Annotated in this window: 46 protein-coding genes and 1 pseudogene; 19 read left to right on the forward strand and 28 right to left on the reverse strand. The window is 56.8% G+C overall.

Features of this window, described 5'->3' with window-relative positions:
- Positions 1–322: 322 nt before the first annotated feature.
- The 3 genes and pseudogenes from CVS29_RS17220 to CVS29_RS17225 form a co-directional block, all read left to right on the forward strand.
- Positions 323–667 (forward strand): annotated as a pseudogene (locus tag CVS29_RS17220) (transposase); the annotation flags it as partial.
- Positions 668–1,072: 405 nt separating this feature from the next.
- Complete coding sequence (locus CVS29_RS18280) at positions 1,073–1,330, forward strand: hypothetical protein (RefSeq protein WP_146213105.1); 258 nt, start codon at positions 1,073–1,075, stop codon at positions 1,328–1,330.
- A gap of 301 nt (positions 1,331–1,631) precedes the next feature.
- Positions 1,632–2,846, forward strand: a complete 1,215-nt coding sequence (locus CVS29_RS17225; protein WP_110107764.1) for a hypothetical protein — start codon at positions 1,632–1,634, stop codon at positions 2,844–2,846.
- 1,035 nt (positions 2,847–3,881) lie between these two features.
- Here the strand turns inward: CVS29_RS17225 and CVS29_RS17235 are convergent.
- From CVS29_RS17235 to CVS29_RS17255, 5 genes are all read right to left on the reverse strand, one after another.
- Positions 3,882–5,801, reverse strand: a complete 1,920-nt coding sequence (locus CVS29_RS17235) for a UvrD-helicase domain-containing protein (RefSeq protein WP_110107836.1) — start codon at positions 5,799–5,801, stop codon at positions 3,882–3,884.
- Positions 5,798–7,903 carry an ATP-dependent nuclease gene (locus CVS29_RS17240; RefSeq protein ID WP_110107767.1) on the reverse strand — a complete coding sequence of 702 codons (2,106 nt, stop codon included), beginning with the start codon at positions 7,901–7,903 and terminating at the stop codon, positions 5,798–5,800. The genes CVS29_RS17235 and CVS29_RS17240 overlap by 4 nt, the downstream gene beginning before the upstream one ends.
- Before the next feature lie 174 nt (positions 7,904–8,077).
- The gene (locus CVS29_RS17245) at positions 8,078–8,320 is read right to left on the reverse strand and encodes a hypothetical protein (protein WP_211315178.1); all 243 of its coding nucleotides are present in this window, start codon (positions 8,318–8,320) and stop codon (positions 8,078–8,080) included.
- A gap of 65 nt (positions 8,321–8,385) precedes the next feature.
- A complete protein-coding gene (locus tag CVS29_RS17250; RefSeq protein ID WP_211315174.1) occupies positions 8,386–8,646 on the reverse strand; it encodes a hypothetical protein in 261 nt (86 codons plus the stop codon).
- A gap of 328 nt (positions 8,647–8,974) precedes the next feature.
- Positions 8,975–9,856: a hypothetical protein gene (locus tag CVS29_RS17255; protein WP_110107769.1), complete on the reverse strand. Its 882-nt coding sequence runs from the start codon at positions 9,854–9,856 to the stop codon at positions 8,975–8,977.
- Positions 9,857–10,161: 305 nt separating this feature from the next.
- On the opposite strand from CVS29_RS17255, the gene CVS29_RS17260 reads away from it, so the two are divergent.
- Entirely contained in the window at positions 10,162–10,878 is a 717-nt protein-coding gene (locus CVS29_RS17260; RefSeq protein ID WP_110107771.1) for an oxygenase MpaB family protein, read from the forward strand.
- A 125-nt stretch (positions 10,879–11,003) separates the two neighbouring features.
- Here CVS29_RS17260 and CVS29_RS18730 read toward each other — a convergent pair whose 3' ends face one another.
- From CVS29_RS18730 to CVS29_RS17295, 7 genes are read right to left on the reverse strand one after another with little or no spacing between them, the layout of a single operon-like run.
- A complete protein-coding gene (locus CVS29_RS18730) occupies positions 11,004–12,392 on the reverse strand; it encodes a hypothetical protein (RefSeq protein WP_211315175.1) in 1,389 nt (462 codons plus the stop codon).
- Positions 12,385–13,365 carry a GTP pyrophosphokinase gene (locus tag CVS29_RS17270; protein WP_170121028.1) on the reverse strand — a complete coding sequence of 327 codons (981 nt, stop codon included), beginning with the start codon at positions 13,363–13,365 and terminating at the stop codon, positions 12,385–12,387. The genes CVS29_RS18730 and CVS29_RS17270 overlap by 8 nt, the downstream gene beginning before the upstream one ends.
- Positions 13,366–13,373: 8 nt before the next feature.
- Complete coding sequence (locus CVS29_RS17275) at positions 13,374–13,814, reverse strand: hypothetical protein (protein WP_110107775.1); 441 nt, start codon at positions 13,812–13,814, stop codon at positions 13,374–13,376.
- Positions 13,811–16,972: a type I restriction endonuclease subunit R gene (locus CVS29_RS17280; protein WP_110107777.1), complete on the reverse strand. Its 3,162-nt coding sequence runs from the start codon at positions 16,970–16,972 to the stop codon at positions 13,811–13,813. The genes CVS29_RS17275 and CVS29_RS17280 overlap by 4 nt, the downstream gene beginning before the upstream one ends.
- Positions 16,965–18,032, reverse strand: coding sequence for a restriction endonuclease (locus CVS29_RS17285; RefSeq protein WP_110107779.1), 1,068 nt, complete (start codon positions 18,030–18,032; stop codon positions 16,965–16,967). Before CVS29_RS17285 ends, CVS29_RS17280 begins: the two co-directional genes overlap by 8 nt.
- Positions 18,032–19,258 carry a restriction endonuclease subunit S gene (locus CVS29_RS17290; RefSeq protein WP_110107781.1) on the reverse strand — a complete coding sequence of 409 codons (1,227 nt, stop codon included), beginning with the start codon at positions 19,256–19,258 and terminating at the stop codon, positions 18,032–18,034. The genes CVS29_RS17285 and CVS29_RS17290 overlap by 1 nt, the downstream gene beginning before the upstream one ends.
- Before the next feature lie 26 nt (positions 19,259–19,284).
- A complete protein-coding gene (locus CVS29_RS17295; RefSeq protein ID WP_110107782.1) occupies positions 19,285–21,057 on the reverse strand; it encodes a type I restriction-modification system subunit M in 1,773 nt (590 codons plus the stop codon).
- A 1,303-nt stretch (positions 21,058–22,360) separates the two neighbouring features.
- Between CVS29_RS17295 and CVS29_RS19130 the strand changes: the two genes are divergently transcribed.
- From CVS29_RS19130 to CVS29_RS17305, 4 genes are all read left to right on the forward strand, one after another.
- Positions 22,361–22,486 carry a hypothetical protein gene (locus tag CVS29_RS19130; protein WP_257032351.1) on the forward strand — a complete coding sequence of 42 codons (126 nt, stop codon included), beginning with the start codon at positions 22,361–22,363 and terminating at the stop codon, positions 22,484–22,486.
- 131 nt (positions 22,487–22,617) lie between these two features.
- The gene (locus CVS29_RS17300; RefSeq protein ID WP_211315176.1) at positions 22,618–22,836 is read left to right on the forward strand and encodes a helix-turn-helix domain-containing protein; all 219 of its coding nucleotides are present in this window, start codon (positions 22,618–22,620) and stop codon (positions 22,834–22,836) included.
- Positions 22,837–23,016: 180 nt separating this feature from the next.
- A complete protein-coding gene (locus CVS29_RS18285; protein WP_146213106.1) occupies positions 23,017–23,565 on the forward strand; it encodes a hypothetical protein in 549 nt (182 codons plus the stop codon).
- Positions 23,495–24,157 (forward strand): tyrosine-type recombinase/integrase, encoded by a 663-nt coding sequence (locus tag CVS29_RS17305; RefSeq protein WP_110107784.1) that lies wholly within the window; start codon positions 23,495–23,497, stop codon positions 24,155–24,157. Before CVS29_RS18285 ends, CVS29_RS17305 begins: the two co-directional genes overlap by 71 nt.
- A gap of 578 nt (positions 24,158–24,735) precedes the next feature.
- Here the strand turns inward: CVS29_RS17305 and CVS29_RS19320 are convergent.
- From CVS29_RS19320 to CVS29_RS18290, 4 genes are all read right to left on the reverse strand, one after another.
- Complete coding sequence (locus tag CVS29_RS19320; RefSeq protein ID WP_146213107.1) at positions 24,736–24,945, reverse strand: helix-turn-helix domain-containing protein; 210 nt, start codon at positions 24,943–24,945, stop codon at positions 24,736–24,738.
- A gap of 129 nt (positions 24,946–25,074) precedes the next feature.
- Complete coding sequence (locus CVS29_RS17315; protein ID WP_110107788.1) at positions 25,075–25,620, reverse strand: hypothetical protein; 546 nt, start codon at positions 25,618–25,620, stop codon at positions 25,075–25,077.
- Entirely contained in the window at positions 25,617–26,261 is a 645-nt protein-coding gene (locus tag CVS29_RS17320) for a hypothetical protein (protein ID WP_110107790.1), read from the reverse strand. Before CVS29_RS17320 ends, CVS29_RS17315 begins: the two co-directional genes overlap by 4 nt.
- Before the next feature lie 885 nt (positions 26,262–27,146).
- Positions 27,147–27,848: a hypothetical protein gene (locus CVS29_RS18290; RefSeq protein WP_146213108.1), complete on the reverse strand. Its 702-nt coding sequence runs from the start codon at positions 27,846–27,848 to the stop codon at positions 27,147–27,149.
- Positions 27,849–29,764: 1,916 nt separating this feature from the next.
- On the opposite strand from CVS29_RS18290, the gene CVS29_RS17330 reads away from it, so the two are divergent.
- Positions 29,765–30,865, forward strand: coding sequence for a DUF6544 family protein (locus CVS29_RS17330; protein ID WP_146213109.1), 1,101 nt, complete (start codon positions 29,765–29,767; stop codon positions 30,863–30,865).
- A 376-nt stretch (positions 30,866–31,241) separates the two neighbouring features.
- Here the strand turns inward: CVS29_RS17330 and CVS29_RS17335 are convergent, their stop codons facing one another.
- Both CVS29_RS17335 and CVS29_RS17340 read right to left on the reverse strand, forming a co-directional pair.
- The gene (locus tag CVS29_RS17335; protein ID WP_110107796.1) at positions 31,242–31,703 is read right to left on the reverse strand and encodes a hypothetical protein; all 462 of its coding nucleotides are present in this window, start codon (positions 31,701–31,703) and stop codon (positions 31,242–31,244) included.
- A 488-nt stretch (positions 31,704–32,191) separates the two neighbouring features.
- A complete protein-coding gene (locus CVS29_RS17340) occupies positions 32,192–33,106 on the reverse strand; it encodes a hypothetical protein (RefSeq protein ID WP_110107798.1) in 915 nt (304 codons plus the stop codon).
- 124 nt (positions 33,107–33,230) lie between these two features.
- Between CVS29_RS17340 and CVS29_RS17345 the strand changes: the two genes are divergently transcribed.
- Together CVS29_RS17345 and CVS29_RS17350 are read left to right on the forward strand one after the other, a co-directional pair.
- Positions 33,231–33,464: a hypothetical protein gene (locus tag CVS29_RS17345; protein ID WP_110107800.1), complete on the forward strand. Its 234-nt coding sequence runs from the start codon at positions 33,231–33,233 to the stop codon at positions 33,462–33,464.
- Between the two features lie 323 nt (positions 33,465–33,787).
- Complete coding sequence (locus tag CVS29_RS17350) at positions 33,788–34,615, forward strand: CPBP family intramembrane glutamic endopeptidase (protein WP_110107802.1); 828 nt, start codon at positions 33,788–33,790, stop codon at positions 34,613–34,615.
- Between the two features lie 337 nt (positions 34,616–34,952).
- Here CVS29_RS17350 and CVS29_RS17355 read toward each other — a convergent pair whose 3' ends face one another.
- Both CVS29_RS17355 and CVS29_RS17360 read right to left on the reverse strand, forming a co-directional pair.
- Complete coding sequence (locus CVS29_RS17355) at positions 34,953–35,411, reverse strand: hypothetical protein (protein ID WP_146213110.1); 459 nt, start codon at positions 35,409–35,411, stop codon at positions 34,953–34,955.
- 272 nt (positions 35,412–35,683) lie between these two features.
- Positions 35,684–37,210, reverse strand: coding sequence for a DUF4389 domain-containing protein (locus CVS29_RS17360; RefSeq protein ID WP_110107805.1), 1,527 nt, complete (start codon positions 37,208–37,210; stop codon positions 35,684–35,686).
- 1,186 nt (positions 37,211–38,396) lie between these two features.
- Between CVS29_RS17360 and CVS29_RS17370 the strand changes: the two genes are divergently transcribed.
- The 3 genes from CVS29_RS17370 (at position 38,397) to CVS29_RS17380 (ending at position 41,463) form a co-directional block, all read left to right on the forward strand.
- Entirely contained in the window at positions 38,397–39,146 is a 750-nt protein-coding gene (locus tag CVS29_RS17370; protein WP_110107809.1) for a CPBP family intramembrane glutamic endopeptidase, read from the forward strand.
- Between the two features lie 162 nt (positions 39,147–39,308).
- Positions 39,309–40,235 (forward strand): ABC transporter ATP-binding protein, encoded by a 927-nt coding sequence (locus tag CVS29_RS17375; RefSeq protein WP_245932322.1) that lies wholly within the window; start codon positions 39,309–39,311, stop codon positions 40,233–40,235.
- 4 nt (positions 40,236–40,239) lie between these two features.
- Positions 40,240–41,463 carry an ABC transporter permease gene (locus CVS29_RS17380; protein ID WP_110107812.1) on the forward strand — a complete coding sequence of 408 codons (1,224 nt, stop codon included), beginning with the start codon at positions 40,240–40,242 and terminating at the stop codon, positions 41,461–41,463.
- Positions 41,464–42,796: 1,333 nt separating this feature from the next.
- On the opposite strand, the gene CVS29_RS19135 is transcribed toward CVS29_RS17380, so the two are convergent.
- Positions 42,797–42,931, reverse strand: a complete 135-nt coding sequence (locus CVS29_RS19135) for a hypothetical protein (protein ID WP_257032349.1) — start codon at positions 42,929–42,931, stop codon at positions 42,797–42,799.
- Between the two features lie 516 nt (positions 42,932–43,447).
- Here CVS29_RS19135 and CVS29_RS17385 point away from each other — a divergent pair.
- On the forward strand, positions 43,448–45,157 hold the full coding sequence (locus CVS29_RS17385; RefSeq protein WP_170121030.1) for an ABC transporter ATP-binding protein/permease: 1,710 nt from the start codon (positions 43,448–43,450) through the stop codon (positions 45,155–45,157).
- A complete protein-coding gene (locus tag CVS29_RS17390) occupies positions 45,154–46,860 on the forward strand; it encodes an ABC transporter ATP-binding protein (RefSeq protein WP_110107816.1) in 1,707 nt (568 codons plus the stop codon). The genes CVS29_RS17385 and CVS29_RS17390 overlap by 4 nt, the downstream gene beginning before the upstream one ends.
- Positions 46,861–47,038: 178 nt before the next feature.
- Here the strand turns inward: CVS29_RS17390 and CVS29_RS17395 are convergent, their stop codons facing one another.
- From CVS29_RS17395 to CVS29_RS17405, 3 genes are read right to left on the reverse strand one after another with little or no spacing between them, the layout of a single operon-like run.
- A complete protein-coding gene (locus CVS29_RS17395; RefSeq protein WP_110107817.1) occupies positions 47,039–48,034 on the reverse strand; it encodes an ABC transporter substrate-binding protein in 996 nt (331 codons plus the stop codon).
- Positions 48,031–48,867 carry an ABC transporter ATP-binding protein gene (locus CVS29_RS17400; protein WP_110107819.1) on the reverse strand — a complete coding sequence of 279 codons (837 nt, stop codon included), beginning with the start codon at positions 48,865–48,867 and terminating at the stop codon, positions 48,031–48,033. Before CVS29_RS17400 ends, CVS29_RS17395 begins: the two co-directional genes overlap by 4 nt.
- Positions 48,864–49,982 (reverse strand): FecCD family ABC transporter permease, encoded by a 1,119-nt coding sequence (locus CVS29_RS17405; protein WP_376939570.1) that lies wholly within the window; start codon positions 49,980–49,982, stop codon positions 48,864–48,866. The genes CVS29_RS17400 and CVS29_RS17405 overlap by 4 nt, the downstream gene beginning before the upstream one ends.
- A 1,326-nt stretch (positions 49,983–51,308) precedes the next feature.
- Between CVS29_RS17405 and CVS29_RS18295 the strand changes: the two genes are divergently transcribed.
- Positions 51,309–52,073 carry a hypothetical protein gene (locus tag CVS29_RS18295; protein WP_146213111.1) on the forward strand — a complete coding sequence of 255 codons (765 nt, stop codon included), beginning with the start codon at positions 51,309–51,311 and terminating at the stop codon, positions 52,071–52,073.
- 785 nt (positions 52,074–52,858) lie between these two features.
- On the opposite strand, the gene CVS29_RS17420 is transcribed toward CVS29_RS18295, so the two are convergent.
- The 3 genes from CVS29_RS17420 to CVS29_RS19330 form a co-directional block, all read right to left on the reverse strand.
- Complete coding sequence (locus CVS29_RS17420) at positions 52,859–53,665, reverse strand: hypothetical protein (RefSeq protein ID WP_110107824.1); 807 nt, start codon at positions 53,663–53,665, stop codon at positions 52,859–52,861.
- Between the two features lie 151 nt (positions 53,666–53,816).
- Entirely contained in the window at positions 53,817–53,939 is a 123-nt protein-coding gene (locus tag CVS29_RS19325; protein WP_425451166.1) for a hypothetical protein, read from the reverse strand.
- Between the two features lie 105 nt (positions 53,940–54,044).
- The gene (locus CVS29_RS19330; protein WP_425451167.1) at positions 54,045–54,242 is read right to left on the reverse strand and encodes a recombinase family protein; all 198 of its coding nucleotides are present in this window, start codon (positions 54,240–54,242) and stop codon (positions 54,045–54,047) included.
- Between the two features lie 345 nt (positions 54,243–54,587).
- On the opposite strand from CVS29_RS19330, the gene CVS29_RS17430 reads away from it, so the two are divergent.
- Together CVS29_RS17430 and CVS29_RS18570 are read left to right on the forward strand one after the other, a co-directional pair.
- A complete protein-coding gene (locus tag CVS29_RS17430) occupies positions 54,588–55,493 on the forward strand; it encodes a TIR domain-containing protein (protein ID WP_110107826.1) in 906 nt (301 codons plus the stop codon).
- Between the two features lie 1,161 nt (positions 55,494–56,654).
- The gene (locus CVS29_RS18570; RefSeq protein WP_170121031.1) at positions 56,655–56,807 is read left to right on the forward strand and encodes a hypothetical protein; all 153 of its coding nucleotides are present in this window, start codon (positions 56,655–56,657) and stop codon (positions 56,805–56,807) included.
- Between the two features lie 52 nt (positions 56,808–56,859).
- Here CVS29_RS18570 and CVS29_RS17445 read toward each other — a convergent pair whose 3' ends face one another.
- Entirely contained in the window at positions 56,860–57,228 is a 369-nt protein-coding gene (locus tag CVS29_RS17445; protein WP_110107832.1) for a hypothetical protein, read from the reverse strand.
- Positions 57,229–57,671 lie beyond the last annotated feature (443 nt).

Raw genomic sequence — 57,671 nt, forward strand, 5'->3', positions numbered from 1 at the left:
TATCCGGGCAGTTTTGCTGGCCACCAGTGGGCAGATAACCTGGCCGCTGGTGGGCAGAAACTCATGGCCCTTGACACAGCCTCGGGCTTGGTAAATCAGCCACCTATGCTGCACTTCTCATTTTACTCTCGCTTCATCCAGAGCTGACCAGCATGTCACCAGCTATTTTCACAGACCTGGCCTACGGTACGCCGACGCGGGTACTTGCTCCTTGAAACCCGTCACACTGATCCTTGGAGATTTGCGTCCCTCAATCGGACCAGTTGGGGTTGCGTTCTACCCCGCCGCTAATAAAACGGCGGCGCGATTTCCGGGACGGTTCAAAGCGACGTGGGGCGCGTATCAGCGCATGATCGCCGCCTACCGGGCGGAAGACCCGGCCCAAGGCAAGAAGCTCATGCAGGCTCTCATTGACTCCCTCAGTACCGGGGTCCCTACGGCCCTGAAGGAGCTGAAAAAGATGGGTGGAACACTCAAACGCAGGGCCGCCGACGTGCTCGCGTACTTCGACCGGCCCGGGACCTCAAACGGTCCTACTGAAGCGATTAATGGAAGATTGGAACACCTTCGGGGTTCTGCCCTCGGCTTCCGCAATCTCACCAACTATGTCGCCAGATCACTGCTGGAATCAGGTGGGTTCAGACCGAAACTACACTCTGGATTCTGAAGAGCCTTGCCGGCCCTTCCGAATACAGAGTGTAGTGAGTGTAGCCGCGTGTGAATCCCGGAGCGGAGAGTCCGGTTCGGCATAGGTAAGGGCCTTGGGAGAGAATCAGATTCCCAATGGGTAGTGGCAAGCCTGAGGCTAGCTGCCAGACTTGACCTACTCGGACCGGGTGTGACTCACTTCAGATCTGACCTGCCCTTGGCAGTGTCCTTTCGACGACCTGTCCGCCCGGCCCGTGGGGGCCAGTTTGGCTCACACCGGTGGTCTGATAGAAGGTTGTCCGTCTTGTAACACCTTGCTGCAGGGCGTGACTCGTTAGGGATCTGCCGCGGCGTGACCCTCCTCAAACTGGCCGATCATTGTCCTGTAGTGGGAAGGAAGTCACTTCAATGAGTACCGTCCGCGATGAATACACAAACATCGTCGGTGTGGATACCCAACGCCCGCACAAACACCTACGCCATCCTTGCGGCCGCCACTGGCCAAGTGATGGATACCGCCACATTTCCCACGAGCCTAGCGAGCCTCAAGCGCGCCATCGCCTGGAACGACCGGCGCAGCGATCCGGGTCTGTGCCACGTACCTCCTTCGGTACCCGTTCTGCCGCTTCGCGGACTATTCGCTCTTCTTCATGCTGTACTCCCTGTGGCTGGTATGGCTTGATGGGGCTCATGTGTGCGGCGGGACCCAACACCCCCGCCGACCCCAAGGGGACATCTAAAACTGTCTGCTAATTCCCGCGGGTCCTTACCGGTCTTGATACGTACCGTACATTCGGCGTAAATAGGTGCCGCGGCCTTGTCGGCCTGAGCATTGGAGGATCAAGAGGGTAGACCCTCAACCAGCAGAGCAGGTTCCGTCGTCACCGCTTGGATCGATGGCAGCCCTGAGATTGCCCGCGAGCCAAGGCACGCAGCAGACATCTGCCAGGGATACCAGATGATGGGCTGCAGGGTGCCTTGCGATGATTTCACGCCATTGGGCGCTGCTGCATCCGTTTTTTTACCAGCTCATCGTTTTCCATCGCAACGCAGACACCGAAGAGCAGCAACGTGACTTCCCGGCATGCCGATTTTCTCCCTACGATCTGGCCCAACGCCGGCAGCGGTGTCCGGAACTGCACGGAGTGGGTCGAGAAGTGGAAGAGCAGGATGTGGACACCAAGGAGCCGGGCACGAATTTTGGCCGCTGCCACAAAACAGCGAGAGCAACCCCCTCTGCCTTACACATGGAGTGCGGCGACACCAACACCCGATACATTGCAGGGTACATTAAGATGGCACGCACGAAGGCGGCGAATTGCACAACGCTTTTCGTTTCGCACCTATTTGGAGGAATCATTGTGGGGGAAACGAAGATGAATCGTCGATGGCTGGCACTCGGATTGGCCGGCGTTGTCCTGGCTACTACCGGCTGTGGCGCTGGCACCGATACTGCAGGACCGGCACCGTCGGCCTCCACGGCTCAGAGTGCTTCTGCCTCCACACCGCCGTCGCCGAAGCCGAAAGAAAAAAGCTACAGCTTCAACACCACTAGTGACATGAGCACCAAGCTGGTCCCGGGCAAGATCGTCCAAACCAGCCATCGCGAGTACCTTCAAGTTTCCATTGATCCCGCAGACCCCGCCTACGCGTTTAATCTGGAGCTTGCAAAGCCGGAGGTCCTTGAGAAGTTCTCGCCCGAATACGTTACCGAAGCCCAGAAGTTCTTGGTCGACTTTTTCGTTACAGAAATCGTCGACAGCCCGCTGAATGGTGCAGGAGAGACACCTGATCAGTGGTGGGCCCGCAACAGCGACAAGATCGCCCCCAAATGGGCTGACCAATTTCGTGCCACGTTGGGGGTGGTCGAAGACAACGGAGACAGCGCATCGGCTGTGGTCGAGCAGCCCTCATTCAGAGAGGACGGTGAGGTGGATATCGACTACGAATACGAGGGCGACCAACCCCGAGTTGTGGGGATGCAGTTGGTGCCAACGGCGTACAAGCTGAGTGATGATGGTGACCTGGCTATGGGTTTTGACCTGCGGTACAAAATGAATACCGTGCAAGGTGAAAAGATGGGGTCCCTCATCGAAAATGGAACCGTCGCCTACTCCGTGTCTAAGACCGACGACGGCGCGTGGGTGATTAGCGGATGGAGCCGGCATACCAATTTTAACGTTTACTCCATCCGGTAGAGACCAGCCCATGCCAGCCCATGAGAAACAGCCCTCGATACTGAACTGCTCCCCGAAAGTTGGACTGAATAATTCAGTTCCTTACTTTCGGGGAGTTTTTCATGCATCCACGTAGTTCTATGTCGGCCGACCAGAGGGTGTTGGCCGTCGATCTCTTTGAGAGAGGTTTCTGGTACCGCACGGTATCCTCAAGACTTGGCGTTAGGGTCCGTGCTGTTAAGGCATTGGAGGAACGATTCAAGATTTGGGGTAGGGCGGCGTTGGATAGCAAACCAACCAAACAGGTATATTCCTTCGAGTTCAAGTTGGCGGTTGTCCAACAGATTCCTGAGGGCGAATCCACGATTCCAGATCTAGCCCACCTGCACATGATCAGTTCACCTACTCTGGTACGCAGATGGCTTCCTCCCCACACTCAACTGCGTGCACAATGAACACGCAGGCAGCTACCTTGGTGAGAACGACCAATCCGGTCTTCCGGCGCAGTCGCGGCCAAAGAGTTCAATCCCACGCGCCCTCTATTGTACAGCGAGCTCTCAAATTCAAACCGAAACAGTCGGCGCAGACGGGACAGAAGAACAAGTTCATAGAACCAAAATCGAAAACTATCACCGCAGGTCAGAGCATGCTGAGCCCTGAAAACCTATCGACAGTTGTCAACGTTTATGAACCCCGCTTGCGTAACGGGCATCCATTCGGGGTTGCCATTAAGCCGTTTTGGCTTGTTCCTGCATGGCGTGATTGCAACAATGCAAGATACTAAATAGTGGTCGTTGTGTCTTCAAAAGTATGAGTTTAGTATGACGTAGTAGAAACTCTCGCAGGGCGGCTACACGACCCCGCTCACGGCCAATCAGCCACCAATACTGTGCTTTCCATTTTACCCCCAATCCGATTCAAGCGATGAGGCTGCGAACATGGCTGTACTGCAAAGCCGTTCTGCCGCCAGCTGTCGCTGGACCGAAAGCTCTCAGATTGTGGATCTCAATCCTGGTCTCGGTGATTAGTGGTGGCGCATCTTCAAGGTGACATCGTTTAGGTCCCCAAGCCTTCGACCACCTCAAATCCGAGTTGCCGAAGCTTCTCAGCTGTAGCTTGCATGTCGCTCACTTCTTTCAGCGGGATCACGACGTCGAGCTCTGACCTCGCTCGCGAACAGCCAACATAGAAGAGCCGGTAAGCAGCGAGTACGCCTTCGATCGCCGACAAACTGAAGAGCTTTTTCGCATGCGTCACTCCCGGTTTTTTGAGATATGCGCTATACGTCTCGCCGTATAGTTCGTTGAACAAGTCGGACTCACTCAACGTTTCCACGACGCTCTGTGCCTCGACCGTGATTGCCTCTTCGGAAGTTGGAAAAGTGTCCTTGTTCAACTTGGCAATGTCAATGCTGATCGCCTCCTTTGCTGAGCGGAATAATCCAGCTAGTTTCCCCAGAAGTTCATCCAGAATATCGAGGCTCAATTCGTAATTCGGCCATAGGTCAAATAGAGCCTTCATCCGCACCACTGGCGACGGACTAGTCTCAGCGACGAACACAACCTTTTCGTGACTCTCACCCTTGACTCCGTGTTGAGTGGAGCGAGAGGGTGAAGAGCGAAAGTCGAAAACTTTACGCACCTGCTGGAACGGAACGAGCACGAGCAGATTGTAGTCTTCGCTTCCCAAATAGTCGCTGACATCGGCCGCCCTGGTAACTGCAAGACTTGAAAGCTTTTCAAGTACATCGTTGATACTTGAACTCTCCTCACGCATCACCCTAAACAGTTCTTCGAGTTGAGCGGCAAGGAGCGCCTTGTCCTTATGTACGTGGAGTGTGAACTCGCCAAAATCCTTTGAGTGAGCGCGTAGTGTCGAAATTACAGCCCCGATATGGCCACGCTTGTGCTGATCCTCGAGATTAAGTAGACCGTAAAGAAGCCGAAGTAGGCCGTTCGGAACCTTCTCCCATTCAGGCTCAGTGAGCACGGCAGCTGCTGGATATCGAGAACTGTAGCCGTGATCAGGCATAGCCTTTAGAGCATTGAAGAGCTCTAGTCCGCCGATAGCGCCGAAGATCGAAGAGTTGTGGACGCTCAGAACCAAAGCGTCTGGGCCTGCGATCTGATCTACAGTCTCGTTAGGCGTCGCGCTAAAGTGCACTCTTGGAACGGCACCATCAACTTTAGAATCGGCTACCTGTCGCAGGGTCTCATCGTTGTAGATGGCGTTCAGCACTGAGACGATCGCTTCCGTTGAACGATAGTTGACGACCTCACGCTGCGGCACGTAGAAGGCTCGAATCAGCGCCTGAAAACGTTCCGGGTCTGTTTTATAGATTTGCTGCATGCGATCCCCATACAAATGAAGATCAGCCTCCGATTCTTGCAATGCCTCGAGGAAGAACTCAAGAACATTGACATCCGTATCTTGGTACTCATCGATGATCACCCGGCGATACTTCGCACTCACTCGACGATAGATGCTAGGGAATCGCTTTGCGCATGACGCTACAAAGGAGAGTAGGTCATCGTGCGAGAGACCGCCACGGTACAGGGTATTGAATGGCCTCTCGTTATAAGAAAGCGACTCGACAGAATCTCTCACCAGCTCAATCGTTAGAGAGCCCCCAAGCGCCTCACGATATCTAGCGTTACTCTCTTCGGTCGCACTACTTCCGCCTGCGTTCTCGATGCGAGCCTTGATAGCGTCGCCGTATATCTCAAAGTAGTAGGCAACGATCTCGGGTGCGGAGAATAAGGATTGGGCAAATCCATTAATGAACGAGTGGATCGTGGAAACTACAATATAGGGCGAAGAGATGTCTGCTTTTAGTTCGTCTGCAGCTCGGTTTGTATACGTCACGCACAGCAGTCTGTCGAGAGGATGCTCTACCGACCACTCTCGAACTAGACACTTAATTTCGGTACTCTTGCCGCTGCCCGCAGGCGCATTGATGAGTCGCAAGTCGCTCATGAGTCCAGCCATCGCAGTGCAGAGAGAATATACGGCGGCACCGTGTCCATAAATTTTGGATTGAGCAGCAGCGAATACATGAAATCTGTCTTCTGACTTGACGACGACGAGACGATCTGTCTAATCGTCGGAGACTCTTGTTTCCGTGGAATGGAGAATTTCAGCCCAGAACTCTCACGGAGCATTTCCCACGCTTCTTTTGTCCGAGACGACCAAACTTCAGCGCTTAATAGCGTCGCAAGGATAGCTTCCTCGAAAGTGCGAGCATAGCCTTCGCTTCCCGATTGGAAGGCAACTGCGGCCAACTGCGTATCAGGAACAAGTGCCACTCCCGTGTCGGAAGAGACAACGCCCAGTAGACCTTCAATCGTTAGAGCCTTGGCCTTGTCCTGATCAGCATCTTCATCCTCCTCATTGAAGAAGGTATTCAAGGTCGCATTGGTCGAGTAGAGCGGATTTAACTCCTGGACACTTGAAGTCACGCTTTCTTTCTCGTAGTCAAGGTCGGTAATGATCACTGTTTTGAGGCGAAGTGCATCTACAACGAGTGACTTATACACGTGCGCGTAAGCCCCACCTACCTGGACGTATGAGATGTACTGTGCACGGAGACCTGCTAATTCAGGGCGTTCTCTGATGAGTGCTTGAATGTACATTCGCTCGGTGTCACCTTCATACATGATGACTTTGTCGGCGAAGAGCAGATCTGAAAAGTTGATCGAATACAGGAAGCTAAATAGCCTCTGCGTTTCAGCTGATTTCCCTGCAACCTCCGCCGTGTGGAACTCCCGCAGATCTACAATCCGGCATCTTTCATCTTCGGACTTGAGAACCCGGAGCTGCTCGATTCCACTTGAACGCACGATCTCGCTTGAGTGCGTCGTGACGGCCGCTTGGAATCCTCCACCCTTTTCGACTCTCGACAAGAGATGATTGATGAAAGCGTTCTGCATCTGCGGGTGCATGTGCGACTCTGGCTCTTCCAGAATCAACATGTTAACGAGGTAACCGTTTTCTACTTGAGAAACTGATCGAATAAACGACTCGGCTTCAAGATGCAAGTATATGAGGTTGCTGTAGCCCAGACCTTGCGAAGCCTCTCCTAGAGGAACACCCGCCCCGAGGTAGCGCGTCTGCATCGCCCGTGCAATCATCTGGACGGCATGCTCTTCGGTCACATGGAAGTCAAGGAAGAGGTCGTTCTGTCTTGCGCCGTTCGTGCTCGAGATTGACTCCATGACCGTGTTGAGGCTCTTGAGTGCTTCGTCGGTTGTTAGTTCACGGATCTTGAGTTCGTGTATCGCCGCGACCACCTGCTCTGGGAACTTTGACAAGAGCTCCAGCCAATTTTCATCTTCCTTAGCAACCTTGATAAGGCGTTGATTCAAGCCACCCGATTTATCTTCGTTTGTGTCGTCGAGTGCCCGAGAGGCCTTTACTGCACGGAAGTTGAAGAGCCGCTTGAGATCTTTGTAGCTACCCATCAGTAGGCGGTTTGTGTAGCTCTCGTCGGCGAAGAATACTTCTGGCTTCGAATACTCTACAAGCGCAGCATCGATCTTCGCCTGCAGGACGAGGAAGTCTGAGGATCCTGGCACTGCATCACTCGGAGAAGTCCAGCCGCATCTATCTACGACCTTCCTAATGTCTGCATAGAGGTCGTGACAAGCAGCAACCAGCCCATCTCGTTTGGCCGAGAAACGGTACTGGAAGTAGAATGAACTTTTCTCTGAGTCCAGATCCATCAGGTAATCGGCAAACTGACGAATGTCGTCAGTAGCAGGATCGTAGGTCACCTCGATGCGAACATCCACTGATGGCACCTTCGGGAAAAATTCGTCGTGTTCGACGAAGACTCGATACTCCTCCTCGCCCTCAATCGCTGCACCGACGAGAGCAGCGAACCAATCGAATCGGTCCGCCGCACTGAAATCTTCGGCGCGCAGGTTTCCTTCACCACCCAGCACTACTCGCAAGAGATCAATGAGCGATGTCTTTCCTGAGTTATTAGCACCTGCCAGGATGGTTGTGCCGTCCTCAAACTTGATGCTTTGAGCTTTGAAGCGGCGGTAGCCATCGATATAGATCGAACTAATTCTCATTAGGTACTCCTGTCAGATGCATTTCAACCACGAGGATTCTTAAGCCTTCCCGACAGGGTGCGACCGCACTTTGGCATGAGCGAAATAGATACGGGTTCATCGGTTGTCTCCATGTGAACCTAGCCCAAAGAACAGCTCGAAGAAAACCCCGAGCTTCTCGATCACATACTGTTTCTACGCACTGTGATTTTTGTCCTTCGAGAATCGTGACACAGCCGGCAATACCTTAGTGGTCGCGGTGCCCGTGGTGCAGAATGCACCGTCTAGGAATCGTCCGGTCTCTTTGGACTTGAGGTTTTCAGCCGAGATGATCTTGGCGAGTTCTTTCTCTCGCTGGGTCGCAATGTAAGAGCCCCGGAGGTCGCTGGCGATCTGCCAGATGGTTTTGTGGAGCTCTGCTCGCTGTTGTTCTTTCACACCGGGTGTCACCAACTTTCTTCCGTGCAGCATTTCCCTACTAACGCTTGGTCGTCTATAGCACTTCACACTATAGGTGGGCACCGACATTTCAGCTGTTCAGCTATCGGCCCTCCGTGGAGCATGAACGTGAGCCGGGTTGGGGCATCCTGAATCTCGGAGTCCTCGTAGTAGTTCTGGAACGCCACCAAAATCATCTCCGGTTCGTTGACAAAATCCAGCACGAAGGTCTGGTCCTTGCCCGGGATGACCCGGTTCAACCGGGACACCGACTGCACCGCGGCGATTCCGGAGAGTTTCTTGTCCACGTACATGGCAACCATCATGGACCGGCCATGGCCATCCGGCCAACGGCCCAACACGCGGTCAGCGCCACGAATCCACAGAAGCAAACACGATCAAGTGATGGCCTACAGCGACGGAATACTTCCCTGCATTCCGTGTCAAAAATGCAAGCTAGAGGTGACCGCGGTTGAGATGTTCACCGTCATGCTGCTGAGGGTCGCCGACCAGGGATTACCAACACGGGCCGTTGACGACAACCGACCAACAATGGGCCTCTATGCGTTTCGAACCCATGCCCGTCCTCGATGTACGCCAGGGCTGGTTTTCTTTTGGCTCCAAGTCCCCTTTCTCATGAGATGAAGGCGAGCACTAGACTCTATGCGGAAGATCCCCACCGAAGTTTTCAGCACAGTCATCAGGCTCAGCCTGCGCATTGTCGCTCGCGGCTTGGTCCGTGGCATCTTCATGCAGGGCAGCGGACGCATCTACCTCGGTCGGTGATGGTTTCTGGTCGCCAAACCCGAATTGTTCCATGATCCTATGGTGGCGTTCGTCTTGTTCTCGCTGCTCTTCTTCTTCTCGCTGAAGCCGCATTTCACGCGTTTCGATGGATGCCTCCACTTTTACTGCACCACGTCGCTGTAGCAACGACGCACTTTTGAGAGTTTTTTGAATCTCATCTAGTGACTTGCCAATGTCATGCAGCGTCTTGGTTGACGCATACATGATGCCCTGCAGAGCCTCGATGTCAAGCGTACTGACATCTGTGTACTTTCTCTGTGAACTGTCAAAGTAGCTCAGGGAAACTTTATGTTCGGATGGAAGCCCATCCACTCCATTCCGTTCGATCCTACTGTCATAGAACGTTCGCATCTCTTGGCCAGGAGCAATCATCGAAACGGGTTCATTGAGCATCTTGATTTTCGCGATCTCATGTCCGCTGCTTTCATTTGCCCTCTGGGGCGCCGGATCCAGAGAAATGGTTACATTCAAGGCTGGTCGGACCCCGATATTCTTGACCACCAAGTCGAAGAGAACCTGACTCGCCTCGGACGCCTCTATAGTCACAATGACATACGGTCGGCTTGCCTCAATCTGAGCCGTTCGTGCATCCTCACGTTGTTGACGGGCAACGTTCCATTGCGCTTTTGCGTACAATGACGCGACAACAGCAACAGCTAACAGTCCAAGTGTGAGGATGCTGTAGATGGCAGTCCATGCAACGCCAGAAAGGCCCCAAAAAGTTTCCATGACTATCAGTCATCCACGCATGGGGTGAACGTCCGCGCTCCGAGACTGAGTCATAACAACGCCCAGGGGGGGGCCGAGACACCCATCGGAAATTGTCGGGAAAAGTGCCCCTCAAATCCGTGTCCAACCAACTTCCTGCTAAGTCCATTGCGTTGAGGGTAGACGAGCGTGACATTATTAGGCTTCTTGCCTGTAGTCACTACTTCCGAAAACCTCTTGGCCGCCAACGTTGCACCGTTCTACGATGGAGTGGGCCACATTTTCACGGGCACCGGGCGAATGGTGGCGACGACGGGAGTTCTCAAATGCGCATGAACAGTAGCCTCGCCGGCTCCACCCGTCACCAGTCAGACGCCAAACCGGAAGATTGGGAAGCCACCTATCGCCAGATGGTCCTCTACTACCTCGCCGCGGACATCGAGCTCGGCTTCTTCCTCGCCTACTACCGTAACTTCGCTGTCCCCAGCATCGCCGCAACCCTGCAGCGCAATGGCGAAATCATCGAACGCCCCATGAAACGCTCCTACGACACCGCCATCGTCACCTACGAGCTCATCACCAGCGGACTGAACAGCGACCGCGGCCGCCACATGATCCGCCTCCTCAACCACGTCCACCGCCACGTCCCTGGCAGCCAAGACGACTTCCTCTACGTCCTCCTCACGCTCCTCGTCGTCCCCATCCGCTGGGCCCGCACACATGCCTGGCGGGCACCAACACCAGCAGAGGAAACCGCGGCAACTCGCTTTTACCGAGAGCTCGGCGCCCGCATGAACATTGCCGGTTTCCCCACAACGTTCCAAGAGGCAGAGAATTTCTTCGACAGCTACGAGCACGAGAACATCGCCTACTCCCTCGCAGGCGCAGAGTTGATGTCCAGCACCGTCCAAGTGTTGAAGTCCAGGCTCCCCGTCCCAGCTAGGCCGCTGGCCAGACCAACGCTCTCGGCCATGTTCGACGACGACCACCTCACCGATGTCCTGTGTTTCCACGCGCCCCCGACAGCTATTGCCGAGGATTAAACCGAAAACCATGTCGAGTCAAGTTTCTGCCGAAATTGTATATCGACGAGACCACCATAGCGTTGATCTTCGATTTTCTCCCGACGGTGGTCGGTTCTGCAGGTCACACTGAAGGAGAAGAGAGGTCAGCGTCTGGCGCGGACGAGCACCTCGCGCGCAGACTCGTACTTGACCTTGAGCCTGGCAGCCTGCGCGGTGTTTACGGTCGCCAGTGCGGCGTTGGACTCCAGATTCAGCTCGTTGTCGGCGAGCTTAACCAACCTCCCCAGGGGGTCGGCTGCAGACCGCCTGATGAGATCCATATATTCCTCGCCCTCACCTCTGGTGACCGACTCCACTGCACGTACGACCTTCTTGGAGACACCGAGCGACCGGAGCTGCTCAGCGGTCACCGAAGTGTCTTCGAGGATGTCATGGATGAGTCCAGCCATCTCTGCTTCAGGACCATGCTCCTTCAACTTCGCGGCCACTGGCAGCAGGTGGTGGGAGTAGTAATCTCGTTCGAGTTTGTCTACCTGCCCGGCGTGGGCAATACGAGCGAACACGCTGACCTGTTCAACAGTTGTGAGGGGTCTGTCGAACCCCAAGTCTCCGGCGGTAACCGCAAGCCTCTTGGAGAGATTACTGCCTGCACCTTCCCAAATGGGGCTGACTGGAGGCAGTGGATCTGCCACTTCCAACACTTCCTTGCGCGGCTTAGTTGCCCCGCTCCAACTTTCGAAGTAGGACGCGAGAATCCGAAGGCGCATCCGGAGGTGAACCAACTGAGCAGTGGCTTTGCGTCGCTGGTGCCGTGGTGACGATTGTGTCAAGTCGGGCGCATACATGTCGTGAAGTTCCATCAGATCAATTCGAACCCGAGACAAGAGTAGAAGCACCGACGTACCGTCCTCGGATGCCCCTACGAGTGAAGCCCAGTCACGCATAGCGGCGAGGAGCCGTCGAATCGCCTGGTCAATCAATTCCTGTCCCCAGGGTGCGAGGCGTGCTTCTGGTGTAACGATGTACGTTCGGGGGTCACGCCCAGGCGTTGAAATTGAGTTGAGAGTCTCGTGACGGCCTATGCGGAGCCACCGGAGAGGCTTCCCTGGTTCATCCCATTTCGCCCAGTGAGTTGGTTCAAGATCGCTGGGCTGTTTGTCGGCCGACAGCAGTCCGAGGGCGACCTCGATGTCGACAATGTGGTCGACTATTCCACCAGCACCCGCGCCGGAGAGGCCGTCAGCGAGTTCGTCTTGTCGTTTTTGCTCGCCTCTCTCATATACGAGGAAGATGAGACCAATCAAGAGAAGTGAGGAGAGTACGCCGGCGAGGACCGAGTGGTCCGCCCAAAACTTAGCTAGGCCTTCCAGCGGCCAGTCTGTGAGAATCATGGCGAGCAGCCCTCCACCACAGGCAATGGTCGTGGGCAACACTGCGCCGCGTGGGAGTCGGTCACTGCGTATCAGGTGAACAATGCCCGCGATTCCAAGCGCGACGGCGATCACCAGTAGGGATAGTAGCAGGTCAGTCATCGGCGATTCCCCGATCATTAGGTAGCGCAGTAAAATTTGCGAAATCGTACTTTGCAGTGACACCATTCCCGGACGCATGACGAATCCAAACGTCCAACAGGAAGGCAGGATTGGTCCATGCGAAGTCTACATTGAGCCGCGGATGGAGCGCTTGGGCTTCTCTAACGAGTGCGTCCCCAAGCTGGTCTCGCACCTGGCTCATTCTATCGTGGCCGAGCGACTGTATCCGATCGGTGAGGATGGCGTACCAACTCTCATCGGTGTGGTCTTCGGCGCCCTCGGGGGTAAAAAGACGAGTGGCGAGTTTTCTGACTCCATCGAGATTGAGTGGCCCACCGATGCCTTCGAGCCCGAGCTGAGCAGAGCGGATTTCCAAGAATTCACGGTCAGCAAGCTCAAGCATTCCCGCCACTGCGTGTAGTCGGCGTTCAAGGTCATCTCGTTGGGAGCCGCTTGGCTTGTACAGAAGATCGTGACTCAGCTCGGCCCATGCATGTTGGAGTATGGTCCGGAGCTGAATCTCAACAAGCTTGACTGGTCCACCCAGCTCAGACACGTCGAGAATGCCATGCATGCTTCGGTATCCTGGCCGTGTACGGGTACCGTTGCCTTCGTGAGGGGTAAACGGACGAGCGAATTTCCAATTGCCTTCGATGAGCGCCTGAACTTTGAAAAGCTCCTGCGTCATGGGTACGAGAACACGGATGGCAACGATGTCTTTGATTTCCGTGGTGAAGTCGTCGTACTTGAACTCGTAGGTCTTTGACTCGTGCGACTCAGTCGCCTTGGCAATCAAGCTCCCCTTCATCTTTACACGCCCGCTGACCACCGCTTTTGCCTCAGCGATGTGTGTGCGAGTCCTGCTGATCAACTGCTCCTCAATAGTGTGGAGCAGCTCTGTGAGGGCGGCCAAGTTCTTGTCGTACCAAGTGTCGACCTTGACTTCACGTTGCCCAATCGCGTCTGGATTCATGCTAGACATCAACCCCTCACTACCAGTGTGTTGATGACAGCATTGGGATGGTTTGACTTTCCGAGGACTTCTTTTGCTTGCCCCGGTTTGAACGTGACGGTGACACTCCGAACATCCCTCGGACCACTCAGGATAAATAGGGCCGCCTCTGAGTACGCGAACCCCTCCGCTACTGCCTGCATAAGTGCGACCCCGATAAGGCGTTCGTCAGGCAGGTCACTAAGGGCGCGTTTGGCGATACTCGCCTGATCAAGTTGCACGATCATGGCGTCGAGGACCAACGGGATGGTCTCGACCAATTCAGCCTGGTGAACGAAGACGGCATGAGTGATGCCGCTCAGATCTGTCTTACGGTGGAGAACCGCACCATGGTTTTGGAAGAATTCCCAGGCCGAAGCAGTCCCGATGGACTGTACAATGACGGACTTGCCGGCAGGTAACACGTTCATGCAACCTCCGCTGTCGCGCGCTCATAGAATAGCGCTGCTAGTGAGTTGAAGATCTCGTTCAGGACAGGGCTGTCCATGAAGAAGTAATCGGCCATCTTGTTGTGTGCCAACTGGTTGTCGGCCACTGCGCTAGTGACCGCGTCTCCGAACTCTGGGCTGCCCGCAAATGCCTTCTTCGAATTTACGCGGGCTTGTTGTGCGAGCACCTGATTCTCGAGGAGCTTGGCGACAAGTGTCTCGACGAACGACTGACGTTCAGCCGTCGTGAACGAATCGGCTCCGAACAGCTCGTTAAGGCGTTCCAACACGGTACTCATAGCTACTAGCTTAGGGTCCTTGACTGGGGCAGATCCGGCACGGGCTGCACCTTTGAGCCCGCCGTCACCCTTGAGCCCGATGTCAATCGGCTGGTTGCCATCATGTCGAATCCTCACAAGGTTGATGTCGGACAGGTCGATCTCTGCAGACCATGCGTGCTCGGAGATCAGGCGTTCCAAGAGCCGCAAAAAGATCGAGAGCATCTCCATGTACGGGTCACCGTAGTTGATTACCTGGCTCATGAAGTCGTAGATGCGTACGTAGGTCCCGACATCCTTGCGGAACATGTCAAGTTCGTCACGGGCGGACTTGTCACCCAGAGTGATGGCCGACTCGTAGCGCGTCTGGAAGTTGTGTTTCGATTGCGAGAGTGCCGCCATGAGCGCATTGTTGCCGCCGCGTTTCACCCATACTTGGGTCGTCCGCTCTACATCCTTCTCGGTGTAGATTCCCGCCTGCGCCAGCTTCGTTGCGAGGTTGACGACTAGGTACGGGTCGGTTTCTGACTCGAGATAGGCACCCTTGTAGTAGGGCTCAAACGCTGCTTTGATGATGTCGGTGCCGTTCACGAAATCGAGTACAAACGTCTTGTTCTTTCGCTCGCCCGATGGAGCGGTGTAAGTGCGGTTTAGGCGGGACAGTGTCTGCACGGCGGTCACGCCGGAAAGCACTTTATCGACATACATCGCGCACAGCAGTGGTTGATCGAATCCTGTCTGGAATTTGTTGGCAACCAGCATGACACGGTAATCGTCCTTCTTAAACGCCTCGGATAGGTTGTAGGTACCGGGGTTCATCGAAGCCTCCGTGAAAGGAACGACATTTGTCCCCCAACTGGGCTGCCATGCGTCGTCGTCATCCATCTGGACGGAGCCGGAGAAAGCCACGAGGGTGCCAATGGCGAGGTGGGCAACATTCTTGGTTGGATCGTCGTAGCCCATCTTCGTGATGTACTCGTCCATGGCTTTCTTGTATTTGACGGCAGCCTTGCGCGAGTCCGTCACCACCATTGCTTTGGAATGACCGTCTAAGAGACAGGCCACGTTCTCTCTGAAGTGCTCGACGATGATCTCGACCTTGCGGGTGATGTTAGTGGGATGCAGTTTGACCCACCGCATGAGTTCCTTGGTCGCTACGGACTGGTTGACTTCTTCATCCTTACCGTTGATGTTTCTCGCGATCTTGAAGGCCGAGTCGTAGGTCTGGTAGCCGCGTAACACATCGAGGATGTAGCCCTCCTCGATTGCTTGCTTCATCGTGTAGCGGTGGAACGCTTTGGGTGGCCCGTCAATCACGGGGGTTCCGAACAGTTCCAGCGTCTTGGGCTTAGGTGTGGCGGTGAAGGCGAAATAGGACAAGTTCTTGCTGTCCGCCCGCTCGGCGGTTTCTGCAGCAAGGACGGACTCGATGTCAATTTCACCCCCCTCTTCGACCTCTCTGATCTCCTCGGAAGTAAGGACGGCGCGCAGTTTTGTAGCGATCTGTCCGGATTGGGAGGAGTGTGCCTCATCGGCGAGGACTGCGAAGGTCTTGCCTTTGAGTCCCTTGTTGGTGCGGATCGCCTGCATTGCGAAGGGGAAAGTCTGGATCGTAACGACGATGATCAATTTACCGCTGGTCAGGGCCTGGGCGAGTAGTTCTGATTTTGAGGTCGCACCAGCCTGGCGCATATCCTCCTCGTTGACGGTCACGACGATGTCAGAACGGGGGTCGATATTGCGGATTGCTGCCTGCAACTGAGCGTCCAGGACAGCACGGTCTACGACCACGATGACCGAGTCGAAAACCTTCTTGTCCTCAGAATGGAGGCGAGCGAAGCGGTGCGCCGCCCATGCGATGCTGTTGGTCTTGCCGGACCCGGCTGAGTGCTCAATGAGGTACTTGTGACCAACTCCGTCATTTACGACAGCATCGGTGAGCTTGCGAACTACATCCCACTGGTGGAAGCGCGGGAAGATCAAGTCCTTCGACCTGATGACCTGTCCCGTGATGGGATCGCGCGTCTGGTTGGTGGTGAGCACCATCATCTTCCCGACTACATTCAGCCAAGAGTCGCGCTCTAGCACCATTTCCCACAGGTACGACGACGCGGAGGTTACAGCCTTCCCCTCGACGTACGTTGCGGGCGGGTTGCCTTTTCCACCGTCGTAACCCATATTAAAGGGCAAGAACCGTGTCTTCGGCCCGGCGAGTTTCGTAGTCATCCAGACTTCGGAGTTCGATACGGCAAAGTGAACGAGCGCACGTGTACCAAAGCCGAGTAGCGGCTGCACGCGGCCGTTGGCGTCCTTGGACAAGCGTGTCTTGTACTGCTCGATCGCATTGTCGATTGACTGCGTGAAGTCCGTCTTGAGTTCCAACGTGGCAATTGGGATGCCGTTGACGAACAGCACCAGATCAAGGGAGCGATTATCTCTTCGGTCCGGCGAGAAATGAACTTGCCGCATGACGCGCAGTCGCATCTTCGAATACCAAGCGACGAGCTTGGGATTCGCAGTCGTCTCTGGCATGAGTTGGAACAGCACCAAGTTTCCCGCACCAATGACCCGTGCCCCGCTCCGCAGCACATTCAATGTGCCACCGCCGCTCCCAAGCGGAAGATCCAGTGCCTTGACGATGGCATCGAGCAGCATGTCAGTCTGTTTCTGGGTATTGCCGGACTCGGTGACGACCTTGTCCACCTTGTCGGGTTGCGTGTCTTGGAGCCAGCCGATCGCGTCTTCGGGGAAGAGCGCGCGGTCGCGATCATAGCCGGAGTCGTCGACAGAGTAGAGCCAGCCGTTGGCTGCAAGATGCTCACAGATCTCTTTCTCGAACTGATGCTCGTTGTAGTCAGCCATCGTTGTCTTCCTCATCTAGGACCCAGGCCCGCTTCAGAGGGATCAGACGCCTAGTAGCCCCGGGCATGAATTCGTAGGCCTCGAAGAGCTGGTCGAGCACCTGCTCGGCTTCCCATGCCCTAATCTTGAGTCTGTCATTGCGGATCTCGTTCTGAGCCTGCTTGTTCAGGCCACCCCTTGCGACCAGCAATCCTTGACTCGCACCCTTGGTAGTGATTGCGCTCTGAAGCCCGCGAACGACGAGGGAACTGATCTGAGTTTGCGCGGACTTTACCTCCACTACCAGCTTCGGCTTGCCAAGCCCAAGCGGTCCACTGCCCACAAGAATGTCGACGCCGCCGTCAGGGCCTTCCGGCGAAATCTCGCAGGTGAAGCCCTTGGTGCGGAGAATTTCCGCGAGCAAGTGGGTGAGCTTATGTCCGCTGGAATTCTCGATAACATAGGTCTGCACACGGTCACGGATCGACTGGATAGTCGGTGTGGCTATCGGCTCTGTGACGTCATCGAAGTCGTCAGTAGAGGGTTGAGCGGCGGCAGCCGAGGTACTCATTGCCCTCCTGCCGTAGAGACCTGGATCGACACCTCTGTCGAAAACAGCTCGGAGACGATTCTCGGCCTCGTCGCGCTCTGCCCGGAAGATGCTCATAGCTCCATTGAGAGTATTGAGAATCTCGTCCTTGAAGGCGGCGCGCGGAACATTGGTCTGTTGCCAGTCGACGCCGATCTGGTGGCGCTTGGTCGCGTCTGGCTCGTTGTCTTCGTATGTGTACTCCTTCGGGACGACTCCGATGGTAACCTTCCTGGACGTCTTGAGAGGATTCAAGATGACGTCTCCTACCTTCACGCTATGGCGCAGAGCGTTGAGCTGTCCGGTGTAGTTGGTGATCTTACCCGGGTGCTCGCCTTTGAAAGCGTCCTCCATAGCCGACTGCATCACCGCACTAGTCTCGAAGGGCTCCAACGACCCAATCTCGTGAAATCCACCACCGGCGAAGCCATAGTTGACAGCCCACTGATCCGGCTCGCCGGCGATGCCAGCGCGCAAGACCCGTGCAGTCATCAGGCGGCCCCACTAATGTCAATTTTGTCGGTTACTGCGGCGGTGATGAGCGCCGCGCGGCGCTCATTTGCTAGTTCTACGATTTTTTTTGCTTCAGCGATTAGCCTGTCAATTTTGGCAGTTTGCTCGTCCAGGTGGGCTGCGATTTGCTGCTGTTCATTTACAGGAGGAACAACAATATTGAGCCGCAGGAAGACTTCTGGGTAGAGGCGGAAGCGTGAACTCCAAATACCTCGGGAGTGACGGGTCATCTCCACGATGTAGGGCCGTGAACGGTAGAGGTACCCGAAGTACTTCGGATCGAAATCGAGGTCCGAATGCGGGCGATAGACACCGTACGCCGGGCTTACCACGCCATTGATGCTAGACACTCCAAGAGCCCCCATCCAAGCCCACATAGTGTTGATGACAAGGTCTCGTGGCTGTACGACTCGGTATCCGACGTTACTTTCGGCCTCGAACATGTTCACGTTCTTCTCGGAACGCGGCGTGATACCTGTCAGGTGCGAGACGGTCAGGAGTTCCTCGCTACCGTCTTCAGAGAGGTTCGCCGCCTCACTGAAGATGTTCTTGTTTCGGAGGCGGAGCCAGTGACTGGGAGCAATCGGTGCCGGACCGATCCCAGTCGGGGTCAGTTCCGAGTCCGAGTCGAGGCCATTCCAGACCGCGCGATCAATGACTGTTGAACGCCGTTCCCGGAGGAGATCGACGAGTCGTTTCTGCTGAACCATGAGGTTGTCGATAGATGCGATCTCGAGATCAAGAAAATCTGCGATCTGCCGCTGGATTTGAATCGAAGGTTTCTGAAACCACAGGTCACCAATCTGGCCTGCATTGAGATTATCTTGGGTGTTGCTTCGAACATCACGCAGGAGATCCTGCTTCATGTCTGCCAGTACGTAGCCGAGGAAACGGGGGTCGACAGAGTCACAGGGAGTAATCCCCAGTATCGCCTGATTCCATGTCGCCTCGATATCAAGGAAGGCGAGCTCACCAACACTTGCGTACATTGCAAGCAACAGTGTTCCGGGACTGCCGACCGGCATGTTTCGCGATCTCATGCCCGCAGAGGAGAGAGACTTTGCAGCCTCCCTGACGGATGTCCGACGGCTCATATCGGAAATAGCAACGAAAGGGACCCCTTGGGGATCGTCGCCATCAAGCCAGAACGAATCGTCTGATGTTGGGGGAGTCCCACCCGCGACCATCTTGGTGTCCCATTTCATTCGGCCACGGCCCCATGATGTGAGTTTCACTCCTCAACCTCACGCAAGAGTTCTCGCATGAGTGAGATTTGCGCCTCAAGATCGCCGTCGATCTCGTCAAGCGTTCGGGGCTCGACCCTCGCGAAGAAGTGTCGGCCAAACGGAATCTCATACCCGACCTTTGTTCTTTCGAAGTTGACCCAAGCATCGGGCAAGTAGGGAGCGATTTTGATATCGAAGAACTCCTTAAGGACATCATCGCGTTCGCCCTGACCGGTGGCCTTTTTACCGAAAGTGAAGGGCACGTTCTCTGTATCGCGTTTCTTCGGGTCCGGCTTCGGATTGCCTTTGCGGTCTGTGCATGCCTTTCCGGCTTCGTCGAACAACGGTCGTTCGACCGTGATGGTCCAGTAACCGAAGTCCTCGTTGTTGAACACCTTCGAGACAGCGGAGTCGGCGGAATCGAACGCATCATAAAGCTTGACGATTTCCTTTCGTTTTCCGTCGTCGATGTTGCGGCTCTTGGATCCAAGATTGCGGCCCATCTTCGTCCAATACGAAGTACCGTCGATAAGTTGTACCTTGCCAACACGTTCCGGCTGCTTGCTATTATCGAGCAACCAAATGTAGGTGGCGATGCCCGTGTTGAAGAACATATTTGTAGGTAGCGCCACGATGGCTTCGACAAAGTCGTTCTCCAGCAACCAGCGCCGAATCTCGGAGGGCCCCGACTCCGCTCCGCCATTGAACAAAGGCGACCCGTTCAGTACGATGGCGGCGCGTCCACCGCCGTCGGCCTTTGGTCGCATCTTGTGAGCCATATGCATGAGGAAGAGCATCTGCCCATCGCCGATACTCGGAAGTCCGGCAGCGAACCGGCCGCCGGCACCCATCGATGCCCGCTCGGCTTTGACCTCGCGTTCCTCGGCCTTCCAGTCGACGCCGTATGGAGGGTTGGAGAGGCAGAAGTCGAAGCCCCGGTCTGCAAATTTGTCCTCGATCAGCGTGTCGCCGAATCGGATGTTGGTGGCATCCTGACCCTTGGCAAGAAGGTCTGACTTGCAAATGGCGTAAGACTGCTCGTTGTACTCCTGTCCGAAGAGGTGGATATTGGCGTCCGGGTTCTGAGCGAGCAGGTGCTCCTCAGCGACTGAGAGCATACCTCCGGTGCCGGCGGTCGGGTCGTAGACGTCGCAGATCTTTCCGGGGACAGTGAGGATGTCGTTCTTCTCGGCGAAAAGCAAGTCCACCATCAGACGAATGGCGTCCCGCGGAGTGTAGTGGTCACCAGACGTCTCGTTCGAGGCCTCGGCAAATTTCCGGATGATGTACTCGTATGCGTCGCCCATCGCGGCGTTCGAGACCTTGTTTGGATGCAGAGCTACCTGAGCAAACTTATCTACGATCAAGCGAAGGCGGTCGGAATTGTCCAGTTTCTCGACCTCCTTAGCGAAGTCGAAGTGCTGGAACACATCTACCTCGCCAAAGCTATCGAGGTACAGTATGAGATTTTCGCGCAGGTTGTCGGCGTCATCCAGAAGGCTTTGCATCTTGCTGCCCTCGACGGGCTTGGCGAATTGGTAATCCGAGGTGTTGTAGAAGGTGAGGCCGGTTGCATTGCGAACCTTTGCCTTGATGAGCCTCTCATTGCCCACGTTTTCCTTGATGATGGCACGGACCTGGTCGCGGGTCGGCTCGAGGATGGCATCAAGGCGGCGCAGAATAGTCATCGGTAGGATGACCGCGCCATATTGATTGGGCCGATACGGACCACGCAGTAGATCCGCAATCTGCCAAATGAATGGCCCAAGGTCGCTCAAATTGTATCTCCTGTTATGCGGATGAAACCATATCTCATTCTGCCGGAACTTCCTTCCGTGGTGGGGCGATTCACCGTTGCCACGGGCGACGGGCTAGGTTTCGAATAGCACTCGAGGCAGCGATCTTCGGCGGGCACAAGCCCCGTGGAGAACCGTGGTTTACCCAGTCGGTAATCTAAGTGTGACGCCTAACCCCAAAGAGTACATCTCGCTTCCTCTCAGAGGTCCAAACTTATGGTCTATCTTAGTCATACGCGGGTCTGTGAGTTGGCGGACGCATCGATGTGTCGCGCCGCGGTGTGCACACTCGCATATTCCATATTCCGTCTTCCGGCGGACGGGTTGGAGGGTTTCCGCGTTCAAAACGCAGATTGGGCCCCACGGCTCACAGGGTCACTCTGAGCGGTGCAATGATCGCGGGGACGTGCACCACGTTCATAGCGGCGGCGTTGTCGAGCCCATCGCCGAACCGCGGCAGAACAAGCTGACCGGAACCGCGGAGGTTCCCATGGGGAACTTCCCTAGAAGCCAGCACCACAGTCCACTAAGCGTCAAACCAGAACATCGTTCTGCCTCATCCAGGACAAATCAAACCGACGCGATCCAGAGTACCGAGGTTGTAATTCCCGGCTATGCCTTGCCAGAAATATCCGCACCACCAGAGGGAAGTCGCGCCTCATCCAGACGACCCGAGACGTAGATCGGAGCTTTCATCCCCGTGGCGCCAAGGCCAGGCTATCCACCCGATCAGACTCACTCAAAATACGCCGGCACCGCGATCAGGTACTTCATTCGAACTGAAACAGCCGGCGTTGCAGGCTCGGAATTCCAACCGTGCGCAAACACCAACGAAATCTATAACCGCAAGTCGGAGCATGTTGAGCACTAAAAAACGATCGTCAGTTATCAACGCTTATGTCCCCTGCCTGCGAAGTGGAGGTCCATTCGAGGTTGCCAATAGGACGCTTTGGCCTGTTCCTGCATGATGCGATTACAACAACGCAAGATACTAAAATATGGCCGTTGCGCCATCAAAAGTATGAGTTCTGTATTACCTGGTGGGAACTCCCGCCCGTCGGCGACATGACCTCGCTCAGGGCCAATCAACCACCAATACTGTGCTTACCACCTTACTCCCAATCGGTTTCAAGCGAGGAGACGCGGCTAGTTCCGATTTAGCCCAAAATGCCGGGTGAGGAGGGACCGCTTATAGTGGGCTTCGGCTGCGTCCACTTCCGCAGTTGATTCACCTGGGCTCAAGGCCCGCAAGACGCTGAACTGGAAGGGCGGGGCGCACGTCGCCATGACCAGCAACGATCTCGTCCTCACGCTCGGCCACCTCTTCTTCATCGGCGCGTTGCTCGCGCGTGAGTGGCCGGTCGAAGCGCGCGTTGATGCGACGGCGAGTGTCGTGGGCTTCGTGCGCTGAACGGATGTCGCGCAATGCCTGGTCGCTGGGGATGGGCACGGATGTAGTAAAATGCGACTTCAACCAAGGTTAGGTATCGAATCCAGCTTGCTGGCGCTTAGACGTTGGCAGGACCCGAGGAAGGTACCGACATGAGCATGTACACCCAGAACAGCAGCCGCATCGATTCCGACACGACCCATTGGCTGTCCCCAACCGAGATCTGCCAGGAGCTGCAGATTCCGTTACAGACTTTCTACCAGTGGCGGTCGCGGGGCGTCGGGCCACGCGCCTACAGGATCGGCAAGCATCTCCGGGTCAGCCAAGCGGACTTCGAGGCGTGGCTGTCGCTCCGGTCTGATCCCGAATAACGGCAGTCTGGAGATAAGTCAGATGGCCAGAGATCTCCTCCCCATGGGCGCTTGGGGGTCCATCCACGTTCATCGGCTCGGTGCGGGCTCCTGGCAGGCCCGCACCAGATTCCGCGACTTGGATGGAAAATCCGTCATGTAGAAGCGCGGGGCGCCTCCTCTGCCTCGGCGCGAAGGAACTTGCAGCAGAAGTTGGTTGACCGCAAGACACCGAGGGATGGACTCGTAAACTCCCGGGACAAAATCGAGCAACTCGCGAAGGTGTTCCTAGCCGGCCTTGAAGCTTCCGACAAGGCCTCGCGAACAAAGGACAAGTACGACTACTGCGTCAACAAATACATTTTGCCGGCGCTCGGGGAAGTCCGCATTGGCGAAGCGACCTCAGGCGTGATCGACCGCTTCATTCGCGGACTCGTTGAGGACGTGGGACCGTCCACAGCTAGAAGTTGCGGCGCCGTCCTGTCGTGGATGTTCAAAGTAGCCCTTCGTCATGACGCCGTCACGAGCAACCCGGTTAGGGGAATCACCATTCCACACGGCAAGAAATCTAAGCTCAAAGCCCTCGATGTAGAGCAGTATCGGGACCTCAGGGCCAAAGTCATTGAGTTGGGAACGGGAGCCAACCCTCGGCCGGCCCCGAACGCAGGAACTTCACGAAATGATGGACTTCTTCATTGCCACGGGCGTTCGCCCAGGCGAGCTTTTCGCGGTGCGCTGGGACGATCTTGACCTCACGGCCACTCCGCCCACAGTTTTCATCAATGCCACAGTTATTAGAAAGCGGACAGGCAGCGCCAGGATCCAGGGCCATCCAAAGTCTCAGCATGGCGTCCGCCATCTTGCCATACCTGCGTTCCTAGTGGAGCAGCTCCTCTTACGCCGCAATCGTCAGAAGCAATCGGGAGTATCCAATCCTCTCGATCTCATCTTCCCTTCATCGACGGGAACAACTGTCGATCCCAACAATGTGGGGAAGCTTTGGCGCAAGGTTGCAGACCGGGCCGGCTACGAATGGGTGACCTTCAAGACCTTCAGGAAGGCCACGTCAACTCGCATCGCGCGAACCCTGGGCCCCGAGGCGGCAGCGTATCAAGCCGGCCATTCCAAGATTTCGATGACCCAGAAACATTACATTGAAGAAATCCATGAGGCCTTGGACTCGACGTCCGTCACTGACGCGTTCAAGCCCGAAGACGAGACTCAGCCCGTGCATGAAACAGGCCAAGAGGACCAGCCTGGTGGCACTGAAATGCCATCATCCGAAGAAGTTTCGGAGCCACCGGAGGACCCTCAGGAACCGACCCAAGAGGACGAAAGATGATGAAAGAGGTGACTCAATCCGGTAGGTTACCGGTAGGTTAAGCAAAAATGGCCCCGAATAGGGGTCATTCTCGCATCCAAATTCCCTGTAAATCCGGGCTTTCTGGGCCCCCTGTCGGATTCGAACCGACGACCCCCGCTTTAGGCTGAGAGGGCAATTTCGACCTGTCAAGACCTCGCATTACCTTTTGTTCTAGAGGTTCATCTGCAACAATGAAGAGTACTAAATAGCCGACAATTGTCGCTGATTCTGGCGCGTTTATGGCGAGTCGGTCGAAACTGCCGTATCGGCCTGTTGGGAGACCTCGGTGGAGCCAGTCAGCCCCGATCCCGTAGTGAGTGCTGATACCTTATTGACGACGAGCTCGCGAGTCTGTTGACCTTAGAACTTAGGATTGGCAATAGAACTTAGGATTAGCAATCCGCGTTTCCGGTCATTGTTGAGCGTTGCCTATCCGCGCCTAGATTCCGGGACAAAATCCGAAAACGATGGCTGGGCGCTCCCGGTCATGTCCAGGCATTGCCGACTGTTTCCGGTGGGTAAACGGTGGGCGGTACGATGCTGCGCGGCCATTTCTACTACCGTGGCCGTGTGCGCTGGTAATGGTCAATAGCAGCGGGAGGGATACGCCACGGTGACGTCCGGCCGCCAGCCTTGTACGCGCCCTTCAGCGCGTGGGTGCGGCAATGAACGACAATCGTTCGGACCGGTTCCTGCAACATATCAGCCACTTGGGCAGGAGTGTAGGCGCGAATGGCAAGGGTGGGCGATCTCTTCTCTATAGTCATGATCCAAGCTACCCCGCCACCCACAGCTAGGAGCTCGCCCAACCATGACACTTACAACGCTTCCCACCCCGCAACGGAGCGGCGCTGCACGGTTCGCCGTCGTGCTTCTTCGCACCACGAGTGCTCGTCTTAGTCTTCAAAATTGTAGTCCTCGATGGTTTTCATCAGCTTCCGAAATAGTTGCAGTCCTCGGCGGGCGTGATGCCAACGTTTGGGCGGAAAACGCGTCGGGTCGACCGCTTTGGCGAGCTGCTGGAGAATTGCTGAAACTTCGGCAACTGGCGCCTTTTCCCGAGTTTTCCGGAAGTGAACCAACCGAACACTCCATTCTGCGGCCGTCAGTAGATTGCTGAGAGTCTTGCCTACTGGGAATGCCAAGGCTGGGAGTACCGTCTCCGGCTCCAGGACCGCGGTCCGATACCTATCCATCGCAGTTGTCCAGTGGGCTAGCTCGCCCGTGGTTCCTGCGAACGCACTGCGCACAAGCGACAAGCTTCTCAAATGCTGTTCGAGCTGACGCGCCGTGTCAGCAACTTTTGACCGCTCAAGTGCGCGGGATATCAGAATCTGCTTCCTGACTTCCAGCCATGGCGCAAATAGATACTGTGCGATTACTGTCGTGAAGAATGCCACAAATATTGCGGTGCCTGCTGACCACCACATTTGGTAGGTCATCTTTTTAGTTCCCCCAATCCCGATACAATACGTTGCAACATTTTATGAATACTCTTAGCTTCTGCGCCGAGGCTCGAGGTCGGATCCGGCCCTGATGTAGGCATAGGCGTAATTGCCGCGATGTGGTCAACAGATAGTACGTAGACGTCGGTGTAGGTGGGTTCGGCGGGATCTTCGCCACGGTAGGTGAACGTCAGCGTGGCGTCACCAAGTATCCCATTGACTTTTTCGGAGAGCGGGCCGGTGGCGGTCTTCACACCTTTGGGGAGTCCGGTTCGCCAAAAGACACGAATTGATACGCCGGGAGGCACAATTTGTGGCTTCTCGAAGAGGCGCCGCAGCCCTAAAGTGATCAAATCGTCGCTCTCAGGCCACCCATCCAGAAAAATTGTCAAGTCACGAGCTGCAGTCTTACCAGTGTTGCGGATCTGGAGATCCCAGCATGGCGCACCCCAAAGGCCGGGAGCAAGAACCGGATAGACATACGGTCTTGTTTGAGCGGCGCTGTCCTTGCGCAGATGCCTCAGGCTACTGGTGGCGACCCAGCCAGCCCATGCTGCACCGCCGACCAGACCTAATGTGCCTACTGCCGTTGCTATTCCTGCCGTAAGCGTCCAGAACGCCATAGATTCTTCAGTCACGTATCCATCCTAGAAGCCAGTTGATGATTACCTGAGTTTTCCCTGATCGGCGTTGGTATCTTTCATGGCTGGCGGAGCTTGCATAAGGGCTGTTCTCGGAATGGATGGTAGGCAAGTCCAAGGTGGGTGAAAAATTCGAACGAAGGAGTACTCGACCACGCCTCATACGTCCCTAAATACTGCCCTCGCTAAGCCTTCGTTGGCGACCGTCTGGCCGACAGTATTAGCGGCTACCCCCTAGCGTCGAACTTATTCTTGGGCAAGGACGGATTAGAAAGACGTAGAAAACTCAACGTTGACAAGTGTCCGTCGCAAAGGTCGAGTTCCCTCAACATGCCAGCCAACTCTTTGCCGGATGGAAGAAAGAAGTTCAGAGGATTCGTCTGGGGCCGAACGAAGGCAGACCAGACGAAAGTGTTACTACCGTGGTTTTGTTCAGCAATGGAACGGAACGATCATTTCTCGTCGATAAAGGCAGAAGCTTGTCTTGCGCCATCGAATCGCCGGCACGTCCACTAGAGATACTCCATAGCTTGGACACCATCAAAACCAATACATCGTTCGACGTGACCAGCGTCAGCGTGCCAAGCTGCAGACCGCTGGCTCTCATTGACCCACAATGGGTACCGAGTTTTCGAGTGCTTCCGTCAGCCACTATAAGTCGTTGGGAGCAGTGCCTTTGGGTTCCCCGCTGGCCCAAAACAAAACCACCTCGGGGTAGCACGATTGCTGGCAACTTCAGGCACATTCGCCGTAGTTGTCACAGCTACGCCAAAACCCGAATGGGTGCATCAATGCAAGATGTACCGTTTTTCGACCTATTTTGATCTGGCGTTGACACGTGTTAAGTGCCTAGTACTTGAGCCAGGTTCTTTGCCGCGAGGTCTATTCTCCTGAAATAACTCCTGCATGACTTCTCTTCCAAGAAGTCCCGGTTGAGTCTCGGACTGTCATTTCAATAGCAATACCGTTGCTTTGATCATTACCCGACCAAATCGGAACAACATGTGTCGCAACAAATAGCGCCTTATAGGCGTCGTATGCTTCCATACTGCGCGGCGGAAGCCCTGATCCGAGCTGCCACGATTTCTTCGTATTAGGTCCAACGATCCCTTGGTGGAAGATATAGACCAATAATGGAGAATCTGGCGCGCATCGATGTACCCAGACTTCAATCGTGACATCGTATACGGGAGATTCATTGAAATTTTCGAGCAAAACCAAAACCGAACGATCTTCATGCCCCGGTTCGAACCAGGAAGATACACGCGACACCTCACGTTGGCGCCGATCAGCCGAATCTGAGTCAAATTGTTTTTGCTGGAGGGCCAACTGGCCTCCGACTAGGGCTAGTTGGTCCGAAAGTGCCAGATTTTGTGTTTTCAAAGCCAAAAGTTGCCCGACAGCTGCCAACATAGTTCTTCTAGCAAACCAAGCTGCTGCCAAAGCACCAATGAGTAGTCCAAATGTGCCTATTGCCATCCAAAAAGTCCACAGGGCTGTTTGATCCGCTGCGTCCAGCATTGCGGGGCTCAGATCATCGGAGGTGGTGGGGACTTGAACCATTACTTTCGGAAAGGCGGTCATTTAGCTACTTAACCATGATTTTCGCCATTCTTATCGCTTGCCAGTGCGATGAGAGCGCCGCGGTGCCACGAGTATCGGACAGGGCTTGGGACCAATTTATTGTGCTTCTAGTGAGTGCGGTCGGAACAGCGCATCTCAGGTAGCTCGTCCAAAGCAAAGCCTCAGGTCAGCGGCACATGCCCGATCCAATGCCTCGAATAGGCGAATCGAACCGACGAGACACGGGACATTGCGGTCGTAATTCCCGGCTGTGCCTTGCTGGCCACTTTCGCCCCACCAGAGAGAAGCTAGCCTTTACCCAGTAGAGTTTTCGCCGCTGCTGACACCAGAAGGCTCATCATCAACGACCGCTATTGAGCACTAGAGCAACACAATGACAACGAATGAGAAGATTCTGGCCAATTCTTCCTCATCGGCAAGCCAGGATTGCCAGCTTTTCCGGGGTCAGCACCTACCCAGCGAGCAAAAATAGGTTCATAGCAGGGGCGAATCCCGTCCAGAAAGCGAGGAAAACGGGCTTCAATCTGGAGGGTTTATGGCGGGTTTATGGCGGGTTTGTGGAGGGTTAAGTTGAAAATGACCCCTAAAAGGAGTCATTTTCAAACCCAAGAACCGCTAGATTCCGGGCTTTCTGGGCCCCCTATCAGATTCGAACTGATGACCCCCGCTGTCGACGCGATCACCTATTTCGACTTATCAAAAGCCACTCTGACCCTTTATTAGCGTCAAGGTAGCGCAACAATAGATGGTACTGAACTGGTGACAGTTGTCATCCAATTTAATGAGTTTCTAATGAGTCGGTTGTATCCAGCCATGCTTTTTAGTCATCCGTTCTCACCTGAGGAACATTTGGCTTCTCAGCCAACTGGTGGTGGGTGACTGTCGGCGATTGTCATCAGGCTTTGCCATCCACAACACCAACCACAGCGACGTCAACTCAACACTGTAATTGCTGCAGCCATGCAGTCAGATTAACAACACACCTTCTGGATTTAGGCCTTCTTCAGACAGCGAAAAGCCAGACGTTCGAGTTTTACCCCGGCGGCCGAATATCGCCCGATCACCAGATGGAATGTCTGACGAGTCAAAAGGAACGACAAGCATCCATGGCCTCCAAGGATGCATTCCAGTGGATTGAGTGTTCGGTGGATGACTCTCCTACGAACGTTAAGACCGTTGCAGAGCGGTATTGGTCCATAACGCGACCGTGGGCGCTGCACAGCAAAGCTCGAGCGCAGTTCTTCATTGAGCTCCAGTCCGGCAGGGCACTCAACCTACACGCTGGAGTTCCATGCATCCATTGCTAATCCCCTGAGCCGAACATAGGGTCAAAGGTGAACGACGCGAGAGGCTTGATGGTCACCGACCGTCAGATGCGAAGGACAGCTGGCCGCTATGCAACCCAGGGGCGATGGCATTCCTCGTGCCGAGCTAACTGGCTAAGTGTTCGATATCGAATGGCGTGCCGTGATGGCCACTTCCAACTTTTCAACCGTTCAAGAACAGACAGAACGCACACGACCTCACCCCCGCCTCGCAGGTGATGGGAAGGGGTCCAGAGCTTTCGCCTCTTACCCCCGTGCCGCCCTTACGACATTGCTGGACGAACTGTCTCGGGTAAGGCGACGCCGACTCAACGTAAATATTTTGCCTCGAACGTCACGTCGACGCCACCCTATCCGGGTGGCACCAATCAAGACAGCATCACCCTCTAACTGGATCCAAGAAGGAATGGGCGACTCGTACAAAGCGCCCGACTGGCTGGCCGCCCATTCGGCCCATGCTCTCGCTGAGGTCGGTGCACCGTGAACGGTCGAGTTTTAAGGACGACCGTCCGTCGGATCCTCGGGCTGGGCGTGGTGGTGCACGGACTCATCCATCTCCTCGGTGCGGCGAAGGGACTGGGCTGGTCCGAAGTGACTCAATTAGCCGAACCGATCAGTACCGGGTTGGGCGCTGCCTGGCTCGTGGCCGCCGTGGTCACCGTCGCGGCTGGCACGCTGTTGCTCGCTCACGTTCGTTGGTGGTGGGTCGTTGGTTCGCTCTCTGTCATCAGCTCTCAGGTAGTAATTGTCACGTCGTGGGCCGATGCCAAGGTCGGCACAATCATGAACGTTATCCTGCTCATAGCTGTCATCTACGGCTGGGCCTCGCAGGGCCCGCAGAGCGCTCGGGCCGAATATTGTCGACGAACTCGAGGCGCACCTGAGACTGCCCACGCTGATGGTGTCGTGACTGAGATAGACCTCGAGCGCCTACCAACCCTCATAGCCGCCTACGTCCGTCAGTCTGGCGCAGTCGGGCAACCGTTTGTCCAGGCGTTTCACGCTAAGTTCCATGGTCGCATCCGCGGCGGGTCCGCGAGGCCGTGGATGACATTCACGGGTGAGCAGGTGAACACCTACGGGGCGCAACCTAGCCGGCTCTTCTTCATGGATGCCGAGATGCTCGGGCTTCCTGTCGAGGTCCTACACGTGTTCGAGGCCGGGGCCGCCTCGATGCGTGTCAGGGCATGCTCACTGGTTACGATGGTCGACGCAAAGGGACCCGATATGGATCGAGCAGAGACCGTCACCATCTTCAACGACTTATGCGTCCTCGCTCCTGCCGCGCTCATTGACGCACCCACCATCTGGCATGTCATTGACGAGAACCATGTTCGCGGCACATACACATATGGCGCGAACACCATCACTGCCGAACTGACTTTCAACGACGCCCACGAGCTCATCAATTTCGTCTCTGACGATCGCGCAGCCGTGTCAAGCAATGGCAAGTCCATCACGCCTCAACGCTGGTCAACACCGATATCCGATTACCGACCAGTTGGTCAAAGTCGTCTCGGCACCATTGGCGAAGGCCACTGGCATACATCTGACGGCGAGTTCGCCTACCTCGAGTACACGCTCGACGAGATCACGTACAACCAAGGCTCGGGCGGGCACTCGCTGACTGGTCCCGCTTCAGGCAACCGTCAACGTCATAATGGTCTCGGCCGTGGCCGCGATCCCGCGTAGACTGCGGGTGGGTGCCGGCGTCCCTATTCCACCGAGCGGTGAAGACTGCTGAAAGTTCAGTTGACACCCGATCCATGGGACAGGACATTCCACTGGAGGGAGGGACACAGGCCGCCATTACATGCCAAGGAATTCCATGAGGATATGGTGGCGATAGCACGGACGAGCGAAGGCACAATCAACGTCCACGCGTTCCGTTAAGGATCTTCTGCTGACACCGGGTTCAGGCTGCACAAGCCGTTATCCACCCCTATTCACAGGCCCGTCCTGGACAAACAGAAAGATCGTGCCCGGTGGACATTCCCGCATCGCGGCGCACTTAAGAGTGTATTCACCCACTTTTTTGGGATGTCGTTGATTCCAAAAATGCGTGAGTTCATACCTCGTCGTGCAACATACCTCGTTTTTGCCCGACAGCGATTTCAATGCGTGGCAACCAGGACACGATGCCTAGAAGGGCAAGGACGAGTGCGAGCTCCAAAACGCCAGTCGTGAAGTAGAGTGCTTGCAACCCACTGAACCCTTGAATGATAACGATCTCGGTCAGGATCCAGATGATCATCGCAAACCCAGCGATAGCAGTCCAGAACAGGGAAGATTCTCGGTGTCTCAGGAGCATCCCGACTGCGAGAGTCTGAGTGCCGCCGAAGACGACGAGCAGGATTAGCGCAGGCAGGAAAAAGGACGTGAACGGGCTGTTCGTTAGGAACGACGTCGGCATACCAAGTCCATCGGTGAACAGCATGGCGATGCTTCCGCCCACGGCCGAAGCGGCGTTAAAAATGACCACGATAATTAGGGCTTTCCAAGCGATTCTCGTCAGACTGTTTGCTGGCATACCGTGCTCGCTTTCGTATACAGTGCTGCCATCGGCGGGTGGCCCTGATCCCAGCGCATAGTTGCATAGTATGCGTGGCTGCGTGGTTCTGCGAGAGGCGAAAGTCCTCTCTCATGCGAAACAATGAGGATTCGAGCTGCGAACGCTCTGGTCCTACGCGAAACGCCCGCGGCCGGTATAGTCCTGGCGCCATGACCCCCACCTTGGACGGTCCACAAGGGGCTCCTTTGTTGAACGTCACCGACGCGAAGCCGCAAAACCACCACATGGCCTTCAGCGCCCCCGTTCGCCTACCCTGTTGTGGGCCGACCAAATACGTCCATACAGGGCATCCTTTTCAGGAGTGAATCGAAATGATGGGCCATGAAATACGTTCTGTCGTCAGCAGTATCCCGATATAGTCCCACCCGGATTTTTGGTCGGTTTCAGATTTGGTGGGCTGGGGACATCGGAAGGAGTTGGGAAAACCGTGGACGGAAGTTATTTCTTCATCCTGCTGTTTTCCACTGGGATATACCAGCGCGAAAGCCGTCGAGGTCTCGGTGGGCCCATCTGGCCTTGACGAAGCCATCGATGATGTTCCATACCGAAAGCCCAATCACTATCACGCTTGTGATTACGAAGAAGTCTGGGGTTTTGAGATGAAGTGTCGTTGCCTGCTGGGCCATTGCGAGGAAGTCGGGGTTGAGCAACCGCTCTCCATTAAGGAGCCACAACCCAGGTATGGTGAACGCCGCAACGAGCACTACGTTGAGGCTCGCTGTTTTCCACGTCCACCGACCCTGAACAAGTTTCAAGAACACGAGGAGGATGGCAACGGCGGTGAGAAGCAGAAAATAGGGTAGCCACAGTGACCATAGGCCGGGTGTCAGGAGAGGGATCGGCTTGGAGTTGCCGTCGATGAACAGTGAAGAGAACTGCTGCCAAATAATCGCGCCAGCGAATATCAGAAGCCCCGCCGCGTTGATCAGCGTCTGGGGCACAGTGATCCGTGACCGAGATGGAATTCTGGGTAATTGATCAGGTGTCCACGTCGTGCGTGGTCTTTCACCGACGTTGATGTGCTCGATCACGGTGAAGACGATGGTGACCCAGAAGGCCACCTGAATGGCGACGTTGACTGCAGTGACGACTGCGGCAGCGATGGACTCACCGACGCCACTCCCGGAGAGCAACTCTCGCAGAAGTGCTGCGAGCGCGGCGATGGGCACCGCTATGCCCATCAGCAGTTTGAGCAACCGCAGATAATCAAGATAATGCCCCGGGACGATTACGTGCAACGGTGGGTTCGCTTCGTTTGCGGCACGACGTTGGGGATCGCCGAGTTCCAGGACGGCATCCCTTTCGGCGGTTGGAGCATCGGCTCCGGCAGCGACGTGCTCGTCGATCTTCGCCGCGAGCACTTAGCGCAGTTCACGTTCGATTTCGGGACGTTGTGTTTGAGGTAGTCTGCGCACCACCGCCCATATGTAGCGCTCGGTCAGCTCAGTCTTCATGAACGCATGTACTGGGACCGGGTGGTTGATCATGGTCGATATCTCTCTATTGATGGGCGTCGTGCGGGGAGCTTGGCAGTGGATGATCATTGCCCTTGTCACAGGCTTGGGTTCAGGTGCTGCGCGATTATCGGTGTTCAAGAATTACGCTGCTGCGGTGAATTCAATGGGGACTCCTATTCCCCTGCCCCGAGACTTCTTCAATCTGACGGTGCCCCCCGCCATCCTGCTCCAAGCAACAATGATCGCCTCGGTCGCCGGATGACTGGCGGTGGAGATCCTGGGACGGATACGAGCACGGGTCAACGCATGTGATGAAGCTCGCAAGGGTCGTTTGCCTCTACGCAGGCGCGGTCTGGCGAAGGATCGTGAAAGTAGCCATTCGAATCCCGGATGACTGTGCCTTCGGTGAAGGACCGCAACTGTGACTTTTCCGGCACCCACTCAACCCGATTCCGGAGTGATCATCGGCCTGCCACGCTTCGAGCTGGTACTGCTGGGCATTGTGCTTACGTTCATTTCCTGCGGACGTGACGGAAGGCCAATCAGGGAGCCAAGCAACAGTCCTCTCCTCAGAAGCTGGCTGACATGAGCCTGGAGGAAGGCGCCACTGTGAATGGGAAACTGCAGGGATGGATTACAACTCACCAGATCCCCTCGTTCTTCGTACTGGCCTACGCCATCTCATGGTCTCTGTGGGGCATCGCCGCTCTGGGCGGAGGGCAGGTCGTCTTTCTCTTGGGCGGACTCGGTCCGCTTCTTTCTGCTCTGGCGATCACCCGCCTTTCTGGAGAATCCGTGCGAGGTTGGCTGCGCTCCCTGCTGGCGTGGCGCGTGTCACCGGGCTACTACGCCATGGCCCTTCTACTTCCCCCGGCTTTGTTTGCCGTGATCAACCTGGTTCTGTTTGCTCTTGGCCATGAACTTGATTTCGCCTTATTGCTCAGTGTTGCGCCGAGCTACCTCGGCACGTTCCTACTGGTAGCAACGGTGGGAGGTGGCTTCGAGGAACCCGGGTGGCGAGGCTTCGCTCTCCCACGGTTGCAGGAACAACGGTCTCCCCTCGTGTCTACCCTGTTCCTCGGACTCGCCTGGGGTATATGGCACATTCCGCTCTATGGTGCAGCCGGGTTCGTCGTACCGCTGATTCTCGCCTTCTTTTACACCTGGCTCTACAATCGCACGGGTAGCGTTATCATCTGCCTCCTCCTGCACGCCGGCTTCACGCCTGCACAGAATCTATTGACACTCGCTGCCACGCCAACAGGCTCCGGCGGCGGACGCCCAGCCGACTCGATCGACCTTGTGATCCTCGGTGTCTACATCGCCGCCGCACTGTGCCTTACACTGGCAACCCGAGGACGCCTCGGCCGCAAGTCGACGCAAACGCATGCGGACGGTCTTCCTGGATATTGAGGTGGCTGGCCGCGGTGCTGGTAGGCCTCGTCGGGTGTTTAAGCTCGACTGCCACGCTGTGACAGGCCTCGTGTCCGCGGTCGTGGTCGGCGAGAGCCGCAGCGTGTTCTTCTACGACGATGGGCCTGACAAGCACTGTGATGACCCACAAGTCAACTCTCCACCACCAACGCACCGTTTCGTGGATTCTGCATGCCCGCCCCATGGCCGCGAACGCGGCCGGTCAAGGCCCAGATCAAGGTCACTGACTGCCACCACCCTCCGCAGCGCCATAAGTGGAGACCTCTGATGACCCCAATCAGAATAAACCCGGTCACCTGATGGGTCGCGACTGCGGTCAATGATAATCGAGGTAGGTTATTGCAATATGGGTCACTCCGAAAATTGCTGTAAACACAACAGCGGGCAGATTATGAAGCCATATTTCTGCCATCAAAAAGTAGATCACAGGAACAATGGCCATAAGCATAAGCATTGTAAAACTGGCACCTACCGTGAAATACGCGATCCATAGCGCATAGTAGGTCAATAAGAAAAAGATTGTGCAAAGAATAAGCCCAGAAAGTGTCGGGGTCCCTTTCCTGCTTACCACGAAAATCAACAGGGCCGCATATATCGCCTGGCTTCCATGTTCAATAATGTCCAATAAAAGATGATCACTACTGGCGGCGCTTCCGTCGTTTGGGTTCTGCAGTACCAGAAAGAGAAGATTGGGCAGCATTGGCAATAAAAAGACCACTGAGCCCTTCCATGAAAATCCTATGCGGATTTGCAAAAGATCCAATACACGATTCACATTTGCCTTCCATGTTGATTTTCACTAAGGCGCCCACCAAAGTGTTGTCAGACGGATGGATTGCGTCATCTGGAGGATGGTCCACGGCTTGTTCATAACGTGGCCCAATCATCCATTGGCCCGGCAAAGCAATAGTGCTTTGCAGGTCAAAAGAACACTCTTCAAGCGGTCACCCGGTGAAATCTCGAGGCTGGTGAGCCAACGCCGTGTCGCGCCAGAACTCCGCGCTGCGTCGGGTTACCGGTCACAGTGCTGGCCCGTGGCAGCTTCGCTCATTGACGACCTGAAGGGGCCGGTTCATCCGGTCCTTGATCCAACCGGAATGGCGGATACTCGTCCCGGAGCAGGAGAACATAAGTGGCGACGCGGTAGATCCAGCGGTTGATTCCCATGATCAGGTCAAAGAGTGCCCGCTGGTAGCGGCCGGTGAACAGGAGCATGACGGCGGCGATAAGCACCAGAATGCCGAGCAGGGAGAACCCGACGGCACGGAGGTAGTCCGATGACCAGGTGTCCTCGGAGAGATTCGCCATCGACCACGCCGCACCGCTGAATATGGCAACTATGAGCAGGTGCGGGAGCGCCAACAGCCACCATTTGACCAGGACCAGTCCGTGGGAGAGCTGTTGGGGATAGTCGACCTGGAAATCGGCAGGGTAGTCGGCTGACGCGAGGGTGAATGGCGGATACTTGTCTGTGGCCAGGGCCGAGTACGCGTAGAAAGTCACCCGCCAGTTCCAGCGCAGGACACCGACGCTGAAATTGAAGAGAGAGTGCGGGTAACGGCCGGTAAAGAGGATGGCAACCCCGGCAATGATCGTTGTGATCGAAACGGCGAACCACAGAAAGAACAAAACAACGAAGTGGGGTATTGCCAGGAGCCATTTAACCAGCCACAGCCCACGGGAAAGCTGCGGGTCCAGTAGTCCGGACAGGCTTGACGGATAGCGTGTCCCGGTGACAATCCCCGCCGGTGCCACGCCGTCGTCCTTCCCCATTTCCAAGGGCTCATCGCTGGACATGCGCCCAGAGTTATCCGATTCCCGGGCCTGGCGCCCCGGCTTTCCCGCACCGGACGAGGAGAGTCCCCTGCCCAGGCCCATGGCACCTATGACGATCAATCCCGCCCCGATGATCAGCAGTATGGCTCCGCCAATCAATAAGGCGGGTGTGAGTGCTGCAAACAACTCGGAGTGGTATCCGGCCTGCATGTTCACAGTGACACCGGGGCTGGCATTAGAGTTCATCACCACTACGACCCAGTCACCACTGCGCAGGTCCATGGTAATTTGTTGTGTGCCGGGCCCGGAAGCAGATACGGCCCAAAAACTCTGCTCCGCAGGTGGCGCTGGTACCGCCGATCCTGGCGCATCGCGGTAGCTCACTCGAAACGGTGAAGTTTGGATGCCGACGACTTCGGTTGCATGCACGCCGTTGAGATAGCTGTCCACCTCAGTCTTTGGGCCAATGCCAATGAACACCTGGCCACCTGGTGCGGTGGATGCGGCGTCAAGCCGGATGCTGCCAAGGTCGAAGGGCAGCTTGTCGACCCCGAGCTGGGCCGGGAGGGACTCGAGGGCGTAGGAATTGGTGGCAAACCCACGCACAGGGGAGGTGAAGTAGCCGTCAGATCCCTGCTGGGAAGCCACCACAGCTGAGGCCACTCCACTGATGATTCCGCCAACACCGAGCAGGGCAAGCAGCGTACCGATCACCAGCGCAACAACGGCGCCTGCCCCTCCTCGACGAACATAGCCTGAGGACGGGTTTTCGCTGTCTACAACCGAATTGCCAGTCATGTCATTACACCGCTTTCGTTGCTCACCACTATGCGGTGCCCGATGTGGCATCTCTAGAGTCAAAGGTCCCCATAGGTCCGATCGCTTCACGGATCCCGCCGCGGCTCTTGTTTCATGCCTATTGGCGGCTTTGTCCTCTGGTGGCACAGTCAGCATTTCTGATGCTCTCGATGGCCGGGAGGTTCGAGGGGGAGGACACCGAACGATCAAGGCAGTTCCCTCCAGTTGGCACTGGCCCAGTGATGGCCCGTATTGACACGGATAGGCCCTATCAGGCGCTGCCTATTCTCCTTTTCATCCGTTTCCTCATCTCGTTACAACCTCATCTGCGCATCGCTGCGACCATGAGTGCCAGAGCAGTCTCTGCCTCGCTAACCATCACACAGTGGGCTGAAAAACTTTCGCACTCCAAACCGGAATTGCTAAGGTCAACGCCTCCTGCAACACCTCATGAGAAGGGAGTCACTGGCTCCAGTAGCAGGAATTCATCCGTTCCGTACTGCTGGCACCACGGACGCGCTACAGATCCGCAAACGTTCGTCAAATTCTTGGTTTCAACCATCGCACCGATCAACTTTCCTGCCAGTGAGAAGTCACCACACGCAAACGACATGGCGGCCGACAACCATGAGTGGTCTTTCATCCTGACAGCCGCTAGCTCGCCATAACAGTGCGTTTGGTCCTCGCGTCCGTGAACGTCACGAGGGACCTTCGCCTCTACCGGGACGTCCCTCGTGTGCCTGTACTGGGAGTAAGGTTCCCTGCCTTACTAAGGCGAAGCACGCAGCACACCGAAGAAAGGCCGCGAGCCATGAGAAGCGACACAGCTAGCAGTCCATTCATCGAAATCGGCGCAGAACCCCAGCACCGACGGGCAGTCGAGGTTGAAACAAACCACATTGGGGTCAACGCGGGGAACCGTGATTTACCGTGAGGACCTTACTGCCACGCCTAAAAACCCCCGTGCGGATCATGGCGTTCATTGTCGCTGTTGTGTGCGGTACGGCCGTCGTCATAGTGGTTGCCCACTGGATTACAAGTTCTTGGGCGGTCGGTACTACTGCCGGTGTAATCGCGGGTGTATTGTCTGCATCCTTGTACCCGTTGCTCTTTCGGAAGCATTGATTGCTCCGAAGCTGCAGTCCCTGAATCGGCCTGGGAACCCATCGCTTATGACAGGAGTCACATGCGCAAGCTGCAGGACACCAAACCCATCGGGCATGCTCTGATCTGGATTGCGATCTACATTGTCGCGGTCAACATCGGGGAATCGGTCGGGGAACAACTCAGCTTCCCAGGGTTCACAAGCCTCCTGCTCATTATCCTGTTGATCGTGCTCGTCTTCTACCTACGCGCAGGTGGTCGGCTCGCGTTCTACGGTGTTCGTTCTATGCAGCCCGGGACAATGCCACTCACGCTTTTCTATATTCCTCTCTTCGCGATCACCTTTCTGCAATACGCCAAGGGATTCCCATCCCACCTTGATCTGCAAGCCCTCGTCTTCGCGATTCTCCTGGTGGCGGCCGTCGGATTCATCGAGGAGCTCCTGTTCCGCGGCTACCTGCTCCAGGGACTACGAACGCGCGGCAACCTCACTCGCGCGATCATCATCTCGGGTGTTACCTTCGGTCTCGGCCACATCGTCAACCTCCTGCGCGGGTACTCCCCCACTGAACAGGCCTTGCAGATAATAGCTGCAGTACTCATCGGAATTGCCCTGGCCTACTGCGCGGTGCTCACCGGCAGCATCATGCCTGGAGTTGTCTTCCACGTGTTGTTCAACCTCAGCGGCACGATTACCGCACACTCTGTGCTGTGGGACTCCGTAACGGTGGGGATCATCTCGCTTGTCCTGATCCCCTACATCCTGTTGTTGCGGAATCGCCTCACCAAGGCTGGGGCTGCTATCACAGCCATCCCGGCTCGGATGGGCTGATGATGCGCCAACACCGAACAGCGCCTGCCACCGGTTGGTGGCTGGATCGCAAACCCGTCCACGAGAACCAAGACCTTAGCGTCGGAGACCTCCACTCACAGGAATGCCATCGACAAGACCCGTGGATGGGACAGACACCACTACAGCAGAACGGGGTGAACCATGGAAGCGCTCGTACACATTGACAGCTTCAGAATGGTCTTCGGGGACAACACAGTTATCAGCGATTTGTCCTTCGATGTCCGGCGGGGTGAGACCTTCGGGTTCCTGGGCAGCAACGGTTCCGGCAAGACAACGACGGTTCGTGCACTGCTAGGCATTTATCGGCCCACCGCCGGCATACTGCACATCAACGGCAAACCGTTCAGCCCCGAGGACGGCAGCCGTCTGGGCTACCTGCCTGAGGAACGCGGCCTATACAAAAAAGAACCGGTCATCGAGATCATGACGTACTTCGGTCGACTCAAGGGAATGGGCCGGGCCGCGGCGAAGGCCTGGTCCCTTAACTATCTTGAACGTGTGGCTCTCGCGGGCAAGGCCAAGATACAGCTGGACAAACTCTCCGGCGGGCAGCAGCAAAAGATTCAACTCGGCGTCACGATCATGAATGATCCGGAATTGTTGATTCTGGATGAACCAACGAAGGGCTTTGACCCGGTCAACCGTCGATTGTTGATGGATATCATCGCCGATCAGAAGAAGGCAGGGGCTACCGTTGTCATGATCACTCACCAGATGGAGGAAGTCGAACGGCTTTGTGATCGCGTGCTTTTGCTTAAGAACGGCACGGCGGAGGCCTACGGCACTATTGATGAGGTCCAGAATCGGTACGGTGGAAGAATTGTGCGTCTCAAATATTCAGGCCGGATCCCTAAGTCCCCGCACTACTCCGTGACGCTGGAAGAAAACAATTATGCGGAGCTAACGCTGGCCGAGGAAATTGATGAGGCCCTGATTTTGCGTGAGTTGTTCGACGCCGGGGTGAAGGTTCGCGGCTTCACCGTCACCAAGGTTTCCCTGGACGATATCTTTTTGGAAGTCTACGGGGACCAGAACGTGGCATACCACCGCGAGATGGCGGGGGTCTGAGACCATGGCACAGCACAACTTAGGCACGGTGATCTCCTTTGAGTTCTTCCGAACCATCACCAGGAGACGGTTCTGGCTCGGAACCTTGGCGTTCCCGGCTGCCATAGCAGTCATTCTTGTGTTGACGGTCATCAGCAATATCACTACGAACAGCACCGCCGATGCGCAAAAGAGTGCCCAATTCAGCATCGCCTACACAGATGACTCCGGTCTCATCACGGACCAGGCCGCCGCCATGTTTGGTGCACACCTGGTTAGCGATCGCCAGCAGGGCATTGACGGGGTCAAGGAGGGAACGACTGATGCCTACTTCGCATTCCCCGCGGATACGGCCACTGAGACCGTGCAGGTCTATGCCGCCGATCAGGGGATCTTTGAGAACGGGAAATACTCCGCCGTCGCACAGGAAATGATCAGCCAGTCCGTGCTGCAGAAGATCGGTTCATCACAGCTGGCCACAATGGCGCAACACGCCGCGACGATCAACGTCACGACCTTTCAGGGTGCCACCGAGGCTGGCGGGCTCAATTCCGCCATCGCCCCGTTGCTGTTCATGCTGGTGTTCTATGGGCTCATCATGCTGCTGGCAGGACAGATGGTGAATTCGACGCTGGAGGAGAAGGAAAACCGTGTCACGGAAATGATCCTCACGACGTTGAAACCAACCACCCTGATTACCGGAAAAGTCATCACCTTGTTCATGATCGGACTGCTGCAGGCGCTCGTCTTCGCCTTGCCAGTCGTCATCGGGTATGTGTTTTTCCGGGACGCACTGAACCTTCCCGCTTTGGATTTATCGCATCTGGAATTTGATCCGGTGCGCATGATCGCGGGGTTCTTGATCCTGCTCGGCGGATTCTCTCTCTACACCACCACCCTAGTTGCCGTGGGGGCAGCGATGCCCACCGCGAAAGAGGCTGGCAGTTTCATAGGGGTCATGATGGCACTGATCTTCGTGCCGTTCTATGTCGTCGGCCTGGTCGTCTCGGATCCGCATGCAGTCATCGTGGAGATCTTCACCTACTTCCCCTTCACCGCGCCGACCACTGCTCTCCTTCGCAACGGACTCGGCACGCTGGGGATCATTGAGTCCATCATCGTCATCGCCATCTTGTTCATTTGCGCAGCAGCCATGCTCCGGCTCGCAGTCAGCCTCTTCCAATACGGGTCTATCTCATACACAAAAAAGGTTCCGCTGAGATCCATACTGTCCCGAAAAGGCGGGTAGGTGTCCCGATGCGTGGCTCAACCCCACCTTCTCGCTGAAGCATCGCATCCGCTATTGCAATGGGACACCTCTGAGCCGCCCCTGACGAAGCTGAACTGTGCTGCCGTGCATTCAACACAGAAGCACTCCGCAGACCGCCCTCAGTCAGGTCGCCTGAGACCGGGAATGTTGCGCCTCACAGTGGCTGACGGCGGGTAGTCTCCTTGCCTGACGCAGTGGCCTGGCCAGCCGGCATAACGTCAAAGGACGCCTTGGGAAGGGCCAACCCGATACGGCCGGGGATCTATTTAATGTGTTTTCAATGAGCTATACCAGAAAGACGCATCTAGAGGCCACTCCCCCACAACTAAGCCGCAGGTCAACGGCACCAGACCACCCTCTATGGGCAATTCAAACCGACGACCGTTGCGTTCGAACACCAAAGCCACTTAAACGCGCAGTGACGGGGCGGAAACCGTCCCCGTCACTGCGAAAAACCTTGTAAATCCGGGCCTTCCGGCCTGAAATTCTCTGTCGGGTTCGAACCGATGACCATTGCATTCTATGCGGTCATTGCCCCTGTAAACTGGCCAATTCGCGGCCAAAACGCCCATCATTGCGGGCTGTTGGCAACTACTGACCACCAATGGGCCTCCTATGGGATTCGAACCCATGACCCCCGCTGTCGACGCGATCGACCAAATCGATTTGTCAAAACCCATTCCTGACCTTTGTTGCCGCGACAGGAGCATGACAATACATGGTACTGAATACTCACCGATTGTCACCCAATTTAATGAGTATTTAATGAGTCGGTAGTATCCCGCCGCTGCTGTCAATGGACACCATCTTCACCGCCGAAAAATCACGACTCACTGCCAACAACCTGAGCCTCAAGATGGAGATGACTAGAGCCGTCACAGTCAGCGTTCTTTCGTAGTTTTAGTTGGATCCACAATGCGAACGAATAGGGTGAATACCTCGCTGGGAGCCGCGCCTAGTTGCGGAAAATTGGGATGCCTTTCGTAATCCTTAGATAGATGACGGGTTTCGGTGGACATTTACGAGAGCACCCATCTCGGCCGGGCGCGGGTGCCATCATTACGTCACAGATCGGACCCGCGTCGCGCACCTTCCCCAGTAGGTTTCCAACCTTGTTACGCTTCTGTCCCTCGTCCAGGGCAGCGCTCAGCTGCGACAGCAACAACCCATCAGTATCGGCACGGCTCGCTGCTCCGAATTTCTCCAGATAGTCTCGAACCTGCTTGACGTAAAACGTGCCATCTTAGCCACGGCTACGGATGTTCTCCGCGCGGGTCCCGGCAGCGTCTGCGACTACTGCGGCAACTCAGCCTCATCGGCCGTCAACCAAGGATAGGACCTCTGCATGCTCGGCCAGGGCCACGCCAGAGCTCCTGCCCGTCACCATTTGAGCCACAGGATCAACGAAGCCGACTGCCACGGCCCGCTCGGCGGCCACAACTAGCATTTCCTGTTTCGCGATATCTCGGTTAAAGTCATTTGATAATGATTCTCATTAAAGATGAAGCCCCGTTGTTTCCGGGACACCAACACCAAAAAAGTGTCCACGGACGACCCCCCTGAAAAGCACCGGGGTACTGGCCGAAGTTAATGAAACCGAAGAGTTGGCCCACCTGTCGCCGCCCCCTCGAACGCACTGGTCGGAAACTCGTTCGACTAACTTTTCCAACGCTGCGGCGGAAGCCAGGGATCCGCCCCACAACAGTGCGCCCGGAACCAAGACGAGGAGAAGTACCCATGCGCAGCGGGGCACCCGGCGCTTTCGGGCTTAGCGAGCGCGCGACTGTGCGTCCCTGCAAGGGCAAATTTTGCGCGTTGACACTGCCGTCGACGAACCAGCACCCATGTGCGACACCCTTGAACGCGCAGTTCAGGCAACATTGCAAAACCCTCCACCCATAGGACGGGCCCACCACGCTGCATGCGCTCGGATTTCGGGCGCCCAGATCAGAAGGAAACACCCATGCTGGTTGATAAACGCCTGATGTCACTGACTCACGGACACCGCCGGACCCTAAACGCACTCACACTTGTCGTGTGCCTGGGCACGGCCAGCTACTGGGTGCAGGCCTGGTTCCTGGCCAATGCTCTGGCAGGGCTACTGCCGAGCCAGAACCACTCCGCAGCCCAGGTGGCAGGAAGCCTATTGGCCGTTCTGAGCTGCGGTCTGGTGCGCGCGGCATTGCAGCAGGTGCAGGTCCGGCTGGCTAGCGCCCTGGGAACCGCGGTGCGCCTGGAACTACGCGCCACCCTGGCCGATGCGCTGCTACGTCCGGAGCGGCTACGCGATAGTTCTGAACGCAGCGGGGCGCGTCGGCTGGCCCTGAGCGAGAGCGTGGACGGGGTCGAACCCTATCTCACCGCCTACATACCCCATGCCCTGCAGCTGCAATTGCTCTGCCCGATCCTGCTGGCCGGGGTGGCCGTACTGAACCCTGTGCTTGCGGCAGCGTTGCTGGCCGCCGTCGTGGTGGCCGTGGGCGCTCCCCGGCTCTGGGGCAGGCTTCTGGCCCGGCGCAGCGCCACGCATTGGGACTCCTACGAGGCACTGAGCGCCGACTTCCTCGAGGCACTACAGGGCATGCGTACGCTGAAGATCCTCGACGCAGTCCCGCGCTTCCGTACCCGGCTCAATGATCGCTCCGAAGCGCTGCACCGGGCCACCGTGGCCACCATGCGGGTCTCCCTGGCCGATACGGCACTGGCGGACCTCGGGATCCAGGCCGGGCTACTGGCCGCCGCGGCACTGACCGCGCTGGACGTACTGGGGGCTTTTCCCGCTGGACTCGGCGGGGAACCAGCCCTGACTTTTTTCGCCCTCATCCTGGCCTCAGAGGTCTTCCGGCCCATCCGTGACCTGGCACGCCAATGGCACGCCGGCTATCTAGGCATCTCCGCACTAGGCAGCATAGAGGCAGTCATCGGTAGCGATGGCAAAGAACATTCCGGGCCCCTTGCCCGCCCAGAGGTGCGCCCCGCCCACGCCGCAGGCGGACGAGAACCGCACGGCCACATCGTGGAGCTGGAGAACGTTTCCTTCCGCTACGAACCTGACTCCCCGTGGGTTTTGCTTGATACCACAGCCAGTATCCGCAGCGGTGGAATCAGTGCACTGGCCGGGCCCTCGGGTGCCGGGAAAAGTACCCTCTTCGATATCCTGCTCGGATTCCTGCCCTTCACCGGCCAATGCCTACTGGACGGGCGGCCACTGCAAACTGGGGACGTCAGTGTGGTATCCCAACACAGCTACCTGTTCCCCGGAACCATCCGGGCGAACCTTCAAGCAGTGCAGCCCGAAGCAGATGATGGTTGGATGCGTAGCGTGCTGGACCGTGCAGGGTTGGGTGCCGAACTCGCTGCCTGGCCCCGAGGGTTGGACACCGTCATCTCAGAGGCCGGTCACTCACTCTCCGGCGGCCAGCTCCAACGCCTGTCCGTCGCCCGCGCCATCCTTGCCGACCGCCCTGTGCTGCTCTTGGACGAACCAACCTCGGCGCTGAACTCGGAGTTGGCCGCCGAACTCATGAATACCCTGCGTGCCGAGGCCCGGCACCGCATCGTGGTGATGATCGCCCACCGCACAGATGCTCTGGAAGCCGCCGACAGGGTGCTTCACCTGCGCGACGGCGCCCTGCACGAAACCTTCCTGTCAACCTGCCCGGAGGCATCATGAACGCGCAAGACACGCACACCGCCACCCGAGGGGACGATCCCCTGTGGGGGCTCATCCCGTACCTAGCTTCACATCGTCTGTCCTTGGCCTGGACCGGATTGGTGGGCCTGGCCAACAACCTAGCCCTGGTCTTCCTGGCCGTGGCCGGGTCTTATGTGGTGACCCTAGCCTTGGCCGAGGGGCAACTGGCGAGCCCAAGGTGGTGGATTGCCGGGGGCGCAGCCGTGCTGTTGCGCGTGATCCTGACCTGGCACGAGATGGATTTGTCGCACTCCATTGCTTACCGGGTACTCGCAGCCCTGCGCATGGGACTCTTTGACGGGTTTTCCCGCGGGGTGCCGTCCCGATCGCCCGGGCAGCACACAGGCCGGCTGGCGGCCACCGCCATGGGCGACACAGAGAAGCTCGAGTTTTTCTACGCCCACACACTGACCCAGCTGGCAGCAGCCGTAGTGATACTGATCGGCGGCACCACGGCGCTATATCAGATCGGTTGGTCGCTTGCCGCCGGGTTCGTGATTGGCTTGGCCACCTTGGTGCTTCTGACCCTGCCGTGGTTGCGCACCAACGTCCGACTGGGAGAGACGGTGCAACGTGCCAAATCCAACCAATCGGCCCTCGCCGTTGACCTGCTCTCCGGGTCCCGTGAAATCCTGGGCTTCGGGCTGCAGGAGCACGTCCAACGTCAGCTGGCCGAGGCCACCGAAGTCGTAGCCCGGGCCGAACGGCACTTAAAGGTGCGTGAGGCTGCCGCCGCCAATGTGCGTGAGCTGTGTTCCCTGGCCATCCTGGTCGTTGTCTTCCTTGCGGCGTGGAACCAGCCAGCCCTGGACCCGCTGTGGGTTCCGGCTGTGGTGGCCGGAACCCTCACCCTGCTCTCCCCCCTGATGGATGCCGTCGCGGTATTGACGCAATTGCAGCCCCACCGTGCCAGTGCGGCCCGGGTGCTGGAGGGAATCTCCATGGCCGCGGAGGATCTATCCGCGGCACCAGTGCTTCCCTTTGCCACGACGGGGCCCCTGGGGATCAACGTCCGTGGGGCGTGTTTCTCCTATGCCGATGGTGCCCCAGCTTTGGAGCCCTGCTGGCTGTCCGTGGCACCGGGTGAGCATGTGGGCATTTCAGGTCGCTCAGGGGCAGGAAAGACTACCCTGGCCCGTCTCTTGGCCCGGCTCTGGGCTCCGGATGCCGGTTCCATCGAGCTGATTCCACGCACCGGCCGGTCCGTGAACGCCGCTTCCGTGGACCTGCGGGTTTTCCGCTCGCTGGTCACCCTTGTGGAGCAGGACGCCATAATCTTCCATGGGTCAGTGCTGGAAAACATGCGCCTGGCGGTCCCCGGGACCACCGAGGGACAGGCTCTGGACGCACTGGGCCGTTCGGGGCTTGTGCTGGACGCCGGGCGCTGGCCTGATGGAGTTCACACCACGATCGGGGAGGGCGGCACCAGCGTCTCCGGAGGAGAACGCGCCCGCATCGCCCTAGCCCGTGCACTGTTAGTGCAGCCGCGCGTGCTGGTGCTAGATGAGACCACCGCGTCGCTGGATGCAGCCACCGAAGCGATCCTGCTGGACGCGGTGGCGGCGCTCGCCGGGGACACTACGGTGATCACGATTTCGCACCGCGAATCCACGCTGGCACGCTGCGACCGCCGCATCGAGCTGGACAACCTACACACCGAGCCCGTATCCCAGCCAGCATAGCGGCGGGAGAACACGGGAATAGGCCGCGGCCAGACCGTAATCGCGGGCAGGCTGCGGCCTACATCTTTGCGTTCTGGTGCATGCAGTAGCAGTCCTGGATACGTTTCGGGCGGGAAATGACTTCGAGGTCCGCCACACGGCGGACCTCGAAGTCATGGCAAATGTGTATGCAACAGCCCTAGAACGCGTTGGGGTGAAGCCCCTTGGCGATTTGCTCCACAGCCCGGATGTTGCCCCAGGTGCCCGGCATGACGTCGTCGGAGTCGATGGCCACCAGGCGGTTGTTTTTCACCGCGTCCAGCTGCGCGAACTTCGTGCGAAGGTAATCGAGGGTGGCCTGCTCGTGGGCCTTGTCGATCGTGGTGAAGACGATGATCTGCGGGTTTTTGGCGACCAAGGTTTCCGGGGAGATGACCGAGGAGAAGAACTGGGCGAATGCCTTGTCATCGGGGCTGAAAACGTTGTCGCCCCCGGCGAGTTCGATCATGTTGTATTCGATGCCCGCGCCGATCGCGGCAATGGTGTTGCCCTCCACGAAAAGCTCGGCCACGGAGGGTCTCGTGAGGCCGGAGACCCGCCGTTTCACATCATCTAGCGTGCCCTGCGCCTCGCCGGTCAGCGTTGCGGCCTGCTCGGCAGCACCGAAAACTGTTCCCATATTCTTGAGGTCGGTGAGTAAGTCCGTCACCTCGGCGCTGCTGCGCCGCTCCGGGCAGCCAGCGGTGGCGACATAGGCCTCGGCGCCGGCGGCCTTGAGTTGGTCGATGCTGGCGAAACCTTGCTCAGCGGTGAACTCGTAGCTGGTGGGCGAGTAGACCAGATCCGGAGCGACACCCAGCAGTACCTCGCGCGATGGTGGGCCCTGTTCGCTCAACTGCTTGGCTGCGCCCAGATCCGCAAGTTCTGGCATGAGCTCCCGACCCTTACTTTGGGCTTCCGCTACGACCTTGTCAGCTTGGCCCAAACGCACCAACATTTCGGACTGGCCCGGCGTCATCGCCACGGCGCGCTGCGGGGTAGCGGGGAAGGACAGTGTGCGGCCGCAGTTTTCGATGGCTGTCGCGGCGCCGGCGGATTCCTTGGACCCAGTGGCCGAGACCGCCTGGCCGCAGCCTGTTAGCAGGATTCCGCCCAGCAGCAGGCCGGAGATGAGGTAGAGGGGTTTGATATTCATGCGTGTTCCTTGACTGTTTTGGTTTCATGGTTAATGTGTTGTTGCTGCGCTGCAGACGCGGGCTGCGGGTCAAGTCGGGCGACGGCAACCAGCGGCCGGCCGGTGATCGGATGCTCGAGCCGGCGTGAATCCACACCAAAACCGGCTCGGATGACGTTCTCCTCCAACACCTCGTGCGGGCGGCCGAATCCCTGCAGTTCCCCCGCCTGCAGCAGGGCTACGTTCTGGCAGTATTCACCCGCTAAATTCATGTCGTGCAGGGCGGTCAGCACGGTCAACCCGCGGCTAGTGGCCAGTGACATGAGTTCAAGTTGGAAGGCGATGTCCAGATGGTTGGTGGGCTCATCCAGCACCAGCACCGGCGTCTGCTGTACCAAGGTCCTGGCCAGCAGCACGCGCTGCTTTTCGCCGCCGGAGAGCCCGGCGAAGTAGCGTTCGGTCAGGTGTACGGCCCCAACCTCGCGAAGTGCAGTGTCGATCAGTTCGTGGTCAGCGGTGGAGTCGGCTCCGAATCCGCGCTGGTGCGGCACCCTGCCCAGCATCGCCATTTCGCGCACGGTGATGGGAAATTCTTGGGTGGATTCCTGGGCCATGACGGCGATCCGTCGGGCCACGTCACGCCCGCCCAGGGACCTGACATCGTCCCCGTCCACACGCACGACCCCGGAAGATGGCTTCTGGGCGCGGTACAGGGTGCGCAGCAGAGTGGACTTACCGCAGCCGTTGGGACCCAGCAGACCCAGCACGGTGCCAGAGGGCACCGTCAGGGAAACGTTGTTCACGATCCGCTGGCCCCCGAGGGTGACCGATACCTTGTCAAAGGAGACGTTCATCGATCAACCCCCGCCGCACGGGCGCCGGAAGAGCGCATGAGCCAGAGAAAGAAGGGGGCACCGACAGCGGCGGTGAGGATGCCCAGGGGGATCTCCGCGGGCTGGGCCACGGTGCGGGCCAACAGGTCGGTGATCATCAGGAACAGAGCTCCGCCCAAAATGACCAGCGGCAGCATCCGCCGGTGGTCCGAGCCGACAATCATGCGCACCGCATGCGGCACCACTAAGCCGACGAAGCCGATGCCGCCGCACACCGCAACGGTGGTGGCGGTCAGTAAGGCTGTGGCCAGCAGCAACGTCCGGCGCATGGACGTGACATTCACACCCAGCGCGATGGCCGTCTCATCCCCTGCGAGCATGGCGTTCAGCGCCCTCGAGCGCAACATGGCATACAGTCCTACCCCCGCCAAGGCGATCCCGGGCAGGATCAGCTGCGGGTAACTAGCCGCGGAGACGCTACCGAGGAGGAAGAAGAGCACACTGTAAACGTTCTGCGCCTCAGTGGTGATGGTCAGGAAGTTGGTGATGGCGGCTAACAATGAGCCCAAGGCCACGCCAGCCAAGATCAACCGGGAAGGTGCGATTACCCCACCCTGCCGGGCCAGCAGGTATACCAAGACCGTGGCCCCGGCGGCCCCGACGAAGGCGGCGGCGTTCAAGCCAAGCCCGGCCACCGCGGTGGATCCCGACACAATCGCCAGCACCGCCCCGACCCCGGCACCGGCCGAGACACCAAGAATGTAGGGCTCGGCTAGCGGATTTCGGACATTGGTCTGCAACAACGCACCGGCCAAAGCAAGGCTCGCCCCGGCAATGCCGGCCAGCAGGGTACGCGGCAGACGGAAGTTCCAGACGGCCTGATCCTGCGAGACCGAAATGGTGCCGTCCTGCATCCACACCATTCCCGGGAGAAAGTGCCCGGAAATGATTTTCGCGGCGTCCGAAAGGCTCGTAGCCAACGGCCCGGTACTTGTCGACAGAAGAATGACGACCACAATGCCAGCACACAATAAAGCTGTCGCGCCGCACCTCCGCCAGAGAGTGGCTCTTCGCGCCGGGGCAAGCGCCACGACAGGGCGCGGCAGGGTCGGGATAGTACGAGGGGAAGCGTTCACGCTTCACATCATATCTTAAATGATAATCATTATCATTAGTGATGGTGTTGGTTCGGCAGTGATTGAATCCACTTTATGCACAACATTGCCAATCGCTTCGACCTTTTCAAAATCTCGATGCAACGAGGTGGAGCGCGCTACTCTTCCATGATTTCGGGGGGGGTCAGTCGACCGAATCAGTCACGGTCGAATCAGCCACTCTCGCCACTGCGCTAGGTGCGCCAGACCCGGTCGAGATTGTTGCGCGTCGGGGTGGATGACGGCGGTAGTTGCTTGGTCTAACTACGTGGCGTGGTGAGCCAGGATAACGTCGAAGGACGCCTCGGGAAGGACTAAATCCGATACGGGCCGGGGACCAATTTAATGAGTTTTTAATGAGTTCGGTCAGACCGGCGCGCCTCCTCACCACTCCCCCACAGCAAAGCCGCAGGTCAGCGGTACGTGCCCCACCCTACCGAGCCATTCCAACCGACGACCGTTGCGGTCGTTTCTATGCCAGAGGAAGCAGTCATAACAACGAAGGAATCCCTCCGACCACTGCCTTCTCCACGCGCCCACCCGTACGAACAATCGCCGGAACCAGTCACTAAGCAAAATGCACATCGCCACCCAAGCCCTCAGGAAAGGACAGTCAGTAAAAGCAGAAGACGTCACAGACTTCCTTTTCAGCGGGCTCGCCCGAACGACAAACTTCCCCGCGAACGTGGCACGCTCGATTGCACGTTCCTGAAGCTCATGCAATGCACACATGTCGAAGAAGATGCTCAGCAATGTTTCTGCAGGGTATCGATTAGGTACTACGGCCCGCACGCAGGGGCGCGAGCCTGCACAGCATCCCTGCTGATCATGGCCGCATGGGCCGAGTACCTCCTGGATCGGGAACGCCCAGATACGAAGACCAGGCAGATGCGCTACTCCTACTATGGCGTCGGAGTGGCACTCTGATCGGAGCCAACATGAATCCCGTGAAGCTCAAGTCGACTGCGGTGAGACTCACCCCAACGATCAACTACCTGGAGAAGAGCCTGTGACACCTAGCATGGGTTGCTGTTCCAGAGGCCAGCGACTATTGGGCAAAGCGAAGGCCACTGACACAACACGCGAATCCGGTAGAACCGCGGCCGTCACCCAGCCCACCAGCCCGCCCCTGAGTGCCCTTGAAACTGGGGGTTAAGCGCATATCTCGTTTCGGGGGCGAGTGGTGGTCGGGCGGATTCAAGGGGCGCACACTGATGCAGGAGGTCAGCACAGTAGCACGTGGCTTATGCTTGCCTTTGATCGGCTGCGAACGTCCGCGGCGGCATACAAAAAGGGGACCGTGTTCAGTTGAAATTTGTTTTGGCCCGCAAGACTCTTACTTTTACTTTGACGGCAGCAGCTGTGCTTGCCATGGCAGCGTGTTCTTCCGCCCCAGTAGATTCAGATTCAAAGTCGAGCGCAGCGGCTCAGCCCACCACTGCCAGTACACAAACGCCTGAAGGAAAAGCCGCAACATTCATCAAGGATCTGCCGGACAGTTACGGAGTATCGGGTGAGCTGACAAACGTTCTGGGTGGACCGGAAGCCGCCGCTCCCTTGGCCGCCACAGCTAAGGAGTATCTTGGGCTGATGTATGGAGCCTTCCCAGAGTTCTCTGATCCGCAGTTCACTTTCGACGAGGCTTCATGGAAGCCCGTCGAAAAGGTATTCAAGCCGGTTACCGGGTCTAGCCTCATGGGTGACCTCAAAAAGAGCTTCCTCAAAAGCGAGGGCGTGATCTTGACCGTCGGAGCACTCGTCGTTAGCGACAAAGTAGCGGGCACGCTGAAGTCCGACTCTGGCGAAGTCTGCAAAATGAAAGATGTACCGTGGGGGTATGACGTCACAGACTTCACTCTCGATGTCCCTGACTCGAGGATTAACCTCAGCGCACAAGACGGATTCCGGGCCGACTACAAGATCGCCACTACGATCCGCTGTGAAGAAGGTCCATCGTTTATTCTCCGCCAAGCACGGCAGGTGAATTTCATGGATGTCGGAGATGCATACGAGATGGTGGCATACAGTCGGCTCGACGCCCCCACGATTGAGGCCTCGAGCGCCCCGCAATAGAGGTCGCGCTGGGTCAGTAGCTCCTGAGGTAATTGCCAGGCATGGACACCTACCGACCTCCAGCCGGTTGTCCTCATAGGAAACCCGCTATGCGTGCAGGGAGCCGTCCTAGTCGTTTGGGTACGACGGCTCCCTGATGGTTGTTGCTGTAGTCCGTGTTTACCCCATTAAGAGGGAAGGATCCATCCTGAGCCTTCGTCAGCGTAAGGTCATATGCTGAGTAGGTATCGATCTGGGCTTCCACGCCGTTCTGTTCGGTCTTCATTACGTAAAGAGCTGCATCGGTTTCAGCTACTGGTCCGGGCTCCGCCGCCGAGCTGTCCTCCTCCTCATACGTTGACGCCCCGATTGAGGCATCCCCGCAACCAGACAGTCCAAGTGCCGCTATCACGAAACCGGTGGCGAGAAGTCGCCTTATCGAGGGCTTCATAGATTCTTAGCAGGTGGGGTGTAAGGTTTCCGCATCTTGCGACGGGACCATGAGGGTCCATCGCTGCGCTAGCAGTGACATCAGCGGATCGCTTAGTATCTCCGGCTGAAGCAGCAACCTGTAACCCAAATTGGTGACAGGTTGCTGATTCGGCCTTCCCTCCGCACACATGTCACCTGTCCCGAAACCTTAGGGGTTTCTGGAACATACATCTAGTGACGGGTTGGGGAACACAGCCGGGCTATTTCAGCCCGTCAGCCACCGCTGTCACCTAAACCACCGTTTTTGGGCCGGCACTTTGTAAATAAGGTGTCAGCCGCCCAGGGATGGCCGAAGCTGCACGATAACCATACTTTTAGTGATGGTTGTAGCTGTAGTTGTTGTTGGCCTCGTTGAACACGAAGGACCCATCTTCGGTCTTCAACACTGCAAATTGCATGTTCGAGTTCGTATCGATCTGGTTATCCGCGGTACCTTCTTCGGTCGACATAACGAAAAGAGCATTGAAGTAGATGGACAAATAGCCCTCTGGGGTGACAGCGTATTTGGTTGGAGCCATCTCCATGCCGATCATGCGAGGCTGATCTGCGCCGTAGCGATACTCGATGCCTTTCGCAGCCATCCATGCTTGCTCGGTGACGATGGAAGTACTCTCCCCGTTTTCGTCCACGCTCCCAATTATTTTTCTCAGATCCTCATGCCAGATGGGCAAGAACTTGTCCACATTCCTTGTGTACCACTGGTCAGGGGTTTCTGCTTGTCCATTGAGCGGGGTATCGATCAGTTCCGTGAGAGCGAAGTTCACCATAAATTTTTGGGCGGCAGTAATATCTTCCACAGACCACTGATCGAGTACGCCGGCCTCCACTAGCTTTGGGTCGTACTGGAATACCTTATCTGTGGGATCGATGGCAGCCTGAAGGTACGCCCCTTTGCTGGTCTTCACGGTCACACCAGGGATCAGTTTGGTGTTCAGCGAACCTCCCACCGAAAACAGCTTGGCAGCAGCCGTTGGCGTGGCCGATACCGCTGGAACAGCAGAGACTGTAGATGTTGGACCACCTACAGCCTCTACTGTTGATGCCGAGCAACCCGAGGCAAGCAGGATGAGGCTGGACAGACCGACTGCAAGCAAAGCACCTTGCTTAGAGAATTTCCCCACAATAGTTCCTTAAGTTAGGCGCCTTGACGCACAAGATGTTGAATTGCTGACGGCATGAAATCAATTGCGAGCTCTCAATGTACCGCGTCTTGTATCACGTTCCACATTGGCCTGCTGAAGGTCTCATCGATGGTCTCGTACAACGCCACCATCACCCCTTCAAGTACACGGACACAGCACTGCGGCTCATGTCGAACTCCTTTGCCAGGCTGGTCTTCGACTCCCCCGCGGCCGCCCTCTGCCGCAGTTCATCGGTCTGCTCTGCGCTCAACACACGACTTCTCCCCTTTTATACGTCCCCGCGCGCCCTGGCTAGTGCAATACCTTCAGTTTGCCTGCTCAGGATCTGAGCCCTCTCGAAAGCTGCAACGCTCCCAAGCTACCCCAACAACAAAGTGTTCGTCGGAGAATCCTCAGCCGAGAAAACAAGCCCCTCCTTTTTGAATTCCACCTGGACTCCGCGGCCCGTCAAATTCTTCACCAAATTTTGGAGGTCCACGAGGTCACGCCCCAATCGATCAAGACTGTGGCAAACGACGACGTCCCCTTGGCGCACATACGCGACCAACTCCTGCATTTAGGGACGTGCAGCATCCTTTCCCGAGGCCTTATCCTCGAACCGGCGCTCGTGGAGCTCTCCGTCAAGCTGGCGAGCTGTGCTCTGATCTAGCGACGGAACCCTCAGATAGCCCACGCGTTGTCCGATTCCCATGACTGCTCCCCTTTGTTTGTTCATCTAGGGTCTTAGAGCCAGCCGGACACTTGTCCATCAATGGCGGTTCGGACCCTAGATGGACACTTTGGCCATATTTGGCGACTGTCCATCTGAGGTATCCCAAACATCTTGAACACGCAGTGCACCGATTCGATTGGGAATCCTCGGTATAATCCAGTCAAACTAATCTTTAGGGGATCTCGGGCCATGAAACTGAACGTTGTTTTTGCGGACGTAAAATTCGAAGCGTCAACAATCGAAAACGTATTTGAATTGCTTCGCCGTCATCAAGAACCGCAAGTTCTCGAGGATCGCCAGCGAGCCGAAGCTGAAGCAACGGCAACAAATGCTAGTCCTGGCAGCGTAATTGATGCAGAGCCCAGCTACTCTGTAAAGCTACTCGAATACACGGATTTAGGAGTCTCGTCCGGGCGCGAGTCATGGTCGTACGACACCATAGAGCAATGGACGGCCGCTTATAACAAGGATTGCACGTACGCAAACTTGTCTGCATATGGGCATGGGGGCGACTTCAGCTTGGCTGTCTCGTACTCACTCAAAAATCGAGCGACAACCGTTACTGTTGGCGCACCTAATGACACCGCCATCCACGCCGCCATGAACATCTTCAATGCGGCCGAGAACAGCGCAAAATTACCTGCCCTTCCGATGGCGCCTACCGTGAATTTGCCACCGGTCAAGGTTTTCATCGGCCACGGTGGCAGCAGAGACTGGAACGAAATCGCCGACCATCTGCGAGGTCTGCACGAATATGACATTGAAGCCTACGAAACGGGTTCGCGATCGGGCCACTCAATTAGGGATGTACTTCAAAGCATGCTCGATGTAAGTACCTTTGCCGTCCTCGTGTTGTCATCGGAAGATGCAACCGCTGCGGGAGGCATGCGCGCCCGTCAAAATGTGGTGCACGAAGTAGGACTATTCCAAGGCAAGCTCGGCTTCAACCGAGCAATCGCAGTGATCGAGAACGGAGCCGAGGTTTTCAGCAACCTTGATGGGATACAACAGATCCGCTATGACTCTGGACAGGTGCGGAGCACACTGGGCGATATATTGGCGGCGTTGCGCAGGGAATTTGGAGACCGTCGCTAAGCCCCCACCTGTTGTTAGTGGCCACAGACATAGGCGTTGGACACATCGCCGACGACCAGCGAGATATCTCCCAATATGTGGGTGAGGCCGGCCTAGTGCTGCAGCGGTGGATAGAACAGGGCAAATGGTACAAAGATGCCGCACGCACCTGGACGGGTTTCCACGATCGAGTCAGAGTGATCTCGGCAGCCCACATGGCAATTCCTGGCCTTGTCCCAACGAGATTCACCGCAAAAATGAATAATCTCGGTGGGGCTACCTGTTCGGCGTGAGAAGAGGGTGGGGCTACCTGTTCGGCGTGAGAAGAGAACGTACTCGTAGGCAATAGCGGCATCGAGCGGGCCACCAACCTCCGACATTCGAACCGAAACAGCCGGTACTGAACGGTCGGCACTACAACCGTAAGTAGATACCAACGAATACCATCACCGCAGGTCAGAGCATGCTGAGAACTGAAAACCCATCATCGTATATCAACGTTTATAACCCCGCTTTAGGCCGAGAGAGCGATTTTGCCTTGTCAAGACCCCGCATTACCTTTTATTCTAGAGGGTCATTTGCAACAATGAAGGGTACTAAACAGTCGGCAATTGTCGCTGATTCTGGCGCGTTTATGACGAGTCGGTCGAAACTGCCGCACCTGCCCGTTGGGAGACCTCGGTATAGCCAGTGAGCCTTGGCCCCATCGTTGATGCTGACATTTTATAGCCGCCGAGCTCGAGGACCTGATGACCTGATGACCTCAGAACTTAGGACTAGCAACTGCCATTTCCGGTCATTACCGGTCATTACTGATTGCCCCTTAGATTACGGGCAGGAACGGGCCTTGAAGGCGACTTTAACGCCGCGCAATTCCGGTCGTTAGCGACGGTTTCCGGTGGGTAAACGGTGGGCGGTACAAAGTCGTGAAGGAACCTACTGTCGCGGCCTTGTGCGCTGATAACGGTCAATAGCCGCTGGCGGGATCTGCCACGGGGATGTTCTGCCACCGGTCTTGTACGCACCCTCCAATGCCTGGGTACGGCAATGGCGGTTGATGGCCTCCAACTTTTCCTGCAGCATTTCGGCAACTTGGACGGGTGTGTAAGCGCGTATAGCAAGCGCCGGGGCCGTCTTCTCTGTGGTCATACTTCAAACTAGTCCGGTTCCAGAGAGCTCGGGTTGGCATCCGGAGCATCCTACTTGCAGCGCCTCCGCAAAGCACCCAAGCCACTGCCAGACACTCCATTGCCGGAGCCCGGTCCGCTCACCGACCAGTACCACGAAGCGGTGGCCCGCGACCGTGAAGCCATCTACCCGGACGACGGAAACTAGCGCAAAAAAATATCCCCCACCGTAACTGGTGGGGGCCATTTTCGTTCAAGCACTAAGGATCGACGCCGATCACAAGTGCCCACTCTTCATGCAAGCCGTCTACGTCCAGAACCTCAGTGAAGATCCATCCATTTCCGCAGAGCAGGGACTTGCACTCCATATTGTCAGGGTGCACTAGGGCCGTAAGTGTGAGTGACTCGAATTTCTTAGCGTTCTGGGCTAGCCCAATGAAATCTTCCAGAATTCGCGTGTACGTTGCCTGCCCGGCACCCTGGCGGGTGTAGACAAGATGAGTTGCAAGTACGTGGATATAGCCATTGTGGTGCCCGTCTGGAGAAACCGTGAAACCCGTCCAGCCAACGGACTTGACGATACCCAAGTCATCCAAGTAGCAGAGGACTATTCGATCGGGATGCTTCACCCGCGGCTCCAGCTGCCTGACTATGGACTGGACTCTGATCGCATACTCTTGGCCATGCGGACGAGCAAGCTTTTTTGCTTTGCGAAACGGGATGGGCCCGCACCAAAAATCTTGCAGAAACTGACGATGCCGGTGTTCCGCCTCGACTAGTTCATGCAAGATTTGTGCGGAGCCGCGGAACAGTAAATGCAGGAGCTATCCGCTTACGTGCCTGAATGCGGCGAGGATCATTGGCAACTCTCGCTGTCCTGCTCGCATACTGCTGGAGACTCTCCACGGGAGCACCGGAATCTAGCGGACGAGCGCGGCGATGGTAGTGATCGCATGAGGGATCATGCCAGTGATTGTTGTCATTGTCACTGTCATCTATAAAGCTCATCGTCCACCTCTTCCCATCAAATGGGGCTCTGGTAATCCCCAACTGCTTAAATTCACCTAAGCAC

This window comes from Arthrobacter psychrochitiniphilus (assembly GCF_003185915.1).
GTDB lineage: Bacteria > Actinomycetota > Actinomycetes > Actinomycetales > Micrococcaceae > Specibacter > Specibacter psychrochitiniphilus.

What these genes read in the sequence shown, in the direction of transcription:
- CVS29_RS18280 (WP_146213105.1), top strand. Translation starts at nt 1,073, where the DNA reads ATGAATACACAAACATCGTCGGTGTGGATACCCAACGCCCGCACAAAC.
- CVS29_RS17225 (WP_110107764.1), top strand. Translation starts at nt 1,632, where the DNA reads ATGATTTCACGCCATTGGGCGCTGCTGCATCCGTTTTTTTACCAGCTC.
- CVS29_RS17235 (WP_110107836.1), bottom strand. Translation starts at nt 5,801, where the DNA reads ATGAGCGACTTGCGACTCATCAATGCGCCTGCGGGCAGCGGCAAGAGT.
- CVS29_RS17240 (WP_110107767.1), bottom strand. Translation starts at nt 7,903, where the DNA reads ATGAGAATTAGTTCGATCTATATCGATGGCTACCGCCGCTTCAAAGCT.
- CVS29_RS17250 (WP_211315174.1), bottom strand. Translation starts at nt 8,646, where the DNA reads ATGATGGTTGCCATGTACGTGGACAAGAAACTCTCCGGAATCGCCGCG.
- CVS29_RS17255 (WP_110107769.1), bottom strand. Translation starts at nt 9,856, where the DNA reads ATGGAAACTTTTTGGGGCCTTTCTGGCGTTGCATGGACTGCCATCTAC.
- CVS29_RS17260 (WP_110107771.1), top strand. Translation starts at nt 10,162, where the DNA reads ATGCGCATGAACAGTAGCCTCGCCGGCTCCACCCGTCACCAGTCAGAC.
- CVS29_RS18730 (WP_211315175.1), bottom strand. Translation starts at nt 12,392, where the DNA reads ATGACTGACCTGCTACTATCCCTACTGGTGATCGCCGTCGCGCTTGGA.
- CVS29_RS17270 (WP_170121028.1), bottom strand. Translation starts at nt 13,365, where the DNA reads ATGAATCCAGACGCGATTGGGCAACGTGAAGTCAAGGTCGACACTTGG.
- CVS29_RS17275 (WP_110107775.1), bottom strand. Translation starts at nt 13,814, where the DNA reads ATGAACGTGTTACCTGCCGGCAAGTCCGTCATTGTACAGTCCATCGGG.
- CVS29_RS17280 (WP_110107777.1), bottom strand. Translation starts at nt 16,972, where the DNA reads ATGGCTGACTACAACGAGCATCAGTTCGAGAAAGAGATCTGTGAGCAT.
- CVS29_RS17285 (WP_110107779.1), bottom strand. Translation starts at nt 18,032, where the DNA reads ATGACTGCACGGGTCTTGCGCGCTGGCATCGCCGGCGAGCCGGATCAG.
- CVS29_RS17290 (WP_110107781.1), bottom strand. Translation starts at nt 19,258, where the DNA reads ATGAAATGGGACACCAAGATGGTCGCGGGTGGGACTCCCCCAACATCA.
- CVS29_RS19130 (WP_257032351.1), top strand. Translation starts at nt 22,361, where the DNA reads ATGACCAGCAACGATCTCGTCCTCACGCTCGGCCACCTCTTCTTCATC.
- CVS29_RS17300 (WP_211315176.1), top strand. Translation starts at nt 22,618, where the DNA reads ATGAGCATGTACACCCAGAACAGCAGCCGCATCGATTCCGACACGACC.
- CVS29_RS17305 (WP_110107784.1), top strand. Translation starts at nt 23,495, where the DNA reads ATGATGGACTTCTTCATTGCCACGGGCGTTCGCCCAGGCGAGCTTTTC.
- CVS29_RS19320 (WP_146213107.1), bottom strand. Translation starts at nt 24,945, where the DNA reads ATGACTATAGAGAAGAGATCGCCCACCCTTGCCATTCGCGCCTACACT.
- CVS29_RS17315 (WP_110107788.1), bottom strand. Translation starts at nt 25,620, where the DNA reads ATGACCTACCAAATGTGGTGGTCAGCAGGCACCGCAATATTTGTGGCA.
- CVS29_RS18290 (WP_146213108.1), bottom strand. Translation starts at nt 27,848, where the DNA reads ATGACCGCCTTTCCGAAAGTAATGGTTCAAGTCCCCACCACCTCCGAT.
- CVS29_RS17335 (WP_110107796.1), bottom strand. Translation starts at nt 31,703, where the DNA reads ATGCCAGCAAACAGTCTGACGAGAATCGCTTGGAAAGCCCTAATTATC.
- CVS29_RS17345 (WP_110107800.1), top strand. Translation starts at nt 33,231, where the DNA reads ATGGTCGATATCTCTCTATTGATGGGCGTCGTGCGGGGAGCTTGGCAG.
- CVS29_RS17350 (WP_110107802.1), top strand. Translation starts at nt 33,788, where the DNA reads ATGAGCCTGGAGGAAGGCGCCACTGTGAATGGGAAACTGCAGGGATGG.
- CVS29_RS17360 (WP_110107805.1), bottom strand. Translation starts at nt 37,210, where the DNA reads ATGACTGGCAATTCGGTTGTAGACAGCGAAAACCCGTCCTCAGGCTAT.
- CVS29_RS17370 (WP_110107809.1), top strand. Translation starts at nt 38,397, where the DNA reads ATGCGCAAGCTGCAGGACACCAAACCCATCGGGCATGCTCTGATCTGG.
- CVS29_RS17375 (WP_245932322.1), top strand. Translation starts at nt 39,309, where the DNA reads ATGGAAGCGCTCGTACACATTGACAGCTTCAGAATGGTCTTCGGGGAC.
- CVS29_RS17380 (WP_110107812.1), top strand. Translation starts at nt 40,240, where the DNA reads ATGGCACAGCACAACTTAGGCACGGTGATCTCCTTTGAGTTCTTCCGA.
- CVS29_RS19135 (WP_257032349.1), bottom strand. Translation starts at nt 42,931, where the DNA reads ATGCTAGTTGTGGCCGCCGAGCGGGCCGTGGCAGTCGGCTTCGTTGAT.
- CVS29_RS17385 (WP_170121030.1), top strand. Translation starts at nt 43,448, where the DNA reads ATGCTGGTTGATAAACGCCTGATGTCACTGACTCACGGACACCGCCGG.
- CVS29_RS17390 (WP_110107816.1), top strand. Translation starts at nt 45,154, where the DNA reads ATGAACGCGCAAGACACGCACACCGCCACCCGAGGGGACGATCCCCTG.
- CVS29_RS17395 (WP_110107817.1), bottom strand. Translation starts at nt 48,034, where the DNA reads ATGAATATCAAACCCCTCTACCTCATCTCCGGCCTGCTGCTGGGCGGA.
- CVS29_RS17400 (WP_110107819.1), bottom strand. Translation starts at nt 48,867, where the DNA reads ATGAACGTCTCCTTTGACAAGGTATCGGTCACCCTCGGGGGCCAGCGG.
- CVS29_RS19330 (WP_425451167.1), bottom strand. Translation starts at nt 54,242, where the DNA reads ATGCAGGAGTTGGTCGCGTATGTGCGCCAAGGGGACGTCGTCGTTTGC.
- CVS29_RS17430 (WP_110107826.1), top strand. Translation starts at nt 54,588, where the DNA reads ATGAAACTGAACGTTGTTTTTGCGGACGTAAAATTCGAAGCGTCAACA.